Source organism: Leisingera sp. SS27 (genome assembly GCF_028368855.1).
Taxonomy (GTDB): Bacteria; Pseudomonadota; Alphaproteobacteria; order Rhodobacterales; family Rhodobacteraceae; genus Leisingera.
Window position 1 is genome coordinate 57,254 of record NZ_JAQNCY010000016.1, and the last position, 53,362, is coordinate 110,615.

Sequence of the window (53,362 nt, forward strand, 5' to 3'; positions counted from 1 at the left end):
CTTGAGAGATTCTCCTTGTCTTCGAGCGCTTCAGCGAAGAACACAAGGGAACTTACCGGAATGTTGAAGACATCTGCATAGCGTCCCAAAAGTTCTAGTGAAGGTGTTCTATTGCCACTCTCAAGTTCCGAAATATAGGAACGTGACACACCAAGCTTTTTAGCAAGAACGACTTGATTGTGTCCTTGATATCGTCGCAGCAATTTCAAAGCTTGTCCGAACATTGGTCTTCCTTTGTGTAATTGAGAGCGGCGCCCTACGAAGGTGGCGGAGTGAACCATCCGGAAACGATTTCAACCACTTTCCACAATCGCGGCATCCAAATTAGGATGCCCCTGAGCACCGTTCCCAGAATTGATGACCACTTGGGTTTCTTTTCTGTTGGTGGTTGCTCGATCAGTCGCCGCCCCGGCAGGCTGGTAGTTTGTCTTTCTTGCTTCATTGAAGCCTCCTCTTGAAAACGCCGTGGCGGGATTGCCAATGGCGTGTCTTCGCTTTCAAGCAGGAAACAGATGCCGGTAGTTTCACTCGCATACACAGGACCACAAAGGTCTTCGTTGTGGTCCTGGCTCGCCCCTTCCGTGCTCTCCACATGTCCGGGGACATCGAGGAGCCTGTGGGGGTCAAAGGTCAGAAGCCACGAGGGCTTCCACGGGTGAGATAAATTAAACCTCCTCCAAACTATGAAGACTTATTCTGTCACTCAGAGAGAGTGCCAACCGAGATTACACTTAAGATCGCGGGCAACGATTGTCAACAAGATGTCACTCACAGTGAACATTTTGGTTTCATTGAGGTTCGCTTACTTCCAGTACGGCGAACAAAATGAACGGCAACTCTACTGGTTTCGGTCTTTGTATTATGCGTTGCAATCAACGGCGGGAGCGGGTCGTACGCCGGACTTTGCAAAGTCCGCTTTTGCGCATTGCGGACGCAAAGCGTTGCCCAGGCTGCGCCTGCAGCGAATGGCTGCAAGGTCCCGATCCTACCAGCTCATGCACCGCACAGCGAGAGGCAGGAAATCTAAGAGCAGCCGTCCGTGATCGGCTGGTTACCGGACTGTCTTGCTAAGATCGCCTGGTCTGTAGTGTGAGAACGCGGCGGGCAATCACGTGAGATTTTGCACCTGGTCCAGACTGGTTTTCTTCCGGGAACATGCTATGGGCCATGATGGGGTCAACTACGGACACAGTTCAAAGCAAGGCATCTATCAACGCGGTTGAAATTGCCCTGCCGACAGCTATCAGAAAGGGTGGCACATGAAACTTGTAACAAAAGATCAAATTGATGCTCTGGATGAAGCGTTACTCGTCTACGCTTACAAGCAAATTCCCCCAATTTCATTCGAGGAAGCCTGGGAACTGTTTGAGCAGGGGCGCATCCAAATCGCTCAAGACGAATTGGGTATGGTAGGGTTCCAAAGAACTATAGGTGCAAAGCGGTTTGAGCTTGCGCGAAAACACAAGAGGATGGCCAAGGTAATTTCTGAGGCGCGCAGTCAACTACCATCCAAGGAATAACCTTTTAGCACGTTAGTGCCGCCAGTTGTCCCGCCCATACTTCCTCCCATTGACGGTTAAGCGGTCGCGGCCATCTATCGGCACATCCTCATGCACAAGGCTGCCATCTTCCCTGATCCGGTAGATACTGGCAGTCGTGTCATCGAACCCGAAGCCGTAGATCACAAACTGCCAATCCCCCCTGCCCTGCTCCCGGACCTGGTAGTATCCCCCGAAGTTTCGGCATTGGTATTCCCCGGCCCACCATTGCGCGCCGGGTTTTGCTTTTTCTGTCTCGGTCATTGGGATGAGATCAAGCTGGCTCATGACTGGCCTCCCTAAAATTCAAAGGTCACGTCACCGTTGCCGCGCCCTGAGAGAGCGCGACTGCGTAGGTGTAGAGGTGCGTTTCCCAATGGCGCTTCATGCCGGCACCTCAGCGCTGAACACTACGGTTTCGCCTTCGACCTTGTAAGGAACAGCCTTGGACAGCAGTTGCTCGATGGCGGCGGCCGGGACGTCGGAAAAGGTCGCACTGACTGTCTGAAGCATCCGCTGCCGATCTTCCTCAAAGGAATAGGCGTTGATGGCCCACGCGATAACGCCGGGGGTGTGAACTGCAGGGGAAGAACCGAGGCGGTATGTTGTCATTTGAATGCTCCCTATCTGTGGTGCAAGAAAATCAAGGCTGGATGCAGGACAGCCGCCGAAGGCGCCTGCCCCTGCATCCCTGCCTCGTGGCGAACAGCGGTTGGGGGCGAGACAAGCGCGCGAACCGCAGGCCGGAGGAAAATTTGTCCCGCGAGGAATGGGCCAAAGGCCCAGGGGAAATTTTCCTTTGGGCGAGGAACTTGCGCGCCTGTCCGAGGGGGAAGGCAGCGTCTTCCCCCTAACCAGGGGGCGTTCGGCTTGTCCGAATCCCCCCTGCCCTACCGGCGAGAATGTCTGGGCCGGGGTGAGCGGGCTTGCCCGACGATCCCCTGCCCTGGCTAAATCATCTATGTGATCAGCGGTTTCGCTGATCTCTTGTTCTTAATGCCCACCCTGGAGCAAGCAATTGGGCGGCCGGAGCCGCCCAATTGTGGACTTCAGGAGTTGGCATCCTTCTTCGGGAAAGCAACCATGTCCACGTTCGGGAACATATCGTGTTTGACGGTGATCGCGGTGATGTTGCCCTCCGCGTCGGTGCTGACGAAGGCAACACCGCAGCGGTTCCAGTAAGTCTTGCCGTCTTTTTCGTTTGCCTTGACGTTAAGGTTCAGAGTTTGAGAAGGCATTTTGTGATCCTCGCTTTGAGTGTTTCGATGAACATGGAGGAAGCGGGCTCAAAGGGGATGTCAGCTGAAAATTTGATCCGCGAGGAATGGGCTCTAAGCCCAGGGGAAATTTTCAGTTGAAGCATAGCGATCATTCCCGGCTGCCCGCTTAGTGTTCATCTTTGAGAAACACAGATTGGCGAGGATCCTTATGGCTTTGGTCTGAAGTTGCGTCTCGGAGGCTGAAGGCAAGACTTGCTGGAACTGCGGTAGAATTGTGAGAGGCCAGCGGCGGTGAATAGGCAATATCACCGCGATCACCTTGAGCGCGCCTTTTTCAACCGTAACCTGGTTGCCTTCCAGACCTAGGGACAGCTGAAAACACGGTCAGGCAGGTAGCCGCAGGTCAATCATTAACAGGTAACACATAACAGAGAACTGTTATTGGTAGCCGTTCTCCAGGCTGCTTGCAGCCTGCGCAATGCGATCGTCACCCGAAGGGCCGATACAGCCGTGTGGAAACGACCATGGCGCAAAACGCGTCAGCTGGCCCTTTGGGACAGATGAGGTGTTATTGCCCCAGGGAGTTCCACACGGTTGGATCGGTGGAGCGCCGCCTGCGGCGCGGAATAGAGCGCGGTCCCGCGTTCACGCGGGATGCGCCCCGAAACCAAGTCGATGCTAAACTAGTGCCAAATCCGGAAAGGCAGAACCCATAACCCTTACCACTTAACTCATAACACCTAACCCTTAACTCCTAACTTCTAACACTTAATACCTAACACTTAACTGTTATTTGATCCCATTCTTTAGCTCAAACCCGGTCCAAAATGTTGCAAAATATTATTTATTTACAGCAATTTAAAGAGTGATCCTTGCCCAATATCAACGGTCTCATGTGACCACCACGCCATAGTCTCAATGGCTCACAGCAGACAGCAATGCATAACAGTTTACACATAACTATTAACACCTTATAGGTGAACAAGGCAAAAAGAGGATCGAGCAGTGACCCAAGTAATCAGCGTTGTTCAAGAGAAAGGCGGGGCAGGGAAGTCTACCCTCCTCATAGCAATTGCATCACTAATGGTAGCGGATGGCGCCAAAGTGGCCGTCATCGACACAGACCCACAACATACCCTTTCGGATTGGGCCAAAAAAGAAAGCACCGACGTTGATTGGGCGGTTGAGGAAGACGACGAACGGCTAATTCCAACACTTCGCGCTCTCAAGAAGAGCGTGCCGGCTTACGATGCGATTTTCGTGGACACCGCCGGTTTCAAGTCGGCTATGGCTGTTTATGCAATCAACGCATCCGGCCTGGTCTTGATCCCTTCGAAAGCCACTGAAACTGATGCCAAAGGTGCAATCAAGACATTCAGGCATGTTACCAGTGTGGCGGACTCGATGGACAAAGACATTCCTGCCTATGTCGTCATGATGGACGTGGATCCGGCAACCAATATCACAGCGGCTACCTTGGAATCCTTGGATGACCTTAAGATACCCAGGCTAAAAGCCATGTGTGCGCACCGAACAGGCTTCAAGGAAATGATGAGCACTGGCCGAGGACCCGAGGGCTCAGCAAAGAGGTCGGCACAAACTGTGTTGGCTGAAATGCAGATGGGTGGTCTGCTCGATTTCTACGGAGGCAAAGATGGCAAAGCTTAAAGTTGACCTGGGCCTTGATGATACCCACGAGGAGAAACCTGACGCGGAGGCAGACATTCTCCGCCAGCTTTCAGCTTCTTTACCGAGCCCATCTAAAGCCAAAACCGGATCGTTAAAGACTGCTCCGCGCGTCCAGTTCGCATTTTCTAATGTCCCGAAGCCGATTAAACAGGCATTCATTGATGCCGCCGAGGCTAAGGGCATGGGTATGAAGGAGTTTCTGTATCACTGCTTGCGGGCAGGAGGCGTTGATATCCCTCCAATGGAAGAAATAGACGGTCGCCGCAGGTAACAAGACATAACACATAATAGGTAACTGTTATGAGGCACCTTTGCAGCCTTCTTTTCGCCGCGCAGCGGCTCAGGCGCCGAAGGCGCCAGTCCAGGAGGGCAGGGCCTTTAGGCCATTCCCTCCTGTGACATCAGAAACGGCCGGCCTTTTCCTTCAGCCAACTGGCGGTAAAAAAGGTAGCTGTTTCCGAAACTCACCCTCAAAAGAGGGTGAGCTGCTGACCGGAAATAGCTGGACTGTCGCCCAGAGTAGCAAGCCGGTTTTTCCGTTCGGCCTCGGCTTGTTGCTCTCGCTGGGCTGCTTCAGCTTCAGCCTTCTGTGCCTGTTCTTTCTGTTTGGCAAACGGATCTCCATTTGCTGCGAAAAACACAGGCGCGGCGGCGGTGTATGCGCTGGTGAATACCTCAAGCGAAAGGCTATTGCCGCAAATGATCTTACCAGCCAGGCCACGCGCGGCGCATTGGACATAGCACATATGGAAAGTCGGCCGGGACAGCTCCACAGCTTCTACCCAAACAGAAGTTTCCAGCTTATGACCCTTGCCCTCGATGACGTCCGCGATCGCCATAAGCATTCCACCTGCGCCTGCAGCTGGTTCCTGAACGGTGATAAATCCCTGTTCGGCAAGCTTCTCGTCCACATCGGATAGCGAGATTTCCGCCATCATGCGCGACACTTCGTAGGGTGTAAAAAACTGGCCGAGTTTAGCGTCCAGAACTTCCAGCTCACCGGCGGCCATGCCCAGAAAATCGCAACCACCATTGCCGATTTCACCAAGGGCGATCCCTACCATTTCCGGCATTTTGCGCACATCGTCCTTGTCTCGGTAACGGGCAACAACGCTCATGTATTGGGCTTCCAGGGCTTCGCGCTGATCAGGAAACGGGCTGGCTTTCTTAGCCAGCGCGCAATAGCTCATTTCGCAGAAGTCAGCGAAAACCTCTCTTCGATGCTTGGAACGGTCTATATCGTTGAGAAGGCGCACAAATTCCTTTACCGCAGGGGTCATTCCGCCGCCTCATTGGCGGCGGCCTGTTTAAGGTCTTTTTCCAGTTCGGCAGACGGTTCGATGATCGGAAATTCATAAGTTTTTACTTCTTGGCCGCAGTCTTCACAGACACAGCTGTCAAAGACTGCGGACAATTCCCAATCTTGAATTTCATTGACCCATACTGCTGTTGCATCGGCCTTTATGTTTTGACCTCCGCATTTTCCGCAGTGAACAGAGACCGGGGCATTACACGGCATTTTGCACTTTCCTGTGTGGTGGTCCCGTTTCGATCTGGATGCCGAATACTTGGGACAGGGGTTGCGGGAAGGACCGCGAAGCGGCCCTCTCCTGCAAACCCTGCTCCCGGCCGAGGGCAGGAGGGGGACCCGTCAAGCAGAGTGCCGGGCCGGAAGGGGAGGGGGATCACCCATCCTCGCAGCGCGGCGGAGCCGTGACCGAGGTTGGGGAAACCCCTTCCGGCCCGAATAGCGCTCTGCTTGACGGGGGAACCGGCGGTTCCCGGATCTCCCTGGGGCGTTCGGCTTAGCCGAATCCCCCAGGGCACTATTGGGAAAGTGCCATGCCGCTGCTGCGGCATGACCGCAGCTCATGTGATCGCCGTGCAAGCACGGGGATCTCCGCAAGAAAAAAAGACCCCACCACAAGGGCGGGGCCAGTTGGTTCCTTCACCACAAAGGAAAACACGTTGTCCAGGAGCGCAAACCGTGTACCTGGTCGCCTCCTGGGAAAAGTCTGCGGGCCAGCTTCAGAACAAAGCCAGTTGCTCCGGCTGCGGTCGAATACCAACGCGCCCGCGCGGATCAATCACCCAGCCAACGTCGTCGCGCTCAATGGACGCATCCGGGCCGTGCTGGTCTATAAACACCCGGTCGGCCTCGGCCTTCCGGCTAGTGTGAAAATCACTTGCCAGATGACCACTTGGGCGGCGGCACCAAACACCGGGGTCACGACCGCAATCAGGGCACCTCACGGCAAGAACTGGATGACGGTGGGCTGTGAAATCAGGCATTGCATTCCTCCATTTCTCCAAGGCGCAGAAACAACTCGGACGCCCGTACACGGTCCCGCATGGCTTCCGTGCGGTCTTTGTTCGAGGACGCCGCAGCTTGCAGATGATGGTAGGCGGCATGGCGTTCGGCCAGCGGATGCGCGTCAGGGTCTTCAGCAATGTCGCGCGCCTTCAGGACCGTCACAAACAGGTCAGATGTTGCAAAGAGGCTGCCTTTCCGTGCGCCTGATGCATCTGTGCGAGACAGCGGAAATGGCGGGCGTTTCAGGTCGATCCGGCCAAGGCTGTAGCTGTGCAGAACGCTCAACAGATAGGACGGGTCGGCTGGGTATGGGGCGCAGTCCCATGCCCGCCGAACGGCGCGGCGCTCGTCCTTTGGCATCGAGTCAATCATGCGTCGGGCTTCACGCCATTTCCCTGCCCGTGCGCTCCGGTCCCTGACTTCCTGTTCGGACCACGCCCTTGCCCGGTTCTCCATAACTTGATCCTCGCTCGGCTGTTCTTCGGCAACCTGGTCGGCAAAGAGCGGCAGGGCTTCCCGCTCCATGCGCTGCTTGCGGCGCAGAGCGGCCCGCTTTCGCGGTGTGTCGGTGAATGCGTGGCGGGGCCAAGATTTGAAGCGCATTTGTTCAATCTCCTGCGGATGGGGCAGGGCGCTAATGCGCCCTGCCAGCGTTTATTATTCCATGCCCTCGGGCAACCATGCGTCGATCTTCGCGGCCTGCTCGTCGGTGACGTTGTGAGCCTTGCGTGTCTCAGCACTGGCAAACAGGCTTTCCAGCTTCTCCGCCTTGTCGCCCTTCTTCAGCTTGGCAAAACTCGTTGCGGTCGGGTGATCTTCGGCAAGGTCCAGCAGATCGCGCCAAATCTGGTTCATGTAGGGGCCACCCACGCGGCTGAAAAAGTTCTCAGCGGTCGGCGTCCAGACTTCGCGGATGCTGGGCTTTGTTTCCTTGGCAATCATCGCCGCCAGCTTCGCATCACCGCCCTGATATTGGGCTGCAAGGAAGCGGGTCAGTTCGCCGCGAATATGCTCTGCGCCCTTCTTGCGGAACGCCCGGAACGATGCGCCAAGGTCTTTGGCATCGTACATATCGCGGGCCGGGTTCGTGGTCAGCCGTTCGTCCAGTTCATAGCCTGCCGCCTCGGTGCTGGGCCAGTTCGGCACATAGCTTTGTGACAGACCGAACGGGTTGGACCACCGCATTTCGTGGCTCAACTGATAGGCCAGAAGGTCAATCATCAAATCCGGGTCGCGCAGGATCGCGTGTTGCTGCGCACCCTTTGCAACGCGGTTCAGATCGTCGCGCAGCGCCTGAGAAATCGGAGATTTCGGCGCGGCGCTGGCGGCGGAACCGGCTGACGCTTTGAGAACACCCGCCTCAACAGCGGCTTTTTTGTCCTCGGGCCGGACCAATTCGCCAGAGCGTTCCAATACGCCTTGCTGGTTCACATAGACGTAAAGACCGGCATGGGTTTTCTGCGCCTCGCTATATTCTCCTTCGATGATCTTCTCCAGTTCGGCAAGTTCGGACCATCCCGCCTCGTCCAGAACTTCGCCTTCCGCCAGCTCGGCCAGCTCGTCATAGCGCTCGGACTGTTCTTCGGTCAGCTCGCCACGTTCACGGAAAATCTGCTCGTATTTGCTCAACCCCATATCGTAGCTGCTCAGGTAATGCGCTGTGATCGGTTCGACCCATTTCCAGCCTTCGGCCTGTGCGATTTCGCGGGCCGCATCTTCAAGCGCAACCTGAAAGCAACCATCCAGAATTTCCGGGCTGTCATACAGCTTTTCCTCGGCAAACAGATCGCCGCCCATCTTGCCGCCTGCTTCGGTGTAGGCATCATCGCCCACGAACTTCACGCGGCGGTCAGTCGCTTTCACGCAGTCGGGTTTCAACGCCCGTTTAAGCTGGTGATCTGACCAGTTCTCGCCGCGCACCCGGTCCAGAACGGCAAGGGCATGGGCCTCGTCGTCACAGATCGTGAAACATGCCGCCATGCTCAGATTGATTTCCTGTGCTGCCAGAGCATCAAGAACCGGCTCCGGCAGATCGGCCAGCGCAAGGCGGCGGTAGACGTGCTTTTCAGTCACGCCGAAATTGGTAGCGATGGCGCTGACATCTTTGCCCTCGGCGCGCATTTCGCCAAAGGTGCGGATTTCCAGAGCCGGGGGCAGGTTCTTGCGGACCACGTTTTCCATCTTCGCCCAATCGGCGGCGGTTTCGCGGTCGGGTGCGAGCATCACCAGCGGGTTTGCCAGTTCGGGCCGTACCTTGGCAAATTCCGGCTTTGTCTCGGCCAGATATTGCAGGGCGCGCAAACGGGTGCCACCGGCAACAATCTCGGCCCCGTCCAAGTCCTCGGTATATCCGGCAAGAGACTGGATCATGCCTTTTGCCCAGAGGGTTCCCGCAAGGTCTTTAATGTCCTGTTCCGGCACATCCTGACGTGGGTTCATGGGGGACAGGATCAGTTTCTCCAGCGGGAAACGGGCTTCTGTTGCTTTGATTTCCTGATGCTTCGACATTTGGGCATTCCTTGTAACGTGGTGAATTTTTGTGTTATTGGTGCCCCAGCCCTTTTGGGCTGAGGCGTGGCCGCTTAGGCGGCTCCGTGTGATTTCAGAAAGGCGAGGCCGATCTTGGCGGAGAGACCTCCCTTTCTGATCAGCGCATAGGCTTCACGCTTGCGCAGATTGATCTGTTCAATGCTCATGACTTCACCTCCCTCCCGGCGCGGTAGCACCTACGGGCTTTCCCGATTTCAGTGTTCGTGGGGCAGGTAGATGGTGAGCACACGCCGCGTATCGTCATCGTCAAGCGGATCGTCTGCAGCGGCATCGTAAGTTTTGTTGTAAAGGCTGATTGCCCAGAAAACTTCCATCTCGTTGACGTGCACAACACCAAACGAGTGATCACCGCTCGGATCGTTCAATTCAGTGAAGTCTGTGAACTCAGCAACGGCTCGGGTCGCAAGGACGACAAACAGCATCCCCTTTTCTTCAACGCCACCGCTGAAAATCACCTGTCCCTCATAGGTCTGATGCCCTTGAAAGGGGATTGCTGCGCGGAATGCATCGTTCGCTTCCGCGATTGCAGATGCTTGAATGGACATGTTGACGAGGGCACGGGAACCACAGGCAGAGCAGGATTCCGGCACAACAGAGACCAGCGTTTCTGCTGCGCCGCACCCGTTGCATTGATATAAAGCCATAGTTGGCCTCCTAAGTGGTGATGCGGTGGCCGATGTTCGCCCGACCTATCCGCGTTCGCTTCGGTTTGTTCCAATGGGTCACGGAAACGACCCATTGGCCCTGACGCCTGCCACCCGCACCCATCCGCGTTTTTCCCCGGAAGGGAGGGGGGGCGACAAAAGAGGTGTGGCGAGGCTTCAGCTGGTTTCGATCCAGCGGAAAAACGGAAGGTTCGCCCGCTTGCGGGTGAAAGCCGTTTTTCTGCTTGAAGGCGGGAAAAACATAATGCGATCCGCGCAGGCGCGGATCTCTTCTGCGCCGTTCGGGACCAGCTGAAGCCTCAGAACAACTCGTCGCCCCCCTGACCGCCGGGGAAAAGCAGCGCAGCAGACCGCCCACGGCGGGCTGCGATCACCAAAGGCAAACATGCCGGGGCAGGGAGGAGCGGGCGCAGCCCGTCGATGCCCTGGCACGCCCCCTGGTACATGCAATCCGCGCGCCGCGCGGATTTCTCCTGTCTCTTGCAAAAGGCGCAGCGAACGACCGTCACCCGAAGGGCGGAGACGGCCTGTCCTGGACGACCATGCGGCCGCGGCGGCAAGCTGGCTCGGAGAGACAGATTCCGGCGCACCCGGGCCGCAGGGAGAACAGGGCAGGGGGGCTCCGGTCTGGTGCCGCTTGCCGGCGCCAGACTAGGGCGCGGTCCCGTGCTCAAGCACGGGATTTGCCCCAGCATCCGATTGCCAATCGTTTCACCTCATTGACACATGAATTTCTCTGCTACATGGTGCAGCTCAGAGGCTGGCACGGCCTCCCCGGACCGGATTTTAGGGCAGACTTGACGTCAGTGCATCTTCACTCACAGCAATCATCCACTCTTGGGTGCGTGTTTTCCGGTCAACTCAGCATCCCTTAAGAGGACTGATGATGGCTATCGAGATCTACCGCAACGGCGCTTCAATTGCTCACCTTCGGAAGGAAGCTAAGGCCCGAGCGAAAATTGAAAACATACCGTTGCACCGCGCACTGGAAGTTGTTGCCCAGGAGTTTGCTGAAAGCCAGGGCTGGCACATTCCTGATGGGGAGCCGCCCTTTAGCTGGGAAAATCTTCAAAATGATGCCTGGAAACTTTCGGACAACGGCCTTCTCTTTTGCGAAAACCCAATAATCAGCGCCAAGAAGGCTGGTCGGAATGGATTTGTACCTCGGCCTTGGCGTTTGAGGCTGGAGATTTTTACAGACAGCATCACCGGCCAGGGGATCCACCCTTTGATCGAACACAACGGTCAAGAAATCACCAGTTTGCCGCATTATGGATGGTATAAGCTCGCGTATAGGCTAGAGCGGTTTGTCGATAGTGAAGGTGTCCTAGTTTCACGCGTAAAAGCCGGCCGTCGGTCGGCGTGCCTTGATTCCGGTGCTGAACGCTGTTCTTGCTGTCTCCGCAATGATCACATGCACTGGAAAGAGCGGACTATGGCATCGTACAACCGTGCCATAGTCACAAGATCTGTTTCCAAGATGGCAGAATGGGCTGTCGGATGCTTCGCGCCTTGCGCGGAAGCACTTGGACCTGTGGAAGGCGAAATGGGCGGAGTTTCAACCACTCGGGAAGCCCACTACAGACTGAAGGTCATGCAGGATCTCGACCATGGACAGTTCGAATGGTTGCTTCCAACAGCGGAAGGCTAGGTTTCACTGTCGTGGCCTGTTCGTGGCTTAGTGCCCTGCGAGACTGTTTGGAATCTCGGGCTCTTGGGGCAGTTTTTCCGGCGGTCGGACAGCGTTTTGCGTAAGCCACTCGCGGATCACAACCCATCTGTCCTGATGGGAAGGTGGCCATCGCCAGTTGAGGAGCTCAGCCGCTTTTCGTTCCAGCTCCGGAAACCACTGTAACTTGAGCCGCAGTTTGTGTTTCCTGGACCAGGACCGAAATGGTGTCAGCCAATCATCCTGGGCATGAATTTCCAAAGCCTCTTTGAGGTCTTGCGGGATGGTATTGGGCCATTCTCTCATATCAGAGCAAATACATTGCAGACCGGGTATGGAGCAAGGACGCAAAATTCAGGCGCTCGCTCGGGCCGTAGAAACGGCCCCCCCTGCGCGGGCAGCGCCAGTCCTGCAGTATCGGGGCTATTGCCCCGGTGCTGCAGGGCAACAAGACCCCGGCAAGACATAAAAAACCCCGCCGGAGCGGGGTAATCTTCTCAGCCGATCCAAAGAAAAGGCAACGCCTCAACCAATCCGGAACCGTATTATTTTTGTGTGAACTTTTGCCGTTGAAAAAGTGTCGTTTGGCAGGACTTCCAATTCCTCGGCATCGTCATGGCCGAAGGTTATGGGAACCAAGGCCACCAGCGTTGCAGGTTCATCGTGCCCGCCCTGGCCCAGAAGAGAAAGAGCCGCGGCGATGTGCTTCCGGACGTCTCGAAAAGGCGGGTTCATTATGATGCGAGGAAACGCGGCCCGGCCTTTCACCTCGCCCGCATACTCCAGAAAGCAGCGGTTGATTGTCGGTGCGATGCCGTAAAGCGATGCGGCAAGTTTGGTGTGGCGCTCGATCAGCGTCAGCTCCTGGGAACTATGCCCCGAAGCGATGAGGGCGCGCGCCAGCTGGCCGTTTCCTGCGCTTGGCTCAAGCGTCAGATAGTCACCCACAGGGCCGAGGTATTCCACCATCCGGCGCGCTACGTCGTCGGGGGTAACGTGGCATTCGGTCACTTTGTCCACGGCACTAACTTCGGGGGCCTCGATCGGTTCCAGGGCTTCGGGTTCCCGTCGCGCCCTGACCGGAATGGTCAGGGGCTTTTGCGGGCGGGTGTAAATGCTCGGGCGGTTCACTGTGCCGCCTCCATATCTGCGAAGCTGGCGGGGGCCTCGTGCTGCTTCTGGTCAGTGATCAGGATTGCAGCCCAGCCAGCCGAATAACGCGGCCCCTCGTGTTTCGGGTTTGGAGCAATCCGAACCCGGAAGTTGCCGCAGATCGAAAGGCGGGTTCCACGCTGCTCGCTGTGGATTTTTGCATATTCCGCCTTGGTCAGCTCGACCTGAGGTAAAATCACTTCCTCACGGCGATACGGGTTCACCACAGAAATCTTCCCGCTGGCGGCCTTAAAATTCAGGATCGGCGGCTTTGCCGGTTTCTTGGCCGGGGGAACGTAACCGCAAGACTGCATCAGATCGCGCCATTCATCACCGGAAAGCTCAACGGTGCTGCCAAGGGCGATGTGAGCGGGCAGGGGCGCCGCGCATTCGACTGTGAACAGGTCTTCATCCACCTTTGCCCCCTTCGGCTTGTCGGCGCCATGCTCCCGCACGAACATCTGCAGCAACGTCGGGGTGATTTCACCTTCAAAACGCGGCACCTCGCCCAGCATTTCGCGCTCATAGGCCAAGCGGTTCAGGGTGTGGGAGATCCAGCGCGCCAGGTTGTCGCTTTCGATGATCGAGCGCGCCCCAGCCATTGCCTTTTCCCGGGCCTCTTGCGGGGTCATGTAGCCGCGCTCAACCGCAGAATAGAGGTTGTACGACACCATACAGTCGCGCCCCAGCGCCATGCGGATCAGGTTGTCCGTTGTCAGCTTTTCCCAGTTCTTAAGCGCCTTGTGCGCGGTGTTCAAGCGGCGCTGCAGGTCGCGCAGTTCGGCCAACAGGGTTTTAATCCGGCGCGCGCGCACCTTCGGGTCGTTCTTATAGTTGGCGTGCCGCTCTACGCCCTCGGCGCGATACTGCCAATATCCGATGGCGTCATGGGCTTTTGCGGCCTTGCTCAAGGCGTTATCCATGCGCTCTTTGTCCTTGCGCGCTTTGCGCTCGGAGTGGTGGCCGATCAGGATAGGCTGGCCGAATTCGAAGCGCTGGGAAATGTCCCGGGCGGCACGGGTGAAGGCGCTAGCCTGGGCAGCACGTTTCGCCGCGATCTCGTCCAGCCGGTCGGCCTTCATCTGCGCGCGCTCTGCAAGGGTGGTTCCCTCTGGCTCGATCTCGCCCGCCAGCTCCAAAGCCAAATCTTCACGCTTGCAGGACCACTTTGGGGCTACAAACAGCTCTTGTTTCGGTGCCCATTTGAAGCCGGCGGCCTTCACCCGCTCATATGTTTCCTCGTCCAAACGGTCAGAGGTATACAGCCGGATTTTGTTGTCTTCGGGGGAGTAAGTCGCGGTGATAGTCAAATCGGTCATGGGTCTTTTCTTCCGTGGTGAAGCGGCGGGGCTTGCTGCCTTCTTTCCGCCGATGGTCTGCTACGTTTGTTCTGACTTCCTTTCCGGAAAATCAGGGCTGATTTGCAGGTTCAGTCGGCGAAGCCGCCTGTTCCTGCTGATCTGCCACGTGGCGAACGCGGGAGGGGGCGAGGCAATGCTATTCGACAGGGTTGGTGCGGCCCGCAGGCGCAGCCGAGGACACGGCCCTGTCTAATAGGATTGCCCGAGGGGGAGGGCAGCGCCCTCACCCTGACGGCCAGGGGCGTTTGGCTTGTCCAAATCCCTCTGGCCCAAGAAAAAGGGTAGCCCGCACCTACGCGGATGGCCGACTTACCAACGGGCAAAGTTATCCAGCCGCCCAGATCTTCGAACTTGCGAGAAATCTGAGGTGGCCGAAGCAGCGTCTAAGGCGAAGACGCCAGAATCTGAGATCTGACGCTGTGGGGAATTTTGTCCGTTTCCCGAACGCCGCAGTGACATGCAGATGCAATCAAGGATTGATCACAATTGCCTAAATACTCTATCTGGCCTCTGGCTGCACGCGGCAGCCACTAATTCAATAATACACGCGGGTTTGGATCGCAGATGAAATCGAACCTTTTCAAGACTACAACACTGGCGGCCAGTGCATTCACCATTTCTGCCTCAATGGTATCGGCTGGCGGCATCGAGCGCCGCGCCGATCCATCACAAATCCTGTTTCAAAAAGGCAAAAACTACCTCGAATTCTCGGCTGCAACTGTGCACCCAACAGTTTCAGGCGACCCTTTGCCGGGAGTGCCAGCTGGCCCCACAGGGAACATCACAAATAATTATGAATCCTACGCGTTCGGCTACAAGCGGGATCTGAACGACCGTTTTTCTTTTGCCTTTGTCGTTGACGAACCGATTGGGGCCTCTCTGACTTACACCAGCCCTACCGCCTTCCTGGCTGGATCGAGCGCGGAGGTTTCCTCTATCGCCTATACCGGTCTGGCAAAATACAGGGTCAGCGACCGCTTCAGCGTTTATGGCGGCCTGCGCATCGTTGGCGTTGATGGCGATATTACGGTTATTTCGCCAGTAACTGTGTCCAGCCCTTACAGCCTGAGCGTGAGCAAAGACTACCAGGTCGGTTATCTTGCAGGCATCGCCTATGAGATCCCTGACATCGCAATGCGGATCGCTGCGACCTACGAGTCCAAGACTGAGCACGAGTTCAGCGACAACACCGGGACGCCTTTCCATGTGGAAATTCCCAAATCGTTCACGTTGCACGCCCAATCTGGCATCGCAAAAGACACCTTGCTGTTTGGGTCAGTGAGGTGGCGCGAGTGGACAAAGTTCAGGGTCCAGCCGAGCGACTTTTTGACTCTGGTTCCCGGGGTTGGTGTCGTGAACGTACCCATTGCAGGCGGCACCAGCGACATTTGGACATACGAAGTGGGTGTCGGTCACGCGTTCAACGACAACTGGAGCGGCGCGGCCACCATCGGCTACGAAAAGGATAATGGCGACATTGTAGGCAATTTCTCTGGCACCGATGGCTATGTCAGCTATGGCCTTGCTGTGTCCTATGAGACCGAGGGATGGAAGGTGACTACCGGAATCCGGTACACAGACATCGGCAGTGCGGATTCCGCGATTACTTCGTTCACTGATAACGACGCATTCTCAGCGGGTGTGAAGGTCAGCTATAGCTTCTAAGGCCCCCTGAAAATGTCGCGCTGTAGCCGTTCTGTGAGCCGTTTGTTCAGGCTCAACGAGCGGCTACGGCGGGTTGATTGCTTCCCGTTGTGAACAGCTTTGCGATCTCGACCATCACCCGTTCTCTAACCTGGGGAACTTCAGAAAAGACGTCGTGTTTGGCGTTTTCTATCAGCTCCAACCGTCCACTAGGCCACTTACCCATTCGATCGTGTATCGCTGGAAGGTCAACGACAACATCCTGATCACCGCAGAAGGTGAGACAGGGGATCTTTGGGGATGGAAGCTTTGACACAGCTTTTGTCTCATTGAGCGTTTGAAACAACCATCCCAAACTTGGCCCGCCAATCTGGTGTTCTTTCAGCAAGGTAGCCTGTTTGATGAAGTACCGGTACATTTCAGGGTCGTTTGTAAGCCTGTTGTCTTCAAAGGCTGTGCTAAGCACATAGCTCTTCCCATCGGTGCCGGGCGCGTAAACATGGCCCTTGCCAATTGCTTGAGCTGCCCAGGACAAGGGCCAGGCTGCAGCCCGCTTGACCGCAGGAAGATTGATGTTCCACATCGGGCCGGTAAATGCACAGGCCGACACTGGAAGACCTTCCGCTATCGCTCTGAGGCCAATGCAGGCACCTAAAGAGTGCCCAATCAAAAACCATGGTTTTGGCAAGTCCAGATCTTGCGCTGCCTTGGTCATCGCTGCGACATCTTTGTGGAAATCTGAGAACCGAACCACATGGCCCGCCATCGGATCGTCGGCCGCTCTGTCGGCAAGCCCTTGGCCACGCCAATCAATCACCAGAGCTGTGTATCCGAGTTTCTGCAAATCCGAGACCGTGCGACCGTATTTCTCGATATACTCGGATCGTCCTGGAAACACGAGGATGGTGCCCTTCTGAGCATCCTTTCCCTTCCACAGACCAACCCTAAGGCGCGTACCATCGTTTGCTTGTATCCAATAGGCGACCCCATTTTTAGGGGCTTCGGCGATTTCATGGTGGAGGGGTGCTGCCAGCATTGGTCAACTCTTGCAGGTTGTCATTTCACTTACCTGTGCTCTCCCAAACATGGGGTCATACAGGCTGTAAGTCGTCGCCAAGATGCCAACGATTAGGAGGATCGAAAAGCCGGAAATCTGCCCGATCAGGAAGAAGTTAGCAATGAGTAGCAGTACGACCCCCATCATCATCCAGCGATGGACAGATGGAACTTCGGCAAAACGGCGAGAAGGCCCTGAGGGGAAAGCCCGCTCCACGACACGACAAATTTGAACATAGCCGAAAATGAAAACCGAGCAGGTAGCAAACAGAAGAAGAAAACTTGTGAAATGGGCCAAGGATCGCTGACCGAGCCAACCACTTGCTTCGTTATAGATGCCCAGGAAGAACAGAGCATCTGTGAGCAACCAGTCTAAAATGCTTTCCCCGTCTGACAGGAGATAGGTGGCTTGAAGCTTGATACACGTTGCGACCCAAATTCCCAATAGAGAAGCCCGATATACCCGGCATAGCAGATTAGTGCCTACTGCGCCGATCTTGCTCAGTGTCGCTGGGTTAGAATGAAGCTCTGGCGCGCTGCAAACTTCATAAAAATCTTGCGTCAGAGTGTACATCAAGACGAGGCCCGTAAGGAAAAGAAAGCAGATTGCCGCCGTATACAAGAATGCCAGCATCGAAAGCACCGTTGCCTCTGGCACGGATATGACTTCGGGGCGCACAATTGCCAGGAGGTTCCAGTCCATCATGAGGTTGCCAACGTCGCCGTTGACAAGCGCGCGCATGTGTATCCCTGACCATTGCACAAGGAAAACAATGGCAAAGCAGATGAAAAACACGGCCCAGTGAGAATAGGAAAATGATTCTACTCTGCGCGTCCAATCGCTTGCCTTTCCAGGATCGGAGCCAGTTGACGCAATGATCAGTCGCCTTTCACCCTTCCAAAAGGCCAAGAGCCCTGCAACGGTTACAAGAAACAGTGGCAAGATCACCAATTCGATCAGCGACCAGTTCGGGGCCCAGAAAAATCCTACCTGCTTTTGCAACCCGGCAATGGGGCTATAGGTGACGCTGTGCACCCCCATGATGTAAGTTAAGAAACCGAGGACTACCCAACCCGCCCAAACCAATGCTGGTAGGTTCAGTGTCGATCGGCTGCTGAATAGCGCTTCGGACCATCTAGCCAGGTTGAAGCGCCAGCCAAGTGCTGAGGTGTCGTTTATTGGATAGTTCTCAGCGGTGTATCCATGTTCTGAAACGTTGGCTTCTGGCTGTATCTTTTCAGGCAACGTCGGGGCAGGGTTCTCCACCCGCCGGCGCTTTTCCCTTCGCCTTGCGACCAACCGCGCTTGCGATGCACTGAGTTCCCTTTGCCATTCGCCTGTTGCTTCAGGATCCCCGCACCCGAATACCCTAGCAAGCCAGCGGATGTTCTCGGCGCTAATCCCTTTCTCGTTTTCCTGAAACCAAAGCTGAACGGTTCTCAGATCAACACCTCTGCGATTTGCATCAATCTGAGAGATAGCGTCTGCAAGAAGATCAGGCGTCCATGGGCCTTCTGGAAAGCCGTCTTTGTCCACTGGCCGACCAACACCGGTTGCCGCAATCTGGCTAAACAATTCCTTGAAAGTATCACCGTTTTTGGGGGGTAGCTGGAAGAATTTACCGTTCTTTAACAATGGTTTGAAGGCTTTCGTTTCGTTTCGCGTCGGAAGTCTTCGTATCCTATCGTGCCGCAATCGGAAATCAACGTATTTAGCAGGCAACTACAATTTTATGGTGTGCTAACCAATGAACAAAGGCATCAAGGAAATCATCGAGTCGATGGGTGTGCGCTTCGGGAAACCGCTCTCGGGGTATGAGCCTGCATCGCGTTCTTTGGAAACGTGTGAAAGTTCCATGGGTGCAGCTGGCGTGAAAAAAAAACCCGTTAGGGAACAAGCGGTGCCGGTCGCCCAAGTCGAAGACGCTATGGGTAAGACTGGAGTTGCCTACGTTTGGAATACCGGAGAGCTAGAGCTGAGTTGGATTTGAACAGATGTTTGCGGGCAGAGCAGACCTTCTGGATGGTTGCCTTTCTAAGCAATAACGAAAGTTATCCACAGGCCGAGCTGCTGCTGAGAAAAATTGACCGGTCTTGAGGGTGTTAAATAGGTGTTAAATTCAGTGTTACGGGTCGGCCAACATCGAATTTAATGACCAAAAACAAACAGATACAGACACCACCTGTGTGCAAAGTGGGGGTGTCGCGTGTGTAGGGTGGTGATTCACTGTGTGCAGAGTGGTGATTCCTTCAGTTGCGCCAAAGGTGAAGGAAGATCGCCCCCTGTGTGTGAAGTGTCGTTCATTTTGAGCCATTTGTGTGTGAAGTGTCGTTTGGCACAAGTGTGTGTGAAGTGTCGTTTCGCTTGCAAGTGTGTGTGAAGTGTCGTTTCGCTTGCAAGTGTGTGTGAAATGTCGTTACACGCTTCCCAGGCGTGGGTAATGTGTCGTTATGACTTGGCGTGTGTGAAGTGTCGTTATAGGGTCGGGCGTGGGTGAAGTGTCGTTACCTAGCCAGGAACGTGTGTGAAGTGTCGTTTAGCACATGTGTGGGTGAAGTGTCGAAAGGAAGCAATGAATGAATGATTATCCACTATTGCCGGACCGGCACCCGCAGGGAGATTTCTTCGTCTGTGATATTTTCGACGCGGCGCCTAAAGGTGACATTGGTTCGATGGAGCACCCGATTTTTTCGCTGTCGACAAAGCCTGATCACCGGCCCCGGAAGTATTCTCACAACGGGATCACGGTTGAGGTCAAACCAGGACCAGATGGTTTGGCAACCGTGCATGACAGGGATATTTTGATCTTTTGCATCAGCAACTTGATAAGAGGTATCAATGAGGGGAAGGAGCCTCAGCAGGTAGTGCGGTTCCATGCATCAGATCTCCTCAAGGCTACCAATAGGATGACCACAGGACGGGGGTATGAACTGCTAAAGGGTGCGATTGAGCGGCTGGCAGGAACAAGGATCAACACGAACATCACCACGGGCGGCCAGGAAGTATTTGAGAACTTTGGTCTGATTGAACGCGCCAGGATTGTGCGGGAAACACGCGATGGCCGGATGCAGGAAGTGGAAATCAAGCTCAGCGATTGGGTTTTCAATGCTGTCCGCGCACAGGAAGTGCTTACCCTGCACAAAGGTTATTTCCGGCTGCGCAAACCTCTGGAACGCAGGATCTATGAGTTGGCTAGAAAGCACTGCGGCCGGCAGAGCGAGTGGAGGATCGGACTTGATACATTGCATAAGAAATGCGGTTCCGGATCTTCGTTGCGGGAGTTCCGCAGGCTAGTAGGGGCGATTGCCAAAGAAGACCAAGAATTCGGCCACATGCCGGATTATCAAATCAGGGTGGATGACGAGAAGGATCATCTGCACGTAGTGAGCCGCGGAACGGTGACCGCTGAAACTTCCACCGTGGTTGAGATCCCTCCGCTTGATCCGGATGTCTACGAAATGGCCAGAGAGGCGGCACCGGGTTGGGATGTCCGCATGATCGAGCAGGAGTGGAGAGGCTGGGCCAGTGAACTGCCAAAAAACCCGGAAATGGCATTTCTGGGTTTCTGCAGGAAGTGGTTCAAAAAGCGCGGTCGGCCATAAGCTCGGCCTCTCGACGAAATAATATCAGGCTGTTCTTTGGCAGCAGCAGGGCGGCCTATAGCCCTGCACTTCGTGCAAGCCTTACTTTGCTGCACCGCTCGCTTTTCTGTTCGCGCCTCCTGGCGCGATGCCCTCCGGAAGATCTTCAGTTTTCGGATCGCTGAGGAAGAGCACACTTCAAATTCTACAAATACGGGACCCTTCGCTGCAAAATCTCACGTGATTGCCCACCGCGTTCTCACACTACAGACCAGGCGATCTTAGCAAGACAGTCCGGTAACCAGCCGATCACGGACGGCTGCTCTTAGATTTCCTGCCTCTCGCTGTGCGGTGCATGAGCTGGTAGGATGCGGACTTTCCGGACTTTTGCTGCGGGCGCAGCCAAGACGGTTCTACCCGTTTGCCTTGAACAAAGAGGCGGACATCACAACGAGTGGCCACAGAACTAAGAGCGGCCGTTAAGCGGACTGACCTGAGTGGTGATTTTAGCGAATTTGGCAAGCTGCGATCAAGCCAACTGAGTTGATTGGCTGCGTGCCCTCTGCGATGCTGAAAGTGTTCAACAATTCTTTGGGGCTTTTTGATATGTCACTTGAAATACGCGCGTCTGTATGCGCGTTAACTCTGACTTTGGCGTCTTCGCCCGCCCTGTCGCAGGACGGCGCACCCACCCTTTTCACCAATGTGAACGTCTTTGACGGCGTCAATGAAACGCTGATCGAAAACGCCAATGTGGTGGTGACGGGTAACCTGATTACCGAGATTTCCACTGAACCCCTTGCTGTGGCTGGCGGACATGTCATCGATGGCGGCGGGCGCACCATGATCCCTGGCCTGATCGACGCGCACTGGCATACTTCCTATTGCTGCGCCGCGCAAAGCACGGTGGTCACTGGCGATATTCTGGAAGTGGCCATCCGCGGCGCACTCGGGTCTGAAGCAACCCTGATGCGCGGCTTCACAACCGTGCGCGACGTAGGCGGCAACCCCTTTGCCACGAAAAAGATGATCGACGCGGGCGAAATTCCCGGTCCTCGAATTTTGCCGTCCGGGCCGCCGATTGGCCAAACCGGCGGGCATTTCGACTACCGCCCCTACCAGGCAGTGCCAACGAACCCGGCAGATTCCCAATGGTACTGGTACAGTGTTGGCCTGATGGCGATGGCCGATGGCGTGGATGAGGTCGTCAAGCGCACCAGGGAAGTCATGCGAATGGGCGCCTCGCAGATCAAGATCTCGGGCGGGGGCGGTGTTTCCTCGGTCTATGACCCGCTGGATGTGCGCCAGTACACAATGGAAGAGCTGGAAGCCTTCGTCGAAGTGGCGGACACATACAACACCTATGTCGCTTCGCACATTTTCACTGACGAGGCAGCTCAGCTGGCCATCAAGGCCGGTGTGAAATCCATCGAACACGGCTTCCTGATGAGCGAAGAAACCCTTCAGATGATGAAGGAGCACGAGGTTTGGCTCAGCATTCAGCCGCTGCTGGACGACGAAGATGGATTCTCCTTTGACGATCCGGGCAGCCAGCAGAAATGGATCACCGTGACCGATGGCACGGACACGATTTACACCAAAGCCAAGGAAGTCGGCGTAAAGATCGCTTTCGGCACCGACATTCTATTTGATCCTGCTCTGGCGGAGCGGCAGGGGGCCTTCCTGGCGAAATTGCAACGCTGGTTTACGCCCTATGAAGTGATGAAAATGGCCACCTCGGTCAACGCAGAGCTGCTGGAGCTTTCCGGCCCCCGGCACCCTTATCAGGCCGGCGCGCTTGGGGTGATTGAAAAGGGTGCCTATGCGGACCTAATCCTGGTCGACGGCAACCCGCTGGAAGACATCAACTTAGTTGCAGATCCACACGAAAACTTCGACCTGATCATGAAGGGCGGCAAGATCTTCAAGAACAGCATGGAGTAACAGGCTTTTCGATCTCTCCGCGAACCAATTACCATCTGAAGCCAATGCAGCCCTTCCTTGCTGACTACGTGAAGGGCTGCTTTTACATCAAGAACGAGTAGCGCAGATGTTTGCAGGGAGCTTCCAAGCAGCATGCCGCTCTAGCGAAGAGCTCCGAAATAAGTAATGGCAACTTTGGGCTCTGACGGTGAATTGGCCGTACCGCGCTTGAAGGGCAGCTATCCCGCAAGTGGCCTCTGATCGGCTGGTTGCCGGACTGTCTTGCTAAGATCGCCTGGTCTGTAGTGTGAGAACGCGGCGGGCAATCACGTGAGATTTTGCATTCGCCCAGGGGCATAGCCTGGTGCGAGTTCCGAATGCTGTTCTGTCTGCGGCAATCAACGCGGAAGCTTTCAAAGGCAAAAAACAACGGCGCGTTGAAAACTGATGTTGACACGAATTTGATATTCGTGGCAAACACCGATTACGGGACGCCATGGCTTCTCGTTAAACAATCATCTTGCTAGGAAGTCGTCGCCAACAGGGGACGACACATGCCGATAGAGAGATACCAATCCTTGGTCACGATTGCTGGCGTTATGAGCTGGAAGAAGGCGGGGAAGGACTTTCAAGTTCGGTACGACCTAGTAAAACTAGGGGTGAACAGCGGTGCTCCGGCCTACAACTGCACATACATTGTTGACGGCCAGGAACACGTGCTGGTCCCAACAAATCCCGGACCTAGCGGCTTCATTGAGAAACGCCAGATCAACCTTTGGCCGGGTGTTCTTAAGAAGCACCACCTTCAATACGGTGATGGTTCGCTGGTGGTTTTCAACGCAGAAGACCAAACCATTACAACCTGGGTGGTTGGGCCTGACGGCACAGCTGAAGTTGGTACTGTCGGGAGAGACTGTACCCAGCCGGAAAGCTGAACAGAGTGCTGCGTGTTCGCAAGCATCAGCAAGACTTACTGAAAACACGCGCGAACTGAATGCCGTAACCTCCCCGTCGGCAGAGTTTGCGCGGCGCATGTTTGTGGCCCAGGCATGCGCCGAATTTTCCAATACTCACGAACATTCTGAATTTCGTCCGCAATGGACGAGATCCCGCGGTGTCGGACCCGCGGGTTATTTCTGTGCATCTGAAACAACGAAAGGAACGAGGGATATGCACATTTCGAAGACCCTGAAGACTGCCGCAATGGCTGCGGTAGTGGCTGTGGCTGGAACCAGCGCAATGGCGGCCGGTTCGGACACCGGTGTTGAAGCCGGTTTCTATGCGCTCGGGCAAGACCTGAACACCATTCTCGATGGTGCAGGTGGTTACGTCATCCTGATCCTGTCTGTGATCATCGGTGGCGCAACTCTGGCAGTTACCGGCCGCTGGGGCCATGTTTTCATTGCCATCGGTGTTGCGGTTTTCCTGGGCTACGGCGTCCAAACCGCCACCAGCCTCGGCGGTGTTACTGCAAGCACCGACCTTCTGGAGCTGTCGGCCGTTGAGGCCCCCGTTTCGGAAACCGTCACTCAGTGATCTGGACCTGCTTCCCGCGCCTTCGGGTGCGGGAAGCAATCCCTGAAAGGAAGAGGCATGGACAAGGTCGTTAAAGTGGAACAGAGGCTGCAAGACCCGCCGCAGTTCTTTTTCCTGCCTGCCGATGAGGCGGTGGCCGGAATGTTTCCTATTGTACTGGGCCTCCTTGGCCGCCAGGCGTTTTTTGGCTTCGCAGCCGGGCTTGCGTTTTATTTCATCTGGAAACGTGTGAAAGGCGAGCGTGGATTGCATGGGCTCCTGGCTCTTCTGTATTGGATCACTCCGAAAGAGATCACCATCTATCGGTCCTTCCCGGATAGCGCTGTCAGCGCTTGGAGGGCGTGATGAACTTTCAGAATATGAAAAAGGCCCTGAACCGCTCCCGGAAAGCGGTGCTGACTCTGGGCGTTGTATCGGCTGGACTGGTTGGTGCCGTGGTGATGCTGTCAGCCAAACTCTATTCGCAATCCAATCAGGTCGTTCTTGTGCCAACCACTGTCAGCGACGGGATGGTGGCGCGCGGAACAGTGGATAAAGGCTATGTTGAGGCGCTTGCGCTTGATGCGGTCTATGCGATGTACAATAGCTCGCCCCGGACCCTTCATTACGGGCGCAGTGTCCTGGAACGGCTGAGCGGTCCAGCTGAGCGGGCCAGCATTCTGGATACTTACGACCGGATTGCCAAGGACATCACCGAACGCAAGATCTCAACTGTCTTCTTTCCCCGGAAGATCGAACACAACTTTGCCACCTATGAAGTGGTGGTAGAAGGCGACCTCGCCACATACCTGGAAACAACTCAAGTCACCCGCGAAGACCGCCGGATTTTGATCCGGTTCAAGCCGCAAGCCGGTTCAGTCCGGCTAGCCGCTATCGGGAAAATCTCAGCGGAGGAGTGAAGCTGACCATGATGAAGACTTTGAAACTGGCTGCGGTCTTCGCAGCCGGGCTGGCGGCGGCTTGCCCGGTGAATGCGGCAGATCAGCGTTTTACCGTCTCTGAGGATGGCCTTGTCCGCTTCAAGGCATCTGTCACCGGCATTACCCGCGTCAGTGTCGTGGGTGACCGGATCACTTCGATTGTCAACGACAATGAGGCATCGGTCTATCAGGTCCGCAACGACGAAAAGACCGGGGATCTGTTCCTCAAATATGCAGGCCCGGAAGGAATGCCGGAAAAGGAAGGCGGCTATCTGGTCACGGAAAGGGGCCTGACGGTTGCCTACGAAATCCTGCCGATTAAAGCGAGCACGCAAACCGCGCTGATTACCGTCAGAAGCAAGAACCCGGAACCCGATGAAGTGGCAGATAGTGGCGGCTTCGCCGACACCTCGCTTGGCGGCGGCGACGGCCTTGCAGCTCAGCTGACAGCCGCGACCCGCGACACCATCAGATCGAAGATCCGCAGCCCGCGCCCGGGCAACGCTCGCCATGGCGCGCTGATTACCTCGCACCGCACCGGTGAGCTGGTTGGCGAGGTTCGTGTGGCTGCGGCTGGCAAGTCACCTCGGCAAGTTCGGGAACAGGAGTTTTACCGGTCCGGCGTGCTGTCGGTTTGGGTTCAGAAAAAGAGCCTCGCTGCCGGTGAGCGGTCCTGGGTTGTTGTTGTGAGGGCGAAGTGATGGCGCAGAAAGACCGCAAAAAGAACCAGATCATTGCCATTTGCGTTGTTGGCGCCGTCGTAGCTGGTGGCTTTATTGTTCTTGGTTCGATGATGAACGGCGGAGCAGGAGGCGCAGGGCTGCCAAAGCGCTCCAATCCTACAGTTGACGAAACGATTATTTCGGACCGCACGGCTGCAGCCTCACCGGAAATGTCCTGGATCACCTCCGGGCGGATTCAAATGGAGCAGTTGCAAAAGGAACTGGAAGAGCAGCGCAAGCTGGTCGAGCAGTCCCGTCGGGAAGCTGAACAACAGGCTGAAGCAATCCGTCAGGAATATGACGAACCGATCCTGCAGCTGATCGAGAAAATCTCGACGCTGGAAACACAACTGGCTGAAGCCAAGAACCGCCCTGCCGCCAGCGGGCCGGAACAGACGTTCAATGCAGCGGCGCAATTGCCCGGCAAAGAGCAGTTGACTCAGGCCCCTGCGGAACTTGGGCCGGGAAGCGACTTCATTGAGCGCCGCACGCCTACGCGCACCACACCTAGCCGGACGGGGCAAACCGCCGGTGATGGGGAAGGGGCCTCGGTACGCAGCAACTTCGGGCAGAGTTTCACACTCGCCGCCATCGAGCAGCCGGAAACAGAAGAACGCGAGATCCGCCGCTTGGGAAGCTATCTCCCGGCAGGCAGCTACGCGCCTGCAGTTGTCCTCTCGGGCGCAGATGCATCCACGAATGTTTCCAACCGGGACAATCCGATTCCGGTTCTTTTCCGGATTACCGGCTCCGCGGTGACCGCAGCGCTTGGAAACCGACAGCCCGCGCGGGTGAACCTGAAGGGCTGCACGGTGCAAGGATCTGCAACCGGTGATCTGTCGTCGGAAAGGGTCAAGGTGCGCCTGATTTCCATGACCTGCGTAAACCGTCAGGGGGAAGTCCTGGAAACCAAAGTTGCGGGCTACATGGCCGGATCCGGCAAGGAGGGCGTGCGCGGGCACGTCGTGAGCCGAGAAGGTGCCAACGTCAGGAATGCTGCCATCGCGGGTGCTTTGGGTGGTCTGGGCAAAGGGCTGAGTGCCGGAGCTACCGCGTCTCTCAGCCAGGAAGACGCTTCGGTCAGTCAGATCCTGCAGAGCGCAGGCGCAGGCACACTGGCTGGCGGAGCGGAAGAAGCGGCCAGCACGCTGGCAGATTACTACATCAAACGGGCCGAACAGTATCAGCCGGTGGTCTCCCTCTATGGCGGAACCAAGGTCGAGCTCGTGTTTCTCGAAGGGGTGGAGCTGGGCCAATGAAGAAACTCGCAAGCCTGATTTTGATTGCGCTGGCCGCTGGTTGTGCCAACCCGAACACGGAAAAGGACTTCCTGTGTGAAGCACAGCAAGGGTCTCCCTGTACCACTATCGGTGCTGTGGATGGCACTGGAACCGCTGCCGTGACCTCTGTTCAAGAGCGCCCGGAAGACACTGCTGTGAAGAGCCTCGCGCAGAACCCACTGTTCTCCGGAAAAGGGGCTTTTACCGGCCTGCCGGACGGCGGTTTCCCGTACAACGCCGCGGCCTATCGCTCTCCAGAAGTCGTCGGAACGCTCTGGATTGCGCCAATCCTTGATGAAGGCGGGATTATGCATGAAGCGCGCTTTGTGCATTTCGTGATCCAGGAAGGGCAGTGGCGCCAGTGATGAGCAAAGCCAACACAAGAATCCTGAGCGACAAAGCAGCCCGCATGGTTTCGATCAGGCAAGAGCGGCGCAAAGCTGGTTTCGTCGAAGTGACGGTGTGGCTCCCTGTAGAGCAAGTTCGCCACTTCCGTGACAAGGCTTGGCAAGCAGTTGAAGCCGTCGGCCGCTCTTTTCCACGCAACACTCTATTGGGCCAAAAACGCCGTCAGAGGGGCAGGAAATGAAAATTGTTCGTGACATAATGGACGGTCTGTTCGGTGATGTTCCGTGGACAGAGGAAGAGCCGGACCTGATGGAGGGTGATGTGCTCTCCGACATTCTGCCGTGGCGGGTCTATGATCCGGAACACAAGCTCTACCACTTTACCCACGGCAGCGGCTTCCTAATGGAAGTGGGGGCGTCGATAGGTCAAAATGATTTGGCTGAGAACATCGGCGGTGTCATTGCCGCCAACCTGCCGTCCGGCGCTACTTTCCAGGTGCTGAACTGGACCTCTCCGGCCATCGAACCGGTTGCCGGGCGGTGGAAATCGGCGCGGCTTGGCCGTTCGGCTCTGATTGACGAAATGGTCCGTCAGCGGGTGTCCCACCTTCAGGAAATGCGTTTCGGCATTGATGAGGATGGTGCCCGTGCCATCCCCTTCGACAGGCACATCTTCGTCGCGGTCTGGCAGGAAGGGGAAGAGCTTGGGATCGAGGACGAGAAGCGCCTCAAGTCCATGCGCTCGGCCCTCAGGAACGTGTTCGCCACGGCCAGCTGGTCGATGGATGTAGAGCCGCCGCGCTTTCTCGCCCTTTTGAGGGAGCTGTTCCACGCTGCCCGCCCGGAAGGGAGCGGTGAAGACTGGGACCAGGAAGCCTATGACGACAACATGCCGCTCAACTATCAACTGCCCGGCGCGTCCCTGCGGGTTGGAAGCCAAGCCCTGCAATTCTCCGGAACCCCAGAGCTGTCGGCTACTGTCTCTTCGGTGAATGCCTACCCGGGGGAATGGGTCTTTGGCCTCGGCATGGCCCTCAACGGCGATCCGGCACGGCTGATGGACCGGCCGCTCGGTCCGGTTCTGACATCCTTCACGCTTAAGGCGATGCCAGGGCAGAAAGCCGGCGCGTTCATTCTGAAGAAGCGGGGTATGGCGGAACACGCTGCCAACAGTTCCTTTGGCAAGTTTGTCCCGAATTTCGCGGAGAAAAAGGCAGAGCTGGACGGACTGGCGGCTGAAATCCAAGCGGGCGAACGCCTCTTTGAAACACTCTATACTATCGTTTCCTACGCCAGGGGGGGGGCAACAGAGGCGCAGATGGCGGCAGGCGAGGTGGAATCCATCTACCGGCGCCAGCGGATCAAACTCTCCAAAGACACTTTCCTGCAGCTTCCCTTGTTCCTTGCCAGCCTGCCGTTTGGTTGCTCCGGCCGGATGATGTCCGACTTCGGGCGGCAGATGCGTATGCGGCTTATGAAATCGACGGCGGCAATGGCTTTCCTGCCGGTGCATGGGGAGTGGATGGGCAATGCCCGCGGATCCGGAATGCTGCTGGCCGGTCGCCAGGGGCAGGTGTTCCAGTGGGACAATTTCCGTTCGTCGGGCAATTACAACACCGCTGTAGTAGGCAAGTCCGGGGCCGGTAAATCAGTGTTCATGCAGGAACTGGCGGTGGGGATCTACACCTCCGGCGGCAACGTCCTAGTGATTGACGACGGCTATTCGTTCAAAACCACGGCGGAAATCCTGGGCGGCAAGCATATTGCTTTTGACGGCCAGACCCGCAACCGCCTCAACCCGTTTTCTCTGCTCGATGCGGGTGCCATGGGGCAGGACGAATACAAGACCGATGCCATCGAGCTGGTTACCCGCGTTGTCGCCTCGATGGCTGACCTCGGCGGTCACACTGGCGGCCGGGTTGAAGGGGTTGAAGAGGACTATATCCGCGCGGCCATTGCCCAGGTCTGGGACGAAAAAGGCCGGGACGGTGAAATCTCCGATGTGCGTGACCGCCTGCAGGAGGCTGCGGCTGGTGAGCCGCGGCTGCCGGACGTGGTGCGCAAACTCAACCGGTATTCCCGCGGCGGGGCCTACGGCCACTACTTCGAAGGCGAGGCCAATATTGCACTGGATGCCCCGTTCACCGTGGTGGAGCTGAGCGACATCAAGGGGCAGGCCGGTCTTGAGGCGACCATTCTGCAGATCGTCATGTTCCTTGGCACCGAACTGATGTTTAAAACCTCCCGTTCTACGCCTACCGCCATCGTGATTGATGAGGCTTGGGATCTGCTGAAAGGAACCGGCACCGCAGCCTTTATTGAGGGTGTCGTGCGCCGGGCGCGGAAATACACCGGAGCGCTGATCACCGGCACGCAGTCGATGCAGGACTATAAGGCCAACCCCGCCGCCGGCGTCTGCCTGGAAAACTCGGACTTCCGGATCTTCCTGGCCCAGAAACCGGAGAGCATCGACGCGCTGCAGAGCATCGACCCGCCGGTGAAAATGCTCCTGAAGTCGCTGACTTCGGTTCCGGGCCGGTTCTCCGAACTCGCAATCCAAATGCCTGAGGGCTTTGCCTACGGGCGTCTGCTGCTCGATCCGTTTTCGCTGGCAGTGTTCTCATCGAAAGGCTCAACGGTCGAACGGATGAACCACTACAAGGCCCAGGGCATGAGCACAGTGGAGGCCATCAAGACCCTTGTTGAGCGGGGGGAAGTGGCATGAGCTTGCAGAAGAAAATCCTCATCGGGCTTGGATTTGTGGCGCTGGCACAGGCCGTGGCGTTTGCTTTCCTGCTGCTTCCGGAAGTCTTTCGTGATGAGCCTCCTGCGGTTGCGGTTTTCGACCCGGAAAAGAGCCTGACCATGTTTGTGGTCTGGTCGAGTGGCCGGGTGCCTGATGAAGAATTCGGGGACACTCTCCCAGCGTTTCAGCAGGCTGTTCAGCTGGAAATTGACCGGCTGTCCGGCCAGACCGGCCAAATTGTTGTCCGTAAAGGCGCCGTCCTATCGGCTGAGGGCCTTCAGGCCGCAGATGTCACCGGCATCATAATGGAAAAGGTGCTGAGTGATGCGGCGTTCTAAGCTGGTTTTAATCCTGCCTGTCCTGGCAATGACCGCTGCCGGTTACTACGGGCTTGCCTTCGGGCGGCTGGTCGTGAATGCGACCGGTAGCCTGAAAGGCAATGCCTACGCGATGGTGACCTGGCCGTTGGTCCTGCGGCCGGGTACCATCGTCGCGGTTGAAATGCCGGCGGTCCTTGAGGGGAAATTCGGCGGGCATGAGCTTTACCTGACCAAGCGCATTGCCGGAGTAGCCGGCGATCTTGTCAGCCGCTCGGGCAATAACCTTTGCATCAATGGCATCTGCGTCAAGGGACAGCTGAAGAACGGCGCGCTTGTCGCACCGCTCTGGCAGGGCGATGTGGTGCCGGACGGCATGATTGCCGTGTTTGGAGACAGCCCGGATAGCCTGGACAGCCGGTATGCTGTGATCGGCCCGCGGCCGGTGGCGGAAGTCGTCGCCGCAGGATTTGAAATCCCTTTCCCCCATTGGACAGACCTTGCGGAGCGCTGGAAATGACTCATCACCGCCGCCGTCTTCAAGCTGCTGTTCTGGTTCTCGCTGCTGCCGCAGGGCAGGGGGCGGCCAAGGATCTCGGCACCCACGGCCCTTTGTTCGAGGTGGCTGAACCCTCGCTGCTGGACACGATCAAGGACCGGCTCCTGGAAATGGAAGCGGCTGGCGAGCTGGATCAGATGCAGCAGGAAATGCAAGACACCACGCGGGCCTATGTGAACCGGCCGCGTCCGGTTCAGGGTATCGGCAAAGCGGAGGAATATGCGGTTTGGGAGGTCGATATGTCGATCACCCTGAAAGAGGATCTGGCGGACCATCAGGGCCGGGTCTTCGCCCGCGCTGGCACGGTTGTGAACCCGTTGGCCTATTCCCGCTTCGAAAAGCGCATCGTCCTGCTTGATGGCGACGATCCCGACCAGGTGGCCTTTGCGCTGGCAGATGGCGGTGAGTTGGACACACTTCTGGTTCTGGTGAACGGTGATCCGCTGGGCCTGATGCGCGAGCATGGCCGCCGGTTTTATTTCGACCAGGATGCTGTGCTGGTGAAGCGTTTCGGCATTCGCAATGTGCCTGCCGTGGTGCAGCGCGCGGATCCCGTCATGCAGGTGGAAGAAATCGCGCTCGGAAAGGGCGGGGAGGTGCTGCAATGAACCTTCGCGCTTTGATCCTCGCCTTTGTCTTCGGCCTTGCAGCAACCCAAGCGGCAGCAATTTGCAACAAGAGGTTTCTGAATCCCATCACGGAAATTTGCTGGGACTGCATTTTTCCTATCTCCATCGGGGGCCTGAGCCTGAGCTTTGGCGCCAGCCGCCCGGATACGGATAACCAGACCTTCCCGCTCTGCGTCTGCCCGGGTGTTCCGCCCCGGCTTGGCCTTTCCATTGGTCTTTGGGAACCGGCCCGGCTGGTCGATGTAGCAAATGAGCCCGGCTGCTTCGTGAACATGGGCTTTGAAATGGATTTCGGGCTGCTGTCGCTCGGTAAATCATCAGCCACCCAGCAAAGCGGCGGCAGCACCGGGTCGCGCTGGCAGGCACATTATTACTTCTATCCGCTGATTTCCTGGCTTGGTGTGGTGGTCGATGGTCTCTGCCAGCAAAGCGCGCAATTCGATGTCGCCTATATCTCGGAAATTGACCCGCTCTGGCAAAGTGCGGAGCTGAACAATCTGATCAACCCAGAGGCAATCCTGTTTGCCAATCCGATTGCTCAAGCGGCCTGTGCTGCCGATTGCACCAAGGCGTCATCCGGCAACTTGCCCATGGATGCGCTGTTCTGGTGCACAGGCTGCGGCGGCTCGATCTACCCGATTCAGGGCGACGTCGCGGCTCATGTTGGGGGGGTGATGGCAAGCCAGGTGGTTGCAACCAAAATGGTGGCCCGGATGCACCGGCTGCTGATCGCCCGCAAAACAGCGTCAGAAAGACCACTTTGCCAGACCCAAGTGCAGCCGGTGATCAAGAAAAGCCAGTACCGGATGCAGGTCACGCGCCCGCGCCCCAAAACCTCGGGGCGGTATGCCTGCGGCCCCATCGGCTTTTCAGCTCAATACGTGGACCGGCTGAGAGAGTTTCCCTTCATGGGGGAATCTTTCGGCTGGCTGTTCTGGAGGAAGAGAAATTGCTGCGCACTCTGACTTTTGCCCTGTCGGTTGGACTGGCGGCTGGATCCGCATTGACTATCACGTCCCTGTCCCTAGGCGCCCAGGAGGCTGGGGAAGGTGTGACCGAATACGCACCGGGCAGAACCGGGCGGATCACCGCGCCGCTGGCGACCATCGTTGACACCGCCAAACAGCAGGGCGAGGTGCTGCGGCAGACCCTGCGCCCGCTCGATGAGGCGGAAGGGGCCTTTTCTGACGTCGATTTCGACGGGCTGCGCACCCGCGCTTTGTCGGATCCACGTGTCAGGGCCTTGCTTGGTGCCGATGCCGCCGGGGGAGCTGCCAGTGACGCGGAAGAGGTGCGGTACGAGGGTGCCACCATCTTCTTGCTGGCTTCTTTCTCGATGCCCAAGGAGTCATTGCGGCAAATGATGGCTGAAGCCCGGAAATTCGGTCTGCCCATCGTGTTCCGCGGGTTCGTGAACAACTCGGTCTATGAAACTCAAGCAGCCTTGGAGGAGACGTTCGGCTCTCTGGATGATGCCGTGGGCTTTTCCATCGACCCTACGGTGTTCACCCGTTTCCGCATCGCATCGGTGCCGCAGGTCATTGCCATGAGTGAAGCGGTCGATGTCTGCGAAACACCTGGCTGCGAAGCGGACCCGGTGCCGTTGCATGACCGGGTGGGCGGCAATGTTCCGGTGGAATTTGCCCTGCGCCTGATCGCGGAACAAGGGGAGGCCGGCGCTTCGGAGGCCCGGTGGCTGCTTTCCCAGCAGGAGGCCGCAGATGCTGAATAGATCTCTTTCCCTTGCCCTGATGGCCGTCCTGCTTGGCACCGGGGCGATTGCGCAATCCTTCATGGACCGCGCGGCGGCTGCAGCCGATGGGTCTGTGAATACGGGCAGCACCTTCCGGGATGAAACGATCAACGAGGTGGTGACGCCTTATGAAACCTCCCGGCCGCCAGAGGCGGGCATGAGGCACACCACTTTCGAGGACCGTATTCTGGAAACCCGCGATGCGGACAAGACCCAAGGCCGGGTTTTGCGCGCCACAGAAGACAGCGCGCTCATCCGTCCGGACATCGACATCGACGGGCAGGGGGAACTGTTCGATGACGCCAATTGGGCGCATGAGAATGCAGAGGACATTGCCGGACGGTATTTCAGCAGCGAAACCGGCAGCTGTACCACGCCGGAGGTTCCGGTGTCTGATGTGCGCGACGAGTTCTGCGAAAGCCTGCCAGCGCGGGAAGAAAAGACCTGCCGCCTGATCCGGAAAATCTGGGTGGACCGTACCGACACTTACCGCTGCGACAGGCGCGCCTCGAATTTTGTGCAGGTCTGCGAAAAGACCAATGAATATGAGTGCAAGGTCAACTCGAACCGGGCTGCCTGCATTCGCAGAAAAGTCCGGATTACCGGCGGTGATGTTACCTGGAGCGGAAAAACCGCGACAATCAGCTTCCCGGCAGCTTCGCCAACCTCGAACGATGGCAGCAGCCATCTGAAAAAGCATAGGTTTTCCATAGAGGTCTCAGACCGTTTTGCTCCGGATGAAGTTATCATGGAGCACGTTGAGGCCCGGGGCGCTCTGCAGGTATTGGCCGGGAATACAGTTGTTGGCACGTTCTCCCGCACCCGTACCGGCCACTTCCTGAATGGCCGTGGCAATGCGTGCCCGGCCAATGACACAGACGGCTTGCTTGTCCCGATGGTCAAATTGGGACCGCCCAGCTTCAACCAAAACCAACGATACAGGTGCTTTTGGGGACCGCCCTTTGGAGGCGGGCGAGTGCAGCCTCTGGCGGCAATTATCAAGAAACCGCTGGCAGGTGGTGACGCACTGCAGCCACCGGCATCCGGTCCCGGCGTTTTCTCAAGCGGCTGGGATATGCCGGAAGGCCCTACTTCCTGGCGGGCAAAAGTCTACAGGCTCGTCGAGCATGGCAACGACAAGATCCTGCAGTGGTTTACCTGCGAACGGCTGGAGCATGAATTCTGCCATCAAATGCAGGTGCTTACCCCGAGCGAAACCGTCTCGAAAGATGTGCTTCGGTTCATCAATCTGAACACCTATCCCCGGTCCCGCCCGGATCAGGGCCAGCGGTTCCGCAAAACTGACTTCACAGCGCGCGTTGTCTTCGCCGGTGGGACCTCCAATGGCGGTAGGGCCAAGATTACCATCAAGTTCGATGGTGCCTGCTGCGACAGCTTCAGAAATGTCGGAGAGGAGGTCTGCGAATGAGCCGCCTTTTCCTTCTTCTCTTTGCTCTCCTGTTCTGGGCTGCCCCCGCCTCGGCCGAAATTACCTGCGGAGAAGCCGAATACAGCTGTGTGGAAACAGACACGGCGTCCACAGGCGGCATCCGGCTCACCAGTTATTGTTCCCGAGAGGCAGGAACACGCTCCTGCCGTGACAGCGCTCCGCTTGATGAATGCACCGCCACGCGCGCCAGTGTTAATTGCACCAGGACCAACCGCCGCTGCGTCGATTACCGCAACGGGAAATGCCGTCAGTGGCGTCTCACCTATTCCTGCCTGAACGAAGACGACGACATGAGCCCGGCGCGGCTTGTGAACACTGAGTTCGGGCCGACGCAGGAGGAAATCATCAACCGCTGCGGCAGGTTTGAAGGCAATGAGGAATGCGAGCTGGTTGAAACCATCACCGAGGAGGGGGCCGAAGTCCGCGACATCAACCGCAAGAGCTTTTCCCGGAGCTGGTGGAAGCGGAAGCGCGTTTACAGTTGCCTGTCCGTTGGCGAAGGCGAAACCACTTGCGGGCCGCTGGAAAGCGATCCGACCTGCGTTCTGCAGGGCAACACCTGTCTTGCCAGGCGCAATGGTGTCTGCACGAACCGGGAGTATCACTACCGCTGCGGCGTCTCTTCCGGAGATCTGGAGACCAGCTGCGAGCCGATCAACGTCTGTGTTGGGGACAACTGCATCGGGGTCGAACAGGAAACTTCTGATGACTTCGGCAGATCTGCCGCCTGGCTGAACGTTCTGGCTCAGATGCAGGAGGAATACCGGGAACAGGCCGCCACTGATCCGAACGATGTGCGTTTCTTCCAGGGCACCACAATGACCTGCAGTAAGGCGCCGGGGCGGAATTGCTGCGGGACCGGGGGACTCTTTGGCGGCACCTGCCCGGAATCTGCTGCAATCCTGCGGGACAAGCGGGAAGCGGGTGCGACCTATTTTGTCGGCGTCACCTGCCAGCAGAAGGTTTTGGGGGCTTGCGTCAAGAAACGCTACCACTACTGCACTTACAACTCGAAATTCGGCCGGGTCTTTGTCGAGGAGTTCAAAAAGCAAGTTGACGAGGGCTGGGGCACGCCGGGCACAGCAAACTGCGGTTACGTGACCATCGAGGATTTCGGGAATGTGGACATCGAGGAAATGGACCTGTCGCCTGTCTTCGGTGACATCATGAGCGATATTCAGGTTCCCGTCGCCGAAGATCTGCAGGATTTCTATGAAGACCGCTTCCCGTCGGCCGACAGCCAGGCACAGGATGCATTCGGGGAGCTGGGCCAATGAACCGGCGTGCTTTCATTCTGTCCAGCCTCACTGCGGCGGCGGCGCCAGCATTGGCCGGTGCTCAGGAAAATCCCGGTGTTGGCGTGATCTTCATCGGGGCGTCCTGGTGCTCCTTCTGCAAATCTGCTGCGCCGGTGCTGGCGGCCATGACCCAGCCCGCCGGCATTCCGGTCCTGGTTGCCTCGCATGACGCCCGGCCGATCCCGCCGTTTGCAGAAGTGACCGATGCCAGAACGCACCCGGTTGCCGCGCAGATCACCGAGTTCCCCACCACTCTGATCTACTCGCAGGCTGCCGGGGAAATCACAGGCCAGATTACCGGTTACCGCAATGCGCGCCACTTTGCGCAGTCCGTGCGGGCCGCAGTTCTCGCCGCCGCCGGGAGGACAGGCTGATGCTGAAACCGTTGACCCTTGCCGCACTTCTAGCCACTGCAGCCCATCCCGCCAGCGCGGGGCTGGTCTGCAATGGTGAAGAAGTAGACGGCTGGCACTTCTATTGCGATCCGGAACCTGAGCCTGAGCCGGTCAAACCGGAACCGGCTCCGGAGCCGGAACAGGAAGCCAGAGAAGAACCCCAGGAGCCGGAGGAACCGAAAGAGCTGACGGCCACCGAGGAGATCGAGGCGTTCCGGGAATACGCCGACGAACTGAAGCACCGCGCCATTCTCGATCCGACGCCGGAAAATGTGCAGGCGTATATGGAGGTCAACAAGCAGATGGCGCAGCAAGCCGCGCGTTTCGCAGCCGTCTGGCAGCGGGTGCTGTTCGGCTCGCCCCACCTAGATGCCAATACCCGCCGCCCGCTGACCCAGATGGGCACCAACATCTATCAGGACCAGCGCAATGAGGCGGAGCAGGCAGCGCTGCGCCGGGCGGCTCAAGAGGCCGGTCTGATCTTTGTCTATGACAACCCCGCGGACTGCCGCTTGTGCCTCGCGCAGGCGCAGATCCTTGACGGCATCCGCAACGCCTACGGTGTGGAAATTCTGGCTGTGTCCACCGATGGCAGCTCCATCGAATTTTTCCCGGACGCGGTTCAGGACGCGGGGCAGCTTGAGGCCCTTCAGCTCGCAGACAAGCCGCGCCCCTTCATCGCCATTGTCGATGCCGCCAGCGGGGAAACCCAGCTGATCGGGGGCGGACTGCTGACAGAGGATCAAATTCTGGAGCGCGTCTACGTGGTCCGGGAAGTGCCCATGGGCGAACGGTATCAGTGAAGGAACAGGCAGAATGGTGTATTTTATCGGCAATATCCCAGTGGATCCGGCAACTGACGACGGCCAGAACCTCCTTGGCCGGGCGCATCAGGAACACAGCCGCATTACCTGCGGCTGCCGGAAACCGGCCCCGCAAATGTATGTGGCCTGCGTGAATGGCCGGTTCATTCTGAAACGGATGCCGGGCACCGGTGCCGAACATGCGACCGGCTGCGAGTCTTTCCTGCCGCCGGAAGATCTTTCGGGCCTCGGCCAGGTGCAGGGGAGTGCGATCAAGGAAGACCTGGACAGCGGCACCACTACGCTGAAGGTCGATTTCCCTTTGACCATGGGCAGCAAGCGTCCGGCACCGCCCGCACCTTCGGGAAGAAAGCCGACAGAGGCTAAGGCCAGCCCGCGCAAGCTCGGCCTGTCGAGCCTGCTTCAATACCTGTGGCATGAGGCAGACTTGGTGAAATGGACCCCGGCAATGCAGGGCAAACGCTGGTGGGGGCCGGTACAGCGAGCGGTTTTGAACGCAGCGGCCGGGAAATCCGCCAAGTCCCGCGACCTGCGGGATATTCTCTATATTCCGGACTACTGGAAGGCGGAGCGGAAAGATGAAAACGCTGCGCGCCGGGCCAAGCTCCTGCGCGGCCTTCAGGCGCCTGCGCGCGGCGCAGCTCCATTGGGCCTCCTGGTGGCCGAATACAAAAGCCATGAAGCCACCCGTATGGGCGCGCGCTTTCTGTTCAAACATGCGCCGGACTGCGCCTTCTTCGCGGAAGAGGACCTGGTGCGGAAGTTTGAGAAGGTGTTTGCCGATCAGCTCATGCTCGCGGATGCCTTAGGCGACGTGCATGTGATTGTGATCGCCACCTTCAGCGTTGCGAAAGCCGGATACCCGGTTTTGCGGGAAATCGGCATGATGCTGGTCACTGCAAGCTGGATCCCGTTTGAAGCTATCCGCGATTATCAGCTGATCCAGGCCCTGACAGAGAGCAGGCGCGGATTCCTCAAGTCCCAGCGGTTCACGCTCGACCACGAAACCCCGATTGCCTGCGCGGTGCTGACCGACCTGGAAAGCCCGGTATCGCTGTTCGTTGCTGATCCCTCCGCGGACACCAATGCAGTTGCCGCCCTGCGCGAAGTAGCGGCAGAAGGCACCTATCCTGCTTGGCTCTGGCTGGACGAGGACGCGATGCCGGACCTCCCGGAGCAGGTGAGCCATAGGCCGGACAGTCAAACCAGTATCCCCCAAGCAGCCGCACAAAAAGAGGCAGAAAACAGCCATCAGCAGGAAGAGGCAGGCCAATGAAACGCAACCTTCTGAGCCTTTTAACCGCGGCTTCGCTCTGTGCTGCTGGCCCTGCCGCTGCCGATGTGGGCGACGACTTGAAACAGTTTTGGGAACGCACCGGCGGCGGTGTGAACGTCACCAAGCCGACAGCCTACAAGGGGCAGCAGGCGGGCTATGCCACGCTGGGGTCTCTTTATCTGCGCACCCGTCCACGAAACAGCCAGCTTGCGGCGATTCAGTTGCCCTCCGTTCGCGCGGGTTGCGGCGGCATCGACATCTTCGGCGGTGCTTTCTCCTTTATCACCGAGGAAGAGCTTATCGCGCTGATGGAAGCCATCATGCAAAACGCTGCCGGGTTCGCCTTTGAGCTGGCGCTGGAGAGCCTGTCGCCTGCGGTGCAGGAAATTGTTGCCAAACTCCGGGATCTGATCCAGCAGGTGAATGCGGGCAACATAAACTCCTGCGAAGCCGGACAGCTGCTTACCGCATCGCTCTGGCCCAAAATGGACGGGGCCTCCCAGCATATCTGCCAAACCATAGGCGGATATAACGGTATTTTTGCAGACCGTGTTGCATCCCGCCACGGCTGCGGCACCGGCGGCCAGCATAATTCGACCATGGGCCGCGCAAGCGGAGCATTGGCTGAGCAGGTGCCAACCAATGTGAACTATGCTTGGCGCGCCGTGAAGAAAAACGACTTCCTTGCTTCCAGCCCGCGCATCGCTGAATTTTTCATGACCCTAACCGGCACGATCATCACGACGGCCCCGGAAGATGATGACAGCAGCGCCACGCACCGCACCATCCCGCCGCGCGCCCTGTCGCCGGATGCTGCGAAAGCGCTGGTGGAAGGAGGCTCTTACAAGAGCCTGCGCTGCGATGAAACGAATGAGTGCCTGAACCCGGTCCTCAGGGACAGAAACCTGTCAGCTTCGGATGCGCTGTTTGCGGTGACGGCTGATGCTATTCAGGGGCTTTCGGATGCAATCAGCAACGATACCGCTCCGCCGGATGAAGCTATTGCCCTGATCAACCTGACCACCATTCCGGTCTACAAGCACCTGGTTACCGCCAAGAGCTATAAATACCAGTTTGTTCAGGACGACATCAACTCGATGGCGGAGCTGGTGGCTGTCGATCTGGCGATTGCCTATATCGACGAGGGTATGAACGAGATCCTGAACTCGGCCGCCAACGTTGATATTGCCGGTGACATCAACAGGGAGTTTCAGGAAACGGTGCGCCAGTCCAAGGCCGTGCTGCAGGATCTGCGGGCCTCTGCACAACGGAAATACGCGGAAGCCCTTCGCAACCTTGAGCGCCTGAGCCTTGCCAGGGGTGAGCTGGCCGCATCTTCCAATGCGATTTTCAGCAACATCATCAATCAGACCGGGGGGCAGTGATCTATGCCCGAACTCGAAATCCACACGGTTGGCGGCGGCTACTATCTCTATGACGTCTTCAACTACCTCGCGGCCTTCACCGGCTCGGGAAACTTTGGAGCACTGATCTATGCCGGCATCGTCGCTGGTGTGCTCGTGGCCGGCCTCCAACTGGCGATTTTCGGAGCAGCACGGCAGGCGGTGACCTACTTCATCGGCGTGATGCTGGTGGTTACCGTCGGCCTCGGCCCCAGGGCGCGCGTGATCATCATGGATTCCACCGTGCCGCTTGGTATTTACGGCACAGTAGACAATGTGCCGTGGTCCGTGGCCTGGGTCGGGTCTCTGACTTCGAGGGCCAGCGCTGCGCTTACCGATGTGATGGAAACGCTGCTCGCTGCGCCGGATAACCTGACCTACCAGAAATCCGGAATGCTCTTTGGCTCCACCATTCTAAGCCAGGCGGCCCGCTGGCGCTCGGTCACTCCGGTTGTTCAGGAAACCCTCGTAAACTTCATGGAAAATTGCATGGTTGATGGCTCGAACATCGGCATTGTCGATGTAGGCGAGCTGGGCCAGGCGGGCAATCTGGTGGCCTACATCGGCGCCAATGTCCCGCAATCTCTGGCCTATTATGATCCGGTTTTGGAAGAAACCACGACCTGCGCCGACGGTTGGCCCCAGATCACGACCCGTCTCAACAATGAAGTGCAGAATGTCCTCTACCATAAGGCCGCTGCGGCAGACCAAAGCCACTTCGCTGCGGATCCCGCACTATCCGCAGCCGACATGCGGCGGACACTCAATCAATTTCAGACCTTCATCGGCATGACTTCGGCCGGCGCCCAGGCAACCATCCGTCAAACCATGCTGGTCAATTCATTGGACGGCGCAGTCCAGAGGCTGATTGCCTCTTCTGGCAACAATGCAGCAATGACCGCCTATCAGGCGGCGCGTACAGAGGCCCAGACCACAGCCAGCTATAGCGCTGTGGGGATCTCGGCTCTGAAATGGGTGCCGCTTCTGAAAATCGTCTTTGAATCGCTCTACTACGCGGCGTTTCCGTTGGCGATGATCATGATGATGACGCCCTTGGTATGGAATGTCATGAAAGGCTACTTCGGGGGGTTCCTCTGGCTTGCCGCCTGGGATCCGCTTTCCGCCATCCTGCATTCCATCGTCATGAAAGCAAGCTCCGGCTATTATCGGGAGGCAATGGGCTCCTACAGCACCGGTGCGCTCGACTATTCCCTGACCTTCGCCAATTACCTGGGCGTCCGCGCGGTCGAGCAGGATGTAGGCACCATCGCGGGCTACCTGATGATGTCTGTGCCCTTTGTTTCCACGGTGATCCTGTTCGGCGCGAGCCGCATGGCTGGCCTTGCGACCTCGATGCTGAACGTGGGGCAGGGGGCTGCAATTGAATCGGGCCGCGAAGCGGCCACCGGCAATATCTCCCTCTCCAATGCCAGCATGAATAACTTCGCGGCCAACAAGTGGAACACCTCTGCTGTACGGGATGCCGGAGCATACACAGAGCGGATGGCAAACGGTGCGATGAGAACGCGAAACGCAGATGGGTCGGTAAATTTCGCCACCGGAACCGCCCAATCTACTGGCGGGATGTCCGCACGTGTGGGCCAAACTATCCGGGAAGAGGTTTCCGATAGGACAGAAGCGGCAATTCGGACTGCGACCTCGCTGCGTGATGAATGGAGCACGGCGCTGAACCAGACCGCGGCGAATTATGCGAACTTCGGCCGGTCTCTGACCTCCGGGACCAGCACTGCGAACGACAGTTCAACATCGCAGAGCCATAGGTGGACCGAAGAGGCCCGTGAAGCGCATACCGCAGTGGAAAATTTCGCCAAAGAGCACGGGATCTCTTTGGACGCAGCTTACAAAGTGGCATTGTCCGCGAGCACCCCTGGAGGCACCGTTTTCGGGGCACAAGGAAGTGTCAATGGGACAGGCCTCGACAGTGATGCCTATCGTCGCGTTGCCTCTGCCGCTCGGGACACAGGCCTGACGGAAACCGTCGCCAAATACGGCGATGCGGTGAACTCGATCCGGGCCAGCGAGACCAGTAGCCTGACCAACACCGAAGACGGCGGCAACCGCTGGAGCGTGGACAATGTGCAGCGCAAGGGCAACGCCTATGCGGAAGCCCGCGAGGAGGCCAGAACTTTGGCCGCGGCGGAAAGCAAACTCTACTCACAAGGCATCAGCTATGACGGTCAGCTGACCGACGCGGTGATTGGCGAATGGCGAGAGGCTGGACTTAGCGATCAACAGATCTCAAATTTGCTCAACCCGAAATCTGTCTCTGGCGTAAAGGCCCAGGAGGCCGCCGTTGAGCGGGTTCTGCCCGGACTGCTTCAGGAGCTTGGCCTGGACCGACCGAACCCGGGGTTGGCTCAAGCCCATACGTTGACGCGCCCGGAAGACAGCATCACCACCCAGCGCCTGCCATCGAGCGGTATGGATCATCACAAAGAGTATGGCCGCATCACTGAGGCCACAGGGAAAGTTCAAGACGCCATCGAAGGGCACCGAACAGCTCTGTCAGAGCAAGCGGTTGTCAATGCAACTGAAAACGAGCGGGCTGTGGTCGATGGTCAAGACTTCGGTGTGGTTCCGGGCGCGCTTCATAAGGTTTGGACGACCGGAGAGGACATCGTGGACAGCGTTTTAGATGCAGGATCAGCCGTATCCTCTGTAGTCAGTGGCACGCCGGCCCTTACCCATTATGACCGAGACGCCATGATCCGTACCATCTATGGCGAAGCTGGGAATGAACCTCAGCTTGGTCAGGCAGCGGTTGCGCATGTGATCATGAACCGGGTCGCAGATCCTCGTTGGGGTGATAATCCCGCAGAAGTCAGCCTGCAGCTTAAACAGTTCTCTGCATGGAATGAGGGGCACGGCGGAAACGCACTGCCACTAAGCCTAAAGGAGAGCGACCCGGCTTATGAGAGGATTGGGCGGGTTGTCGATGCAGTGGCAGCAGGTCAAATCATTGACCCGACCGGAGGAGCTACCAACTATTACCAGCCAGACCTCATGAAATCCTATGTAGAACAGGGACTTCAGAAGAATGCGATTCCTCCTTGGCTGGAAAATGCATCACGCGAGCGCGGTGGCGAAAACGTCAAAATAGGACGGCACATCTTCACCGGACGCATGCGGGATGCAGAATGATGCTAGTCCGGCCGATGGTAATGAGAGTAACCGCCATAAAGCCCCCGCGAGTCGATCAAATCCGGTTCGGCGTCGTAAGTGCCGCCGCTGTTTCGCAGCAAACAAACGACAAACCAAACGGCACCTGCGCCGAGATAGAACAACCCGATGGTTTCGAGCTGCAGAACAACCAGCCCGAACAGGCCCACCAGGTAGGCGATTTCTTTCCAGAATTTCATCATCAGGCGTCGCATAGGGGCTTCTCCCTTAAGGCGAACAAGCATAGCAAAACACTCCTAAACAGGCAATGAAACCGCAGCAATTCAAAGAACAGAAAGGAAACGGTCAATGATTTTGAGCAACACAACATGGGGCAAGGCTGTTCTGGCGTCAGCAGTGGGTTTTACCCTAGTCGGGACCCCTGCTGCCGCTGAAACGCCGCAGCCCCGTCAGGAGTTCAACGAGCGAGCACAGGACACTTTTCGCGCCCAATTTCCTGCAGCCTTTCAGAAGATAGCGGGTGATCTTGTCTACTTCGAGTTCTCCAAGCTTATGATTTCTGTCCCAGGTTCCGGAGCTGCATTTGTGGCTCTGCATACTTTGCCTGTGTTTGGTCTCGATGACGGCACTTTGGCATCGACCGAAACGACCAGAGACAGCCCGGCAGACCATTTCTGAACACGATCAAGCAATACGAACCTTAGAAACAGCCAGGAAGAACACGATGAAATTGAGCAACAAAACATGGGGCAAGGCAGTTTTGGCGGCAGCGGTGGGTCTTTCCCTCCTCGGAGCCCCTGCCGCAGCTGAAACGCCGCAGACCGATTCCGAGTTTGATCAGCGCGTGCGTGACGCTCTTCTTCGCAATCCGGACATCATCCTGGAAGTATTTGCTTTGCTTGAAGCAAAGGAGGAAGCCGCTAAAACCGTGAAAGACCAGGAACTGATCGCCAAGGTGGCGGGCGAGCTGTTTGAAGGGCTCGATCCGGAAAAGCCGATCCTGGTTGAGTTTCAGGACTACAACTGCGGGTATTGCCGCCGGGCACACCCCGTTGTCGCCTCTCTGAAGGAAACCATGCCGGACCTGCAGCTGGTGCTCATGGAAACCCCTGTCCTTGGCAAGGAGTCGACTTTCACCGCAAAGGCGGCGCTGGCTTTGAAAGCGCTGAAGGGCGTGGACGCCTACCGCGAATTTTCCGACGCCATGATGTCGGTTCAAGGCAAGGCCAATGCGGCCACCACGATCCGAACGCTGGCGGAGCTGGGGCATGATCCAGAAGAAATTGCCGCAGCTGTGCAAGAAGGGGTTGGCGCGGAAGACTTGGAGAAAGCGAAGCGTATGGCTGAAGCCCTCGGAGCTACCGGCACCCCGTACTTCGTCGGCCCCGGCGGCATCATCCGTGGAGCGGCCCCGGCGGACCGCCTTCAGGCAATCACCAACGCACAGGGAACTGGTGAAACTGCCGCGAACTGAGGGAAGTGTCAGCGGCGGGCCATGGCAGCAATACCTCAGCAAAGGATGAGGCCCACAGCCGGGCATAACAAAGCCCGCCGCTGACAATCAGGTTACGCAAAAAGGCCCATGAGTAAAGACGGGCCGTACATTTCGAGAAGGGATTTTCCAGTGAAAACGATCAAGCGAGCAATTGCAGTTGCGGGCCTGATGGGCCTGTCCGGGTGCATGGGAAACACCTCCCAGACCTCTGCCAACATCATGGGGCTGCAATCTATGGCAGGCGTCCAGCGCGCGGCCCAAGCCCAGCCTTCGGAAAAGGATCTCGCCATGAGCTGCAGCGAGGTTCAGGAAGAGTTGGACACGCTCTACGCGCGCAGCGAGGCGATCAACAAAGCCGAACGGAAACGGGAGCGCAAAGCCAACCTGACCGGCGGCCTCATGGAGGCGGGTTTGTCCGTCCTCGGTGCCAGTGCCATCGCCAACGCGGGATCCGCCCAGTCAATTTCCAACGTGGGCACAGCCACCGCTGTGGCCGGCACCGCGGCCAGCGGCGTGCGCGGATCAGGCGGCCCTGACACCCAAACCTACAATACGGTGCTAGCGATCGCAGAACGCAGCGCGCTCCTGGAGCGCGTCAAACTCGCCAACGGCTGCTGAAGCCTCGCAACAGTCCCCCGGAAAAAAGGAAACCACGAGCATGAAACTCAAGCACTTTATCCCCGTTATCTTCGCCGCAACGGCGCTTTCCGGCTGTCTGAATGACGGCTCTGTGCCGGACAAACACGCAGTCACCTTCGAGCAGCCCGTTCCGGCTGGTGGGCCTGCTAAGTCCCAGAGCATGGCGGCTCTGCGGCAATGGCTGGTTGCAAATGTTCCTGAAGGCGACACCGCCAAGGATGTGAGCGTGGGGCCTGTTCGCTATGCGGCCGTCCTCTTTCCGTTCCCGGAAAAGGATTTCTTCGTCTGCGCCCGGTTCACCGCCAAGAACCGCTTCGGAACATACGAGCCGCCGCGAAACGCTCTCATGACCATGCGTGTCTATGATCCTGCGAAAGGCTGGGAACCGGCCCTGGTCAAAGGTGAGGAAGCCGCTGCCTACCGGCAATACTGCATCAGCCAGCCGCACTCATAGCAGGCGGGATTTGGGTCAGATAATCTGACCTACTTAACATAAATCGGATTATGACGCTGAGCGCTGTAGCCGCAAAGCAGTAATGTCACCCATCAGCAAAGCAGAAGTGTCACTCTCCTCGCATAAGGCAGCGGGAGCAGACATGGGATGGGTAACGATGAGCGAGCGCGAACTGAACCGCGTGGAGGTTTTGGCACAGATCGATGACGGACGGCTGACGGTTGCGAATGGAGCGAACATGCTGGGGCTGACGCGCCGCCAGGTGTTCCGGCTGCTGAAGCGGTACCGGACCGAAGGCGCCGCAGCGATCCGGCACAAGGCGCGCGGCAAACCCCCGAACAACTGCATCCATCGTGCCAAGCGTGATTTTGCTCTGACTTTGATCCGGGAGAACTATGCGGACTTCGGGCCGACGCTGGCAGCTGAGATGCTGGCAGAGCACCATGGTTTCAAAGTGTCGCGTGAGACAGTGCGCAAATGGATGACCGAGGATGGCCTCTGGCTGTCCCGCAAACAACGCCGGACATTCCATCAGCCGCGGCTGCGCCGGGAATGCTTTGGCGAGCTGATCCAGATCGACGGTTCAGACCATCACTGGTTCGAAGACCGCGGCCCGCGCTGCACTCTGCTGGTGTTTATCGATGATGCAACCAGCACGCTGATGGAACTTCGGATTGTGCAATCCGAAAGCACGTTCAGCTACTTTGAGGCATTGGAGCACTATCTGCTCAAACACGGCCGCCCGGTGGCCTTCTATTCGGACAAGCACACCGTATTCCGAGTGCCCAACCAGGCGGCGAAGTCCGGCTATGGGATGACCCAGTTCAGCCGGGCTCTGAATGAGATGAATATCGAGATCCTCTGCGCCAACTCAAGCCAGGCGAAGGGTCGCGTGGAACGCGCCAACCGCACATTGCAGGACCGGCTGGTAAAGGAGCTGCGGCTGGCCGGCATCTCTGACATAGAGACTGCCAATGCGTTCCTTTCCGGTTTCATGGAACGGTCCAACGCTAAGTTCGCCAAGCCGCCAGCCCGGCTGGACAATCTGCACCGGCCCCTGAACGCCGAGCCGGACCGGCTGCGGGATATCCTGTGTTTCCGCGATGAGCGCTATGTCAGCCGTCAGCTGGCGTTTTCCTACGACCGGAAGCGGATCATCCTCGAAGAGAACGAAGTGACCCGCGGGCTGCCAGGCAAATACGTGGACAGTTACGAATTCGCGGACGGGCGGCTGGAGTTCCGCTGGAAAGGGATCCAGCTCACCTACTCGGCTTTCGACAAGGATCAGCGCGTCACCCATGCTGCCATTACGGAGAACAAGCGCCTCAGCGCCGTGCTGGAATTCATCAAGGCCGAACAGGAAAAGGCTCCGCCGAAGACTCGCCGCGCCGGGAAAAAGCGCACGCGCTATCAGCCGTCGGGAAGGCGCAACGACGGCTGGAATGCTCTGGCAGACCGCAAGGCCAAGGCTACCCGCGCAGCCAGCCAGGGCTCCAATATTTGAGGTCTGCGCCCTGTCAGGCTGCGCTCCCGCCGGCGTCTTGGGTGACATTCCTGCTTTGCGCAGCCGGTGACATTTCTGAATGGGGTTTACAAGCGCTGTGGTCGGGTGGATTCTAGAATGGGTTGCGACAATTCCCCTATCTTGCTGGAAAGCAAGGAGAATGTCAAATGGCCCACACAGAGCTGGATTTGCGTGAACGCCGCAGAATCGAGGATTGGTGGCACGCAAAGGTTCCCGTCCGAGAGATGGCGCGGGTTCTGAAGCGTTCGAAATCGACCATCCATCGCGAGATCAAACGTAACTTCTGGGCCGATGATGCGTTCCCAAAAAAGTACGCGGGCTACTTCGGTCATGCCGCTCAGTTGCGGACAGACAAACGCCGGTCGGCGCAGCGCAAGCTGATCCCGCATCCAGACCTGTGCAAGACCGTGGTCGCGCGTATCAAGCAAGGCTGGACACCCGAGCAGATCGGCAACCGGATGATCTATGAAGGTCTTAAGCTACGCGTCTGCCAGGAGACGATTTACCGCTACATCTACTCCAAGGAGGGCATGAACCAGGAGCTTTGGTGGTACCTGCCCGAGCACCGAAAAGTGCGTCGTCCACGTCGTGCCAGAAAGCGCCAAAAACCGAAGTTTGACCGTGATGTCAGCATCCTGTTCCGCCCGGATGATGTCGCGCACCGCCGCCAGTTTGGTCACTGGGAGGCTGATCTTGTCTTGTTCAAACAACGCTTTGGTCAGTCGAACGTGACCTCGCTGGTCGAGCGCGTCAGCCGGTTCACCGTGCTTTTGAAGAACCCGGACAAACGCACAAAGCCAGTGATGTACAAGATCATGAAAGCGGTCCCCGACCTGCCCCATATCGCGCGCCGTTCAATCTTCTTCGACCGCGGCACCGAGTTCGTCAGCTGGCCGCACCTGCAGGCCGAGATCGGGACGCAAACCTGGTTCTGCGATCCGTCTTCGCCTTGGCAGAAAGGCACCGTTGAAAACACCAATCGCCGCGCCCGAAGATGGCTGCCAAGGAAGCGCGACATCACGAAAGTCTCAGATCATGAATTGAAAATGATCTGCGACCGCCTCAACGCGACACCCAGAAAATGTCTCGGTTGGAAGACACCGGCCGAGGTGTTTCGCGAAAAGATGATGGAAGAGATGGGCCAACGCCCCTACCCTCAAAGAGAATAGGAGTCGCGGTTCAGGTATCGCTCACACTCACAGTTTTTCTAGTTCCTTAGCGGCTTTTTGCAACGAGGGCAGAAAGCAAATCATCTCCTGCAAGCAGCGTCGCTGAACGGGCGCATGAATGGACAGAGTTGCTATTAGCCGGTTGCGGGTATCCCGTAGAGGGACAGCGACAGCCACCATTCCGGCAATGAATTCCTCATCATCAGTGGAATAGCCGCACGCGGCAATTGCCGCCAGTTCCGCGCTGAGCGCGTCGGGATCTGTGCGGGTCCGTCCGGTTTCCGCCTCCAAAGGGTGGGTGCGCAAAACGGCAGCCAGCGAGCTGGGTTTCAGGGTTGAGAGATACATCTTACCGCTGGCGGTACAATGAAACGGCACCTGAGTACCAATCGGAAGCTGGATGCGCAGAGGCCACTTGGTTTCCACCCGATCCAGATAGATCATTCCTTCCCGGTCAGGAGTAGCGAGGTTGCAGGTTTCACCCAGTTCCTCTGCGACGCTCTTTAGAACGGTGAGGCGGGCAGTGCGGAGATGTTCAGAGGACATGATGTTAAGCGCCAGCATGCGAAGCCGCGGGCCGGGCCAGTAGGCCCGGCCATCAAGATCACGCTGCAAAAAGCCTTCACCCTCGGCGGTTTGCATCAGCCGATGCACAGTAGGCTTGGGCAAGCCCATGGCATCAATCATCTCTGCTGGTTTAACTGCTACGCCGCGGCGGACAACCTCCTCCAGCAGCACCAGAAGGCGCAGGTTGGTGGGGATTTGCCCCTCTTTCTTTTCCGGCGCATCCGCTGCCATCGCCGCCTCATCGCTACTTGTTGGGCAGCAGCACCAGCGCGAAGTCAGGAACCAGGGAGACCAGTACCCAGACCCCGATCAGGGCTGCAAGGTAAGGAACCGTATAGCGGAGCAGGCGGAAATACGGAACACCGGTCACACCTGAGGCGACGTAGAGATTCAACCCGTAAGGCGGTGTAATGAAGCCGATGGAGGCGCCGACCAGGAAGATCACCGAAAAGTGGATCGGATCGACCCCGACAGAGGCCGCTATGGGCGCCAGGATCGGAGCAAGGATGATGGTGACAGGCAGGCTTTCCAGCACCATGCCGGAGAAGAACACGATCACCATCGAGGTGAACAGCACCGCATGGTAGCCACCCATTGAGGTAACAAACCCGCCGATCGCCTGCTGCGCCCCGAGGAGCGACAGGATCTGCTGCATCACCACCGAGATTGCAATCAGCGGCGCCAGGATCCCGGTAATCTGGGCCGAACGCACCACGATCGAGGGGATCTGCGGGATGGTGAAGCCTTCGACCACCAGCATCTCGGCAAAGGATTTCTCCTCCCAGGTTTTGTCCGTCTGGGCACCTGTGATTTTAGTTACCACCCAGGACAGGACGCCTGCGATAACGCAGAAGCCGACGGTGACGCCTGCGGCCTCAGTCGGGGAGAATTTGCCGGTGTAGATGCCCCACAGCACCAAGCCGATGGCAAAGAAACCGAGCCAGGCGCCGAATGCGGTTTTCAGCACCCGGGTCAGCTGCAGCGGGATCAGGAAGCCCCAGCCGTTGCGGTAGCAGATGATCCAGCAGGCAAGCTGCATTCCGATGACCATCATTGCGCCCGGCAGGATGCCGGCCACAAACAGGTCCGAGATTGGCAGGTTCATCAGGAAGCCGTAGACAATAAAGATGATCGAGGGCGGGATGATGATGCCAACAGTGCCACCCGCGGCGGCGGTGGCGGCCGAGAAGCGCTCATCATAGCCGCCCTTAACCATTTCGGGGTGCAGCATCGAGCCGATAGTGGCTGTTGTCGCGGAGTTAGACCCTGAAATGGCAGCGAATAACCCGCAGGCGCCGAGCGACGCCATCGCCAGCCCGCCGCGCATCCAGCCTAGACAGGCATAGGCAAAATCGGACAAACGCCGGGCGATGCCGGATTGGTTGATCAGGTCTCCGGTCAGAATGAACAGCGGCATCGCCAAGAGCGCAAAGCCCTTGTTGAAGACGTTCAGCAGCTCGGCACCCATATTGTCGAGCGTCAGCCCCAGCACAAAGGAGCAGCCGATAACCCAATAGCCGATCACCAGCAGCACCGGCACCCCGAGCATGAACAGGAAGGTGACCCCAATCGAGATCAGCGTGACCCAGGTTCCCGTATCCATTACACGTCTCCTCCGATCACGGCCTGTTTGATCAGCGGCGCGCCGCTGCTGTAGTTGCGGATGTCGTCGGCCAGGTTTTCAAAAACCCGGGCGATCATCAGGACAAAGGACATCGGAGCGGTGATCAGGAACCACCATTGCAGCACGCTGTCGGTGCCCAGTACGATCTGGAAGTTGGAGGCCGACAGCGCGGTCAGCCGGGTGGTGGTGACAAAAACGATCACGGCAAAGCCGAACCACAGCACCGCATCCAGAGTGAGGCAACCCATCTGCGCCCAGCGGGGCATGATGGTGCGGAACTCAGAAAAACTTAGATGCGTGCGCAGCCGCACGTTAAAGGCCGCCCCGAACCAGGCCATGATCATGAACAAGAGCGGAGGAATGGTGGTGGACCAGGGCTGCTGGTTCTTGAACACGAAGCGGTCGATCACCCCCCAGAAGATGATGAAGGCAATCGCTAGGTAGCTCCACACCATGATCGTGCGCTCCAGGTGGCGGTCCAGCAGCGGCACCAGCCTGTAGACCAGCATCACCAGAAGGCCGCCGAGCGCGGCGGCGGCGGTGCCCAGCACCCAGGCGGCATTGCTTTCCAGGGCATTGCGGATTTCCCAGCTGTCCTGGGACGCGAAGGCGCTGAAAATGGCGGCGATATCCGGCCAAAGCTGCATTTGTTCCTCCCCTCATTGCCCCTGTGATCCTGCCGGATCCTGCCGGGCAAACAAGCCGGCGCAATCTGGCGCCGGCCCCATGCTCTTTGTTCAGGCCTTTGTCAGCCCTTCCACCAGCGGCGCGGTTCCACGTTTTCAGGCTTCATGTCTTTGTCGACTTCGCGGGCGATGTTGTAGATTTCCTGATAGGTGTCGATGCCGCCGGCCCACTTGTTCAGCCGGTCACGCCACTGCTCCCACAGCTGCGGCTGGAACTCGGGCGAGCACATTTCCTCGGCCATGCGGATCTCGCTATCCGGCAGGAAGGCCGGGCGTACTCCGTGTTCTGCAAACACCGTTCCCGGCAGCTGCGGGTCGGAGAAACCGACGGTTTTGACCAGCGCGGCCTCGTTTGCCGCCTGCACATGGGCCTGCGCCCAATACGCACTCTCCATCACCGCGTCCTGCAGATAGCCTTCGAGGCCGTCGAAGACCTTGGCCGACATCGAAGTGTGCTCAGTGCCGCAGAAGAACTTGAGATCGACCGACTGCGAAACCACGGGCGCCATGTTGGCATAGGCCACTGCGGAGGCCCAGGTTTCAGCGCCGTCGATCAGACCCTGCTTCAGTCCGTCGAGAGTCTCTTCCCAGGCCACCGGCACCGGATTCAGGTTCAGCGCGTTCATCGCGATCCGGCCCAGTTGGGTGCCGGTGACGCGGTTCTTAGTGCCGAATAGCTGCTCCAGCTTGGTGATGGTGGGCTGGTCCTTGTATTTCAGGCCCAGCTGGATGCCGCGCAGTTCGCAGTGGCTGAACAGGAACTTCAGCCCGTGGCGCTTCTCCAGCGGGTCGCGCAGGATTTCCTGGCTCTTGGGATGATACAGGAAATGATACTGCGAGGCGCGGCCCGGGAACATGAAGGCGTAGTCCAACACGTTCAGGTAGGGTGCGCCCCCGGCCGAGTTCTGGGTTGAAGCGGCATAGATATCGACAATGCCCTGCTGCGTTTTCTCGACGCAGCTCAGCTGGCCGCAGATCTGGTTGTCGCCGATGAACTCGATCCGGATCTCGCCGTCAGTGCGGGCCTCCAGATCGCGGGCGAACTCCAGCGCGCCGGCGCGTTCAATCAGCAGGTTGCGCGCGTTGAAGCCCGAGGCACCGAACTTCAGCGTGTGCTTGGCGGGTTTTGCATAGCGTTTTTCATAGGTTGATTCCGCAGCGGACGCGAGATTCGCCAGGCTCATCGCGCCACCAAAGCTCCCAGCGGCCAGAAGGGTCGAGCTCATCCCATAAGTCCCTGCCACCCGGAACAGATCCCGCCGCGAAATACGGCCCAATTTGTTAGTCAGCCCCATAATTCTCCTCCCTAAGATCAATTATTGAGACGTTTCGTATCAAAAAACGCTAGACCAATTTACACATCCTGTATAGAAGTTTTTTCATTGAGTGTTCGGGAGGAATGGATTTGGACGCGGATTTCATCGTCATCGGCGCTGGGTCTTCCGGCTGTGTTGTCGCCAATCGGCTAAGTGCAAACCCGCAAAACAAGGTGGTTCTGCTGGAAGCCGGAGGACGTGACACGAACCCCTGGATTCATATTCCGGTCGGCTATTTCAAAACCATGCACAACCCGGCAGTGGACTGGTGCTACAGGACTGAACCGGATCCGGGTCTCAATGGCCGCTCTATTGATTGGCCGCGAGGCAAGGTTTTAGGAGGGTCTTCCTCGTTGAACGGACTATTATATGTCCGCGGCCAGAAGGAGGACTACGACCGCTGGCGCCAGATGGGCAACGAAGGCTGGGGCTGGGATGATGTATTGCCGCTCTTTAAGCGCTCCGAAGATCAGGAACGCGGCGCGGATGAATTCCACGGCACAGGCGGCCCGCTGGCGGTCTCGAACATGCGCATCCAGCGCCCGATCTGCGACGCTTGGGTGGCAGCCGCGCAAGAGGCGGGATACCCGTTTAACCCCGATTACAACGGAGCGGATCAAGAAGGCGTCGGCTACTTCCAGCTCACCACCCGCAACGGTCGGCGCTGCAGTGCGGCAGTCGCCTTCCTTAAGCCTGCGCGGAACCGGCCTAATCTTCAGATCATCACAAATGCCCTCGTCGAAAAGATAAATCTAGACGGGCGCCGGGTGACAGGCGTCAGCTATCTTGACAAAGCAGGCCAGCACCACACTATTACGGCCCGCAGGGAAGTGATACTGTCCGGCGGCGCTATCAATTCGCCGCAAACCTTGATGCTGTCAGGTATCGGCCCGGCTGACCAGTTGCAGACCAATGGTATCGAACCACT

General features: G+C 57.7%; 56 protein-coding genes (1 of these 56 only partly in view). 36 read left to right on the top strand and 20 right to left on the bottom strand.

The annotated features are described in order from the left end of the window. Together N6L27_RS21540 and N6L27_RS21545 are read right to left on the bottom strand one after the other, a co-directional pair. On the bottom strand, positions 1–224 hold the 5' portion of the coding sequence (locus N6L27_RS21540; RefSeq protein ID WP_271909486.1) for a helix-turn-helix domain-containing protein. Its footprint begins 88 nt before the window's first position; 224 of the gene's 312 nt are visible here — the first part of the coding sequence; it begins with the start codon at positions 222–224; its stop codon lies off the left edge, out of view. Positions 225–256: 32 nt separating this feature from the next. Then, complete coding sequence (locus tag N6L27_RS21545; RefSeq protein WP_271909487.1) at positions 257–592, bottom strand: hypothetical protein; 336 nt, start codon at positions 590–592, stop codon at positions 257–259. 667 nt (positions 593–1,259) lie between these two features. On the opposite strand from N6L27_RS21545, the gene N6L27_RS21550 reads away from it, so the two are divergent. Further along, positions 1,260–1,520, top strand: a complete 261-nt coding sequence (locus N6L27_RS21550) for a hypothetical protein (protein ID WP_271909488.1) — start codon at positions 1,260–1,262, stop codon at positions 1,518–1,520. A 12-nt stretch (positions 1,521–1,532) separates the two neighbouring features. Here the strand turns inward: N6L27_RS21550 and N6L27_RS21555 are convergent, their stop codons facing one another. The 3 genes from N6L27_RS21555 to N6L27_RS21565 all read right to left on the bottom strand — a co-directional run bounded on the left by N6L27_RS21555 (position 1,533) and on the right by N6L27_RS21565 (position 2,776). Then, positions 1,533–1,826 (bottom strand): hypothetical protein, encoded by a 294-nt coding sequence (locus N6L27_RS21555; RefSeq protein ID WP_271909489.1) that lies wholly within the window; start codon positions 1,824–1,826, stop codon positions 1,533–1,535. 96 nt (positions 1,827–1,922) lie between these two features. Beyond that, positions 1,923–2,150 carry a hypothetical protein gene (locus N6L27_RS21560; protein WP_271909490.1) on the bottom strand — a complete coding sequence of 76 codons (228 nt, stop codon included), beginning with the start codon at positions 2,148–2,150 and terminating at the stop codon, positions 1,923–1,925. A 437-nt stretch (positions 2,151–2,587) separates the two neighbouring features. Then, positions 2,588–2,776, bottom strand: a complete 189-nt coding sequence (locus tag N6L27_RS21565; protein WP_271909491.1) for a hypothetical protein — start codon at positions 2,774–2,776, stop codon at positions 2,588–2,590. Between the two features lie 987 nt (positions 2,777–3,763). On the opposite strand from N6L27_RS21565, the gene N6L27_RS21570 reads away from it, so the two are divergent. Together N6L27_RS21570 and N6L27_RS21575 are read left to right on the top strand one after the other, a co-directional pair. Further along, positions 3,764–4,426, top strand: a complete 663-nt coding sequence (locus N6L27_RS21570) for a ParA family protein (RefSeq protein ID WP_271909492.1) — start codon at positions 3,764–3,766, stop codon at positions 4,424–4,426. After that, positions 4,413–4,718, top strand: coding sequence for a hypothetical protein (locus N6L27_RS21575; protein ID WP_271909493.1), 306 nt, complete (start codon positions 4,413–4,415; stop codon positions 4,716–4,718). The genes N6L27_RS21570 and N6L27_RS21575 overlap by 14 nt, the downstream gene beginning before the upstream one ends. Positions 4,719–4,917: 199 nt before the next feature. Here N6L27_RS21575 and N6L27_RS21580 read toward each other — a convergent pair whose 3' ends face one another. The 6 genes from N6L27_RS21580 to N6L27_RS21600 all read right to left on the bottom strand — a co-directional run bounded on the left by N6L27_RS21580 (position 4,918) and on the right by N6L27_RS21600 (position 9,955). Beyond that, on the bottom strand, positions 4,918–5,727 hold the full coding sequence (locus N6L27_RS21580) for an N-6 DNA methylase (protein ID WP_271909494.1): 810 nt from the start codon (positions 5,725–5,727) through the stop codon (positions 4,918–4,920). Continuing rightward, a complete protein-coding gene (locus tag N6L27_RS21585) occupies positions 5,724–5,966 on the bottom strand; it encodes a hypothetical protein (RefSeq protein ID WP_271909495.1) in 243 nt (80 codons plus the stop codon). Before N6L27_RS21585 ends, N6L27_RS21580 begins: the two co-directional genes overlap by 4 nt. Positions 5,967–6,475: 509 nt before the next feature. Further along, the gene (locus N6L27_RS23325) at positions 6,476–6,739 is read right to left on the bottom strand and encodes a zinc finger domain-containing protein (protein ID WP_442915817.1); all 264 of its coding nucleotides are present in this window, start codon (positions 6,737–6,739) and stop codon (positions 6,476–6,478) included. Continuing rightward, positions 6,732–7,364 carry a hypothetical protein gene (locus N6L27_RS21590; RefSeq protein ID WP_271909496.1) on the bottom strand — a complete coding sequence of 211 codons (633 nt, stop codon included), beginning with the start codon at positions 7,362–7,364 and terminating at the stop codon, positions 6,732–6,734. The genes N6L27_RS23325 and N6L27_RS21590 overlap by 8 nt, the downstream gene beginning before the upstream one ends. A gap of 54 nt (positions 7,365–7,418) precedes the next feature. Next, positions 7,419–9,269, bottom strand: coding sequence for a ParB/RepB/Spo0J family partition protein (locus N6L27_RS21595; protein WP_271909497.1), 1,851 nt, complete (start codon positions 9,267–9,269; stop codon positions 7,419–7,421). Positions 9,270–9,505: 236 nt separating this feature from the next. After that, the gene (locus N6L27_RS21600) at positions 9,506–9,955 is read right to left on the bottom strand and encodes a DUF3768 domain-containing protein (protein ID WP_271909498.1); all 450 of its coding nucleotides are present in this window, start codon (positions 9,953–9,955) and stop codon (positions 9,506–9,508) included. Positions 9,956–10,862: 907 nt separating this feature from the next. Here N6L27_RS21600 and N6L27_RS21605 point away from each other — a divergent pair. Next, positions 10,863–11,627 (top strand): hypothetical protein, encoded by a 765-nt coding sequence (locus N6L27_RS21605; RefSeq protein WP_271909499.1) that lies wholly within the window; start codon positions 10,863–10,865, stop codon positions 11,625–11,627. A gap of 543 nt (positions 11,628–12,170) precedes the next feature. On the opposite strand, the gene N6L27_RS21610 is transcribed toward N6L27_RS21605, so the two are convergent. Beyond that, a complete protein-coding gene (locus N6L27_RS21610) occupies positions 12,171–12,776 on the bottom strand; it encodes a hypothetical protein (protein ID WP_271909500.1) in 606 nt (201 codons plus the stop codon). Continuing rightward, the gene (locus N6L27_RS21615) at positions 12,773–14,116 is read right to left on the bottom strand and encodes a DUF3560 domain-containing protein (protein ID WP_271909501.1); all 1,344 of its coding nucleotides are present in this window, start codon (positions 14,114–14,116) and stop codon (positions 12,773–12,775) included. The genes N6L27_RS21610 and N6L27_RS21615 overlap by 4 nt, the downstream gene beginning before the upstream one ends. Positions 14,117–14,722: 606 nt before the next feature. On the opposite strand from N6L27_RS21615, the gene N6L27_RS21620 reads away from it, so the two are divergent. Continuing rightward, positions 14,723–15,823 carry an outer membrane protein transport protein gene (locus N6L27_RS21620; protein WP_271909502.1) on the top strand — a complete coding sequence of 367 codons (1,101 nt, stop codon included), beginning with the start codon at positions 14,723–14,725 and terminating at the stop codon, positions 15,821–15,823. A gap of 52 nt (positions 15,824–15,875) precedes the next feature. On the opposite strand, the gene N6L27_RS21625 is transcribed toward N6L27_RS21620, so the two are convergent. Beyond that, positions 15,876–16,838, bottom strand: a complete 963-nt coding sequence (locus N6L27_RS21625) for an alpha/beta hydrolase (protein ID WP_271909503.1) — start codon at positions 16,836–16,838, stop codon at positions 15,876–15,878. A gap of 3 nt (positions 16,839–16,841) precedes the next feature. After that, positions 16,842–18,494: an RcgA family putative transporter gene (locus tag N6L27_RS21630; RefSeq protein ID WP_271909504.1), complete on the bottom strand. Its 1,653-nt coding sequence runs from the start codon at positions 18,492–18,494 to the stop codon at positions 16,842–16,844. A gap of 112 nt (positions 18,495–18,606) precedes the next feature. Between N6L27_RS21630 and N6L27_RS21635 the strand changes: the two genes are divergently transcribed. The 24 genes from N6L27_RS21635 to N6L27_RS21750 all read left to right on the top strand — a co-directional run bounded on the left by N6L27_RS21635 (position 18,607) and on the right by N6L27_RS21750 (position 42,980). Then, entirely contained in the window at positions 18,607–18,849 is a 243-nt protein-coding gene (locus tag N6L27_RS21635; protein ID WP_271909505.1) for a hypothetical protein, read from the top strand. A 586-nt stretch (positions 18,850–19,435) separates the two neighbouring features. After that, a complete protein-coding gene (locus N6L27_RS21640) occupies positions 19,436–20,461 on the top strand; it encodes a replication initiator protein A (protein WP_271909506.1) in 1,026 nt (341 codons plus the stop codon). Positions 20,462–21,091: 630 nt separating this feature from the next. Beyond that, entirely contained in the window at positions 21,092–22,384 is a 1,293-nt protein-coding gene (locus tag N6L27_RS21645) for a metal-dependent hydrolase family protein (RefSeq protein WP_271909507.1), read from the top strand. Between the two features lie 578 nt (positions 22,385–22,962). Next, positions 22,963–23,298, top strand: a complete 336-nt coding sequence (locus N6L27_RS21650) for a hypothetical protein (RefSeq protein WP_271909508.1) — start codon at positions 22,963–22,965, stop codon at positions 23,296–23,298. A gap of 235 nt (positions 23,299–23,533) precedes the next feature. After that, positions 23,534–23,899 carry a hypothetical protein gene (locus N6L27_RS21655; protein ID WP_174148915.1) on the top strand — a complete coding sequence of 122 codons (366 nt, stop codon included), beginning with the start codon at positions 23,534–23,536 and terminating at the stop codon, positions 23,897–23,899. A gap of 57 nt (positions 23,900–23,956) precedes the next feature. After that, complete coding sequence (gene traL, locus N6L27_RS21660; RefSeq protein WP_035919424.1) at positions 23,957–24,244, top strand: type IV conjugative transfer system protein TraL; 288 nt, start codon at positions 23,957–23,959, stop codon at positions 24,242–24,244. Next, complete coding sequence (locus tag N6L27_RS21665; RefSeq protein ID WP_271909509.1) at positions 24,244–24,798, top strand: TraE/TraK family type IV conjugative transfer system protein; 555 nt, start codon at positions 24,244–24,246, stop codon at positions 24,796–24,798. Before traL ends, N6L27_RS21665 begins: the two co-directional genes overlap by 1 nt. Positions 24,799–24,806: 8 nt before the next feature. Next, the gene (locus tag N6L27_RS21670; RefSeq protein ID WP_271909510.1) at positions 24,807–25,520 is read left to right on the top strand and encodes a TraK domain-containing protein; all 714 of its coding nucleotides are present in this window, start codon (positions 24,807–24,809) and stop codon (positions 25,518–25,520) included. After that, positions 25,520–26,800 (top strand): TrbI/VirB10 family protein, encoded by a 1,281-nt coding sequence (locus N6L27_RS21675; RefSeq protein ID WP_271909511.1) that lies wholly within the window; start codon positions 25,520–25,522, stop codon positions 26,798–26,800. Before N6L27_RS21670 ends, N6L27_RS21675 begins: the two co-directional genes overlap by 1 nt. Continuing rightward, positions 26,797–27,186: a TraV family lipoprotein gene (locus N6L27_RS21680; RefSeq protein WP_174148918.1), complete on the top strand. Its 390-nt coding sequence runs from the start codon at positions 26,797–26,799 to the stop codon at positions 27,184–27,186. Before N6L27_RS21675 ends, N6L27_RS21680 begins: the two co-directional genes overlap by 4 nt. After that, positions 27,186–27,410, top strand: a complete 225-nt coding sequence (locus tag N6L27_RS21685; protein WP_271909512.1) for a hypothetical protein — start codon at positions 27,186–27,188, stop codon at positions 27,408–27,410. Before N6L27_RS21680 ends, N6L27_RS21685 begins: the two co-directional genes overlap by 1 nt. Continuing rightward, positions 27,407–29,893 (top strand): TraC family protein, encoded by a 2,487-nt coding sequence (locus N6L27_RS21690; RefSeq protein ID WP_271909513.1) that lies wholly within the window; start codon positions 27,407–27,409, stop codon positions 29,891–29,893. Before N6L27_RS21685 ends, N6L27_RS21690 begins: the two co-directional genes overlap by 4 nt. After that, positions 29,890–30,252 (top strand): hypothetical protein, encoded by a 363-nt coding sequence (locus N6L27_RS21695; RefSeq protein ID WP_271909514.1) that lies wholly within the window; start codon positions 29,890–29,892, stop codon positions 30,250–30,252. Before N6L27_RS21690 ends, N6L27_RS21695 begins: the two co-directional genes overlap by 4 nt. After that, positions 30,239–30,751 (top strand): S26 family signal peptidase, encoded by a 513-nt coding sequence (locus tag N6L27_RS21700; protein WP_271909515.1) that lies wholly within the window; start codon positions 30,239–30,241, stop codon positions 30,749–30,751. The genes N6L27_RS21695 and N6L27_RS21700 overlap by 14 nt, the downstream gene beginning before the upstream one ends. Continuing rightward, complete coding sequence (traW, locus tag N6L27_RS21705; RefSeq protein WP_271909516.1) at positions 30,748–31,398, top strand: type-F conjugative transfer system protein TraW; 651 nt, start codon at positions 30,748–30,750, stop codon at positions 31,396–31,398. The genes N6L27_RS21700 and traW overlap by 4 nt, the downstream gene beginning before the upstream one ends. After that, positions 31,395–32,384 (top strand): conjugal transfer pilus assembly protein TraU, encoded by a 990-nt coding sequence (gene traU, locus N6L27_RS21710; RefSeq protein ID WP_271909517.1) that lies wholly within the window; start codon positions 31,395–31,397, stop codon positions 32,382–32,384. The genes traW and traU overlap by 4 nt, the downstream gene beginning before the upstream one ends. Positions 32,385–32,422: 38 nt before the next feature. After that, the gene (trbC, locus tag N6L27_RS21715; protein WP_271909518.1) at positions 32,423–33,151 is read left to right on the top strand and encodes a type-F conjugative transfer system pilin assembly protein TrbC; all 729 of its coding nucleotides are present in this window, start codon (positions 32,423–32,425) and stop codon (positions 33,149–33,151) included. Then, positions 33,141–34,601 (top strand): hypothetical protein, encoded by a 1,461-nt coding sequence (locus N6L27_RS21720; protein WP_271909519.1) that lies wholly within the window; start codon positions 33,141–33,143, stop codon positions 34,599–34,601. The genes trbC and N6L27_RS21720 overlap by 11 nt, the downstream gene beginning before the upstream one ends. Continuing rightward, positions 34,598–35,899 (top strand): conjugal transfer protein TraN, encoded by a 1,302-nt coding sequence (gene traN / locus N6L27_RS21725; protein ID WP_271909520.1) that lies wholly within the window; start codon positions 34,598–34,600, stop codon positions 35,897–35,899. Before N6L27_RS21720 ends, traN begins: the two co-directional genes overlap by 4 nt. Further along, complete coding sequence (locus N6L27_RS21730) at positions 35,896–36,294, top strand: TlpA family protein disulfide reductase (protein WP_271909521.1); 399 nt, start codon at positions 35,896–35,898, stop codon at positions 36,292–36,294. Before traN ends, N6L27_RS21730 begins: the two co-directional genes overlap by 4 nt. Further along, on the top strand, positions 36,294–37,118 hold the full coding sequence (locus N6L27_RS21735) for a conjugal transfer protein TraF (protein ID WP_271909522.1): 825 nt from the start codon (positions 36,294–36,296) through the stop codon (positions 37,116–37,118). Before N6L27_RS21730 ends, N6L27_RS21735 begins: the two co-directional genes overlap by 1 nt. Positions 37,119–37,131: 13 nt before the next feature. Continuing rightward, positions 37,132–38,415 carry a DUF1173 family protein gene (locus N6L27_RS21740; protein WP_271909523.1) on the top strand — a complete coding sequence of 428 codons (1,284 nt, stop codon included), beginning with the start codon at positions 37,132–37,134 and terminating at the stop codon, positions 38,413–38,415. After that, positions 38,412–39,800, top strand: coding sequence for a conjugal transfer protein TraH (locus N6L27_RS21745; RefSeq protein WP_271909524.1), 1,389 nt, complete (start codon positions 38,412–38,414; stop codon positions 39,798–39,800). Before N6L27_RS21740 ends, N6L27_RS21745 begins: the two co-directional genes overlap by 4 nt. A gap of 3 nt (positions 39,801–39,803) precedes the next feature. Continuing rightward, complete coding sequence (locus tag N6L27_RS21750) at positions 39,804–42,980, top strand: conjugal transfer protein TraG N-terminal domain-containing protein (RefSeq protein WP_271909525.1); 3,177 nt, start codon at positions 39,804–39,806, stop codon at positions 42,978–42,980. 2 nt (positions 42,981–42,982) lie between these two features. Here the strand turns inward: N6L27_RS21750 and N6L27_RS21755 are convergent, their stop codons facing one another. Then, complete coding sequence (locus N6L27_RS21755; protein ID WP_271909526.1) at positions 42,983–43,213, bottom strand: hypothetical protein; 231 nt, start codon at positions 43,211–43,213, stop codon at positions 42,983–42,985. A gap of 94 nt (positions 43,214–43,307) precedes the next feature. Here N6L27_RS21755 and N6L27_RS21760 point away from each other — a divergent pair, with 94 nt between their 5' ends. The 6 genes from N6L27_RS21760 to N6L27_RS21785 all read left to right on the top strand — a co-directional run bounded on the left by N6L27_RS21760 (position 43,308) and on the right by N6L27_RS21785 (position 48,241). Then, positions 43,308–43,637, top strand: coding sequence for a hypothetical protein (locus tag N6L27_RS21760; protein ID WP_271909527.1), 330 nt, complete (start codon positions 43,308–43,310; stop codon positions 43,635–43,637). Continuing rightward, positions 43,579–44,433, top strand: a complete 855-nt coding sequence (locus tag N6L27_RS21765; RefSeq protein ID WP_271909528.1) for a DsbA family protein — start codon at positions 43,579–43,581, stop codon at positions 44,431–44,433. Before N6L27_RS21760 ends, N6L27_RS21765 begins: the two co-directional genes overlap by 59 nt. 207 nt (positions 44,434–44,640) lie before the next feature. Then, positions 44,641–45,072 carry a hypothetical protein gene (locus tag N6L27_RS21770; protein WP_271909529.1) on the top strand — a complete coding sequence of 144 codons (432 nt, stop codon included), beginning with the start codon at positions 44,641–44,643 and terminating at the stop codon, positions 45,070–45,072. A gap of 40 nt (positions 45,073–45,112) precedes the next feature. After that, the gene (locus N6L27_RS21775) at positions 45,113–45,547 is read left to right on the top strand and encodes a hypothetical protein (RefSeq protein ID WP_271909530.1); all 435 of its coding nucleotides are present in this window, start codon (positions 45,113–45,115) and stop codon (positions 45,545–45,547) included. A gap of 142 nt (positions 45,548–45,689) precedes the next feature. After that, positions 45,690–47,051, top strand: a complete 1,362-nt coding sequence (locus tag N6L27_RS21780; RefSeq protein WP_271909531.1) for an ISNCY family transposase — start codon at positions 45,690–45,692, stop codon at positions 47,049–47,051. Positions 47,052–47,218: 167 nt separating this feature from the next. Then, positions 47,219–48,241 carry an IS30 family transposase gene (locus N6L27_RS21785; RefSeq protein WP_271909532.1) on the top strand — a complete coding sequence of 341 codons (1,023 nt, stop codon included), beginning with the start codon at positions 47,219–47,221 and terminating at the stop codon, positions 48,239–48,241. Between the two features lie 27 nt (positions 48,242–48,268). On the opposite strand, the gene N6L27_RS21790 is transcribed toward N6L27_RS21785, so the two are convergent. The 4 genes from N6L27_RS21790 to N6L27_RS21805 form a co-directional block, all read right to left on the bottom strand. Further along, positions 48,269–49,039 (bottom strand): IclR family transcriptional regulator, encoded by a 771-nt coding sequence (locus N6L27_RS21790; protein WP_271909533.1) that lies wholly within the window; start codon positions 49,037–49,039, stop codon positions 48,269–48,271. Between the two features lie 13 nt (positions 49,040–49,052). Next, positions 49,053–50,411 carry a TRAP transporter large permease gene (locus tag N6L27_RS21795; protein ID WP_271909534.1) on the bottom strand — a complete coding sequence of 453 codons (1,359 nt, stop codon included), beginning with the start codon at positions 50,409–50,411 and terminating at the stop codon, positions 49,053–49,055. Next, on the bottom strand, positions 50,411–51,079 hold the full coding sequence (locus tag N6L27_RS21800) for a TRAP transporter small permease (protein ID WP_271909535.1): 669 nt from the start codon (positions 51,077–51,079) through the stop codon (positions 50,411–50,413). The genes N6L27_RS21795 and N6L27_RS21800 overlap by 1 nt, the downstream gene beginning before the upstream one ends. Positions 51,080–51,180: 101 nt before the next feature. Further along, the gene (locus N6L27_RS21805) at positions 51,181–52,413 is read right to left on the bottom strand and encodes a TRAP transporter substrate-binding protein (RefSeq protein WP_271909536.1); all 1,233 of its coding nucleotides are present in this window, start codon (positions 52,411–52,413) and stop codon (positions 51,181–51,183) included. A gap of 104 nt (positions 52,414–52,517) precedes the next feature. Between N6L27_RS21805 and N6L27_RS21810 the strand changes: the two genes are divergently transcribed. Further along, a partial coding sequence (locus N6L27_RS21810; protein ID WP_271909537.1) for a GMC family oxidoreductase occupies positions 52,518–53,362 on the top strand: 845 nt, incomplete at its 3' end.

What these genes read in the sequence shown, in the direction of transcription:
- N6L27_RS21670 (WP_271909510.1), top strand. Translation starts at nt 24,807, where the DNA reads ATGATGAAGACTTTGAAACTGGCTGCGGTCTTCGCAGCCGGGCTGGCG.
- N6L27_RS21585 (WP_271909495.1), bottom strand. Translation starts at nt 5,966, where the DNA reads ATGCCGTGTAATGCCCCGGTCTCTGTTCACTGCGGAAAATGCGGAGGT.
- N6L27_RS21765 (WP_271909528.1), top strand. Translation starts at nt 43,579, where the DNA reads ATGACGGCACTTTGGCATCGACCGAAACGACCAGAGACAGCCCGGCAG.
- N6L27_RS21565 (WP_271909491.1), bottom strand. Translation starts at nt 2,776, where the DNA reads ATGCCTTCTCAAACTCTGAACCTTAACGTCAAGGCAAACGAAAAAGAC.
- N6L27_RS21640 (WP_271909506.1), top strand. Translation starts at nt 19,436, where the DNA reads ATGAATGATTATCCACTATTGCCGGACCGGCACCCGCAGGGAGATTTC.
- N6L27_RS21675 (WP_271909511.1), top strand. Translation starts at nt 25,520, where the DNA reads ATGGCGCAGAAAGACCGCAAAAAGAACCAGATCATTGCCATTTGCGTT.
- N6L27_RS21555 (WP_271909489.1), bottom strand. Translation starts at nt 1,826, where the DNA reads ATGAGCCAGCTTGATCTCATCCCAATGACCGAGACAGAAAAAGCAAAA.
- N6L27_RS21780 (WP_271909531.1), top strand. Translation starts at nt 45,690, where the DNA reads ATGGGATGGGTAACGATGAGCGAGCGCGAACTGAACCGCGTGGAGGTT.
- N6L27_RS21550 (WP_271909488.1), top strand. Translation starts at nt 1,260, where the DNA reads ATGAAACTTGTAACAAAAGATCAAATTGATGCTCTGGATGAAGCGTTA.
- N6L27_RS21795 (WP_271909534.1), bottom strand. Translation starts at nt 50,411, where the DNA reads ATGGATACGGGAACCTGGGTCACGCTGATCTCGATTGGGGTCACCTTC.
- N6L27_RS21635 (WP_271909505.1), top strand. Translation starts at nt 18,607, where the DNA reads ATGAACAAAGGCATCAAGGAAATCATCGAGTCGATGGGTGTGCGCTTC.
- N6L27_RS21730 (WP_271909521.1), top strand. Translation starts at nt 35,896, where the DNA reads ATGAACCGGCGTGCTTTCATTCTGTCCAGCCTCACTGCGGCGGCGGCG.
- N6L27_RS21580 (WP_271909494.1), bottom strand. Translation starts at nt 5,727, where the DNA reads ATGACCCCTGCGGTAAAGGAATTTGTGCGCCTTCTCAACGATATAGAC.
- N6L27_RS21560 (WP_271909490.1), bottom strand. Translation starts at nt 2,150, where the DNA reads ATGACAACATACCGCCTCGGTTCTTCCCCTGCAGTTCACACCCCCGGC.
- N6L27_RS21600 (WP_271909498.1), bottom strand. Translation starts at nt 9,955, where the DNA reads ATGGCTTTATATCAATGCAACGGGTGCGGCGCAGCAGAAACGCTGGTC.
- N6L27_RS21690 (WP_271909513.1), top strand. Translation starts at nt 27,407, where the DNA reads ATGAAAATTGTTCGTGACATAATGGACGGTCTGTTCGGTGATGTTCCG.
- N6L27_RS21805 (WP_271909536.1), bottom strand. Translation starts at nt 52,413, where the DNA reads ATGGGGCTGACTAACAAATTGGGCCGTATTTCGCGGCGGGATCTGTTC.
- N6L27_RS21665 (WP_271909509.1), top strand. Translation starts at nt 24,244, where the DNA reads ATGAACTTTCAGAATATGAAAAAGGCCCTGAACCGCTCCCGGAAAGCG.
- N6L27_RS21625 (WP_271909503.1), bottom strand. Translation starts at nt 16,838, where the DNA reads ATGCTGGCAGCACCCCTCCACCATGAAATCGCCGAAGCCCCTAAAAAT.
- N6L27_RS21685 (WP_271909512.1), top strand. Translation starts at nt 27,186, where the DNA reads ATGAGCAAAGCCAACACAAGAATCCTGAGCGACAAAGCAGCCCGCATG.
- traL (WP_035919424.1), top strand. Translation starts at nt 23,957, where the DNA reads ATGGACAAGGTCGTTAAAGTGGAACAGAGGCTGCAAGACCCGCCGCAG.
- N6L27_RS21750 (WP_271909525.1), top strand. Translation starts at nt 39,804, where the DNA reads ATGCCCGAACTCGAAATCCACACGGTTGGCGGCGGCTACTATCTCTAT.
- N6L27_RS21745 (WP_271909524.1), top strand. Translation starts at nt 38,412, where the DNA reads ATGAAACGCAACCTTCTGAGCCTTTTAACCGCGGCTTCGCTCTGTGCT.
- N6L27_RS21620 (WP_271909502.1), top strand. Translation starts at nt 14,723, where the DNA reads ATGAAATCGAACCTTTTCAAGACTACAACACTGGCGGCCAGTGCATTC.
- N6L27_RS23325 (WP_442915817.1), bottom strand. Translation starts at nt 6,739, where the DNA reads ATGCCTGATTTCACAGCCCACCGTCATCCAGTTCTTGCCGTGAGGTGC.
- N6L27_RS21755 (WP_271909526.1), bottom strand. Translation starts at nt 43,213, where the DNA reads ATGCGACGCCTGATGATGAAATTCTGGAAAGAAATCGCCTACCTGGTG.
- N6L27_RS21655 (WP_174148915.1), top strand. Translation starts at nt 23,534, where the DNA reads ATGCACATTTCGAAGACCCTGAAGACTGCCGCAATGGCTGCGGTAGTG.
- traW (WP_271909516.1), top strand. Translation starts at nt 30,748, where the DNA reads ATGACTCATCACCGCCGCCGTCTTCAAGCTGCTGTTCTGGTTCTCGCT.
- N6L27_RS21605 (WP_271909499.1), top strand. Translation starts at nt 10,863, where the DNA reads ATGGCTATCGAGATCTACCGCAACGGCGCTTCAATTGCTCACCTTCGG.
- N6L27_RS21590 (WP_271909496.1), bottom strand. Translation starts at nt 7,364, where the DNA reads ATGCGCTTCAAATCTTGGCCCCGCCACGCATTCACCGACACACCGCGA.
- N6L27_RS21720 (WP_271909519.1), top strand. Translation starts at nt 33,141, where the DNA reads ATGCTGAATAGATCTCTTTCCCTTGCCCTGATGGCCGTCCTGCTTGGC.
- N6L27_RS21680 (WP_174148918.1), top strand. Translation starts at nt 26,797, where the DNA reads ATGAAGAAACTCGCAAGCCTGATTTTGATTGCGCTGGCCGCTGGTTGT.
- N6L27_RS21800 (WP_271909535.1), bottom strand. Translation starts at nt 51,079, where the DNA reads ATGCAGCTTTGGCCGGATATCGCCGCCATTTTCAGCGCCTTCGCGTCC.
- N6L27_RS21740 (WP_271909523.1), top strand. Translation starts at nt 37,132, where the DNA reads ATGGTGTATTTTATCGGCAATATCCCAGTGGATCCGGCAACTGACGAC.
- N6L27_RS21650 (WP_271909508.1), top strand. Translation starts at nt 22,963, where the DNA reads ATGAGCTGGAAGAAGGCGGGGAAGGACTTTCAAGTTCGGTACGACCTA.
- N6L27_RS21700 (WP_271909515.1), top strand. Translation starts at nt 30,239, where the DNA reads ATGCGGCGTTCTAAGCTGGTTTTAATCCTGCCTGTCCTGGCAATGACC.
- N6L27_RS21790 (WP_271909533.1), bottom strand. Translation starts at nt 49,039, where the DNA reads ATGGCAGCGGATGCGCCGGAAAAGAAAGAGGGGCAAATCCCCACCAAC.
- N6L27_RS21695 (WP_271909514.1), top strand. Translation starts at nt 29,890, where the DNA reads ATGAGCTTGCAGAAGAAAATCCTCATCGGGCTTGGATTTGTGGCGCTG.
- N6L27_RS21595 (WP_271909497.1), bottom strand. Translation starts at nt 9,269, where the DNA reads ATGTCGAAGCATCAGGAAATCAAAGCAACAGAAGCCCGTTTCCCGCTG.
- traN (WP_271909520.1), top strand. Translation starts at nt 34,598, where the DNA reads ATGAGCCGCCTTTTCCTTCTTCTCTTTGCTCTCCTGTTCTGGGCTGCC.
- traU (WP_271909517.1), top strand. Translation starts at nt 31,395, where the DNA reads ATGAACCTTCGCGCTTTGATCCTCGCCTTTGTCTTCGGCCTTGCAGCA.
- N6L27_RS21760 (WP_271909527.1), top strand. Translation starts at nt 43,308, where the DNA reads ATGATTTTGAGCAACACAACATGGGGCAAGGCTGTTCTGGCGTCAGCA.
- N6L27_RS21735 (WP_271909522.1), top strand. Translation starts at nt 36,294, where the DNA reads ATGCTGAAACCGTTGACCCTTGCCGCACTTCTAGCCACTGCAGCCCAT.
- N6L27_RS21770 (WP_271909529.1), top strand. Translation starts at nt 44,641, where the DNA reads ATGGGAAACACCTCCCAGACCTCTGCCAACATCATGGGGCTGCAATCT.
- N6L27_RS21775 (WP_271909530.1), top strand. Translation starts at nt 45,113, where the DNA reads ATGAAACTCAAGCACTTTATCCCCGTTATCTTCGCCGCAACGGCGCTT.
- N6L27_RS21615 (WP_271909501.1), bottom strand. Translation starts at nt 14,116, where the DNA reads ATGACCGATTTGACTATCACCGCGACTTACTCCCCCGAAGACAACAAA.
- N6L27_RS21575 (WP_271909493.1), top strand. Translation starts at nt 4,413, where the DNA reads ATGGCAAAGCTTAAAGTTGACCTGGGCCTTGATGATACCCACGAGGAG.
- N6L27_RS21785 (WP_271909532.1), top strand. Translation starts at nt 47,219, where the DNA reads ATGGCCCACACAGAGCTGGATTTGCGTGAACGCCGCAGAATCGAGGAT.